This window comes from Kitasatospora sp. NPDC022856, assembly GCF_055561235.1.
Window position 1 is genome coordinate 169,523 of record NZ_JBVHHE010000016.1, and the last position, 57,671, is coordinate 227,193.

At 74.3% G+C, this 57,671-nt stretch carries 38 protein-coding genes, 5 tRNA genes and 2 pseudogenes (2 of these 45 running past the window's edge); 18 read left to right on the top strand and 27 right to left on the bottom strand.

What is annotated here, in order from left to right; all coding sequences use genetic code 11:
- Positions 1-349: the 5' portion of a transglycosylase domain-containing protein gene (locus ACZ34W_RS21995; RefSeq protein ID WP_465606342.1), read on the bottom strand. The gene continues 2,069 nt to the left of window position 1, outside the view; 349 of the gene's 2,418 nt are visible here — the first part of the coding sequence; the start codon lies at positions 347-349; its stop codon lies off the left edge, out of view.
- A 278-nt stretch (positions 350-627) separates the two neighbouring features.
- Positions 628-701 (bottom strand) — tRNA-Lys (locus ACZ34W_RS22000).
- A 223-nt stretch (positions 702-924) separates the two neighbouring features.
- Here ACZ34W_RS22000 and ACZ34W_RS22005 point away from each other — a divergent pair.
- The gene (locus ACZ34W_RS22005; RefSeq protein ID WP_465606343.1) at positions 925-1,800 is read left to right on the top strand and encodes an alpha/beta fold hydrolase; all 876 of its coding nucleotides are present in this window, start codon (positions 925-927) and stop codon (positions 1,798-1,800) included.
- An 83-nt stretch (positions 1,801-1,883) separates the two neighbouring features.
- Here the strand turns inward: ACZ34W_RS22005 and ACZ34W_RS22010 are convergent.
- From ACZ34W_RS22010 to ACZ34W_RS22025, 4 genes are all read right to left on the bottom strand, one after another.
- Positions 1,884-1,957, bottom strand: a tRNA-Lys gene (locus ACZ34W_RS22010).
- Between the two features lie 95 nt (positions 1,958-2,052).
- Positions 2,053-4,140, bottom strand: a complete 2,088-nt coding sequence (locus ACZ34W_RS22015; RefSeq protein ID WP_465606344.1) for an ABC transporter ATP-binding protein — start codon at positions 4,138-4,140, stop codon at positions 2,053-2,055.
- Positions 4,137-5,216, bottom strand: a complete 1,080-nt coding sequence (locus ACZ34W_RS22020) for an ABC transporter permease (protein WP_465606345.1) — start codon at positions 5,214-5,216, stop codon at positions 4,137-4,139. The genes ACZ34W_RS22015 and ACZ34W_RS22020 overlap by 4 nt, the downstream gene beginning before the upstream one ends.
- Positions 5,217-5,232: 16 nt before the next feature.
- Positions 5,233-6,213, bottom strand: coding sequence for an ABC transporter permease (locus ACZ34W_RS22025; protein WP_329487777.1), 981 nt, complete (start codon positions 6,211-6,213; stop codon positions 5,233-5,235).
- A gap of 318 nt (positions 6,214-6,531) precedes the next feature.
- On the opposite strand from ACZ34W_RS22025, the gene ACZ34W_RS22030 reads away from it, so the two are divergent.
- On the top strand, positions 6,532-8,238 hold the full coding sequence (locus tag ACZ34W_RS22030) for an ABC transporter family substrate-binding protein (protein ID WP_465606346.1): 1,707 nt from the start codon (positions 6,532-6,534) through the stop codon (positions 8,236-8,238).
- A 558-nt stretch (positions 8,239-8,796) separates the two neighbouring features.
- Positions 8,797-10,011 carry a low temperature requirement protein A gene (locus ACZ34W_RS22035; RefSeq protein WP_465606347.1) on the top strand — a complete coding sequence of 405 codons (1,215 nt, stop codon included), beginning with the start codon at positions 8,797-8,799 and terminating at the stop codon, positions 10,009-10,011.
- Positions 10,012-10,265: 254 nt separating this feature from the next.
- On the opposite strand, the pseudogene ACZ34W_RS22040 reads toward ACZ34W_RS22035, so the two are convergent.
- Positions 10,266-11,138 (bottom strand): annotated as a pseudogene (locus ACZ34W_RS22040) (LysR family transcriptional regulator); the annotation flags it as partial.
- Positions 11,139-11,315: 177 nt separating this feature from the next.
- Between ACZ34W_RS22040 and snpA (ACZ34W_RS22045) the strand changes: the two are divergent.
- The 5 genes from snpA (ACZ34W_RS22045) (at position 11,316) to ACZ34W_RS22065 (ending at position 16,317) form a co-directional block, all read left to right on the top strand.
- The gene (gene snpA, locus ACZ34W_RS22045; RefSeq protein ID WP_352295627.1) at positions 11,316-11,963 is read left to right on the top strand and encodes a snapalysin; all 648 of its coding nucleotides are present in this window, start codon (positions 11,316-11,318) and stop codon (positions 11,961-11,963) included.
- 190 nt (positions 11,964-12,153) lie between these two features.
- Positions 12,154-12,780 carry a snapalysin gene (snpA, locus tag ACZ34W_RS22050; protein WP_465606348.1) on the top strand — a complete coding sequence of 209 codons (627 nt, stop codon included), beginning with the start codon at positions 12,154-12,156 and terminating at the stop codon, positions 12,778-12,780.
- 154 nt (positions 12,781-12,934) lie between these two features.
- On the top strand, positions 12,935-13,591 hold the full coding sequence (locus ACZ34W_RS22055; RefSeq protein ID WP_329487772.1) for a pentapeptide repeat-containing protein: 657 nt from the start codon (positions 12,935-12,937) through the stop codon (positions 13,589-13,591).
- A 174-nt stretch (positions 13,592-13,765) separates the two neighbouring features.
- Positions 13,766-15,838: a phosphocholine-specific phospholipase C gene (locus ACZ34W_RS22060; protein WP_465606349.1), complete on the top strand. Its 2,073-nt coding sequence runs from the start codon at positions 13,766-13,768 to the stop codon at positions 15,836-15,838.
- 200 nt (positions 15,839-16,038) lie between these two features.
- Entirely contained in the window at positions 16,039-16,317 is a 279-nt protein-coding gene (locus tag ACZ34W_RS22065) for a hypothetical protein (RefSeq protein WP_465606350.1), read from the top strand.
- 93 nt (positions 16,318-16,410) lie between these two features.
- On the opposite strand, the gene ACZ34W_RS22070 is transcribed toward ACZ34W_RS22065, so the two are convergent.
- On the bottom strand, positions 16,411-19,695 hold the full coding sequence (locus ACZ34W_RS22070) for a S41 family peptidase (protein ID WP_465606351.1): 3,285 nt from the start codon (positions 19,693-19,695) through the stop codon (positions 16,411-16,413).
- Positions 19,696-19,907: 212 nt separating this feature from the next.
- On the opposite strand from ACZ34W_RS22070, the gene ACZ34W_RS22075 reads away from it, so the two are divergent.
- Positions 19,908-21,596, top strand: a complete 1,689-nt coding sequence (locus ACZ34W_RS22075; protein WP_465606353.1) for a chitinase — start codon at positions 19,908-19,910, stop codon at positions 21,594-21,596.
- Positions 21,597-21,745: 149 nt separating this feature from the next.
- Here the strand turns inward: ACZ34W_RS22075 and ACZ34W_RS22080 are convergent.
- A tRNA-Lys gene (locus ACZ34W_RS22080) sits at positions 21,746-21,819 on the bottom strand.
- 128 nt (positions 21,820-21,947) lie between these two features.
- On the bottom strand, positions 21,948-22,856 hold the full coding sequence (locus ACZ34W_RS22085; RefSeq protein ID WP_465606355.1) for an NADP-dependent oxidoreductase: 909 nt from the start codon (positions 22,854-22,856) through the stop codon (positions 21,948-21,950).
- Between the two features lie 255 nt (positions 22,857-23,111).
- Between ACZ34W_RS22085 and ACZ34W_RS22090 the strand changes: the two genes are divergently transcribed.
- Positions 23,112-24,695 carry a Na+/H+ antiporter gene (locus ACZ34W_RS22090; protein ID WP_329487767.1) on the top strand — a complete coding sequence of 528 codons (1,584 nt, stop codon included), beginning with the start codon at positions 23,112-23,114 and terminating at the stop codon, positions 24,693-24,695.
- 257 nt (positions 24,696-24,952) lie between these two features.
- The gene (gene pgi, locus ACZ34W_RS22095; RefSeq protein WP_465606357.1) at positions 24,953-26,614 is read left to right on the top strand and encodes a glucose-6-phosphate isomerase; all 1,662 of its coding nucleotides are present in this window, start codon (positions 24,953-24,955) and stop codon (positions 26,612-26,614) included.
- Positions 26,615-26,724: 110 nt separating this feature from the next.
- Here pgi and ACZ34W_RS22100 read toward each other — a convergent pair.
- From ACZ34W_RS22100 to ACZ34W_RS22125, 6 genes are all read right to left on the bottom strand, one after another.
- A tRNA-Lys gene (locus ACZ34W_RS22100) sits at positions 26,725-26,798 on the bottom strand.
- Positions 26,799-26,919: 121 nt separating this feature from the next.
- On the bottom strand, positions 26,920-27,573 hold the full coding sequence (locus ACZ34W_RS22105; protein WP_465606359.1) for a bifunctional DNA primase/polymerase: 654 nt from the start codon (positions 27,571-27,573) through the stop codon (positions 26,920-26,922).
- 80 nt (positions 27,574-27,653) lie between these two features.
- Positions 27,654-28,061: a hypothetical protein gene (locus ACZ34W_RS22110; protein WP_329487764.1), complete on the bottom strand. Its 408-nt coding sequence runs from the start codon at positions 28,059-28,061 to the stop codon at positions 27,654-27,656.
- A 213-nt stretch (positions 28,062-28,274) separates the two neighbouring features.
- On the bottom strand, positions 28,275-29,630 hold the full coding sequence (locus tag ACZ34W_RS22115) for an AAA family ATPase (protein WP_329492105.1): 1,356 nt from the start codon (positions 29,628-29,630) through the stop codon (positions 28,275-28,277).
- Between the two features lie 8 nt (positions 29,631-29,638).
- Positions 29,639-31,288, bottom strand: a complete 1,650-nt coding sequence (locus ACZ34W_RS22120; protein ID WP_465606362.1) for a hypothetical protein — start codon at positions 31,286-31,288, stop codon at positions 29,639-29,641.
- The gene (locus ACZ34W_RS22125; protein WP_465606364.1) at positions 31,285-32,601 is read right to left on the bottom strand and encodes a hypothetical protein; all 1,317 of its coding nucleotides are present in this window, start codon (positions 32,599-32,601) and stop codon (positions 31,285-31,287) included. Before ACZ34W_RS22125 ends, ACZ34W_RS22120 begins: the two co-directional genes overlap by 4 nt.
- Before the next feature lie 236 nt (positions 32,602-32,837).
- Between ACZ34W_RS22125 and ACZ34W_RS22130 the strand changes: the two genes are divergently transcribed.
- A complete protein-coding gene (locus ACZ34W_RS22130; protein ID WP_329487761.1) occupies positions 32,838-33,488 on the top strand; it encodes a histidine phosphatase family protein in 651 nt (216 codons plus the stop codon).
- Positions 33,489-33,569: 81 nt separating this feature from the next.
- Here the strand turns inward: ACZ34W_RS22130 and ACZ34W_RS22135 are convergent, their stop codons facing one another.
- Positions 33,570-35,177: a tetratricopeptide repeat protein gene (locus tag ACZ34W_RS22135; protein WP_465606366.1), complete on the bottom strand. Its 1,608-nt coding sequence runs from the start codon at positions 35,175-35,177 to the stop codon at positions 33,570-33,572.
- Positions 35,178-35,660: 483 nt separating this feature from the next.
- On the opposite strand from ACZ34W_RS22135, the gene ACZ34W_RS22140 reads away from it, so the two are divergent.
- Together ACZ34W_RS22140 and ACZ34W_RS22145 are read left to right on the top strand one after the other, a co-directional pair.
- A complete protein-coding gene (locus ACZ34W_RS22140) occupies positions 35,661-36,182 on the top strand; it encodes a hypothetical protein (RefSeq protein WP_329487759.1) in 522 nt (173 codons plus the stop codon).
- Positions 36,183-36,377: 195 nt separating this feature from the next.
- Entirely contained in the window at positions 36,378-37,337 is a 960-nt protein-coding gene (locus ACZ34W_RS22145; RefSeq protein WP_465606369.1) for a spermidine synthase, read from the top strand.
- 170 nt (positions 37,338-37,507) lie between these two features.
- Here ACZ34W_RS22145 and ACZ34W_RS22150 read toward each other — a convergent pair whose 3' ends face one another.
- From ACZ34W_RS22150 to ACZ34W_RS22170, 5 genes and pseudogenes are all read right to left on the bottom strand, one after another.
- Positions 37,508-38,536: a hypothetical protein gene (locus ACZ34W_RS22150; RefSeq protein WP_465606371.1), complete on the bottom strand. Its 1,029-nt coding sequence runs from the start codon at positions 38,534-38,536 to the stop codon at positions 37,508-37,510.
- 131 nt (positions 38,537-38,667) lie between these two features.
- On the bottom strand, positions 38,668-39,114 hold the full coding sequence (locus ACZ34W_RS22155) for a DUF4442 domain-containing protein (RefSeq protein WP_329487756.1): 447 nt from the start codon (positions 39,112-39,114) through the stop codon (positions 38,668-38,670).
- 142 nt (positions 39,115-39,256) lie between these two features.
- A tRNA-His gene (locus tag ACZ34W_RS22160) sits at positions 39,257-39,332 on the bottom strand.
- A 184-nt stretch (positions 39,333-39,516) separates the two neighbouring features.
- Positions 39,517-40,119, bottom strand: a complete 603-nt coding sequence (gene orn / locus ACZ34W_RS22165) for an oligoribonuclease (protein WP_329487755.1) — start codon at positions 40,117-40,119, stop codon at positions 39,517-39,519.
- A gap of 826 nt (positions 40,120-40,945) precedes the next feature.
- Positions 40,946-41,945: pseudogene (locus tag ACZ34W_RS22170) on the bottom strand (helix-turn-helix domain-containing protein); the annotation flags it as partial.
- A gap of 1,122 nt (positions 41,946-43,067) precedes the next feature.
- Here ACZ34W_RS22170 and ACZ34W_RS22175 point away from each other — a divergent pair.
- Positions 43,068-43,886, top strand: a complete 819-nt coding sequence (locus ACZ34W_RS22175) for a GNAT family N-acetyltransferase (RefSeq protein ID WP_465606373.1) — start codon at positions 43,068-43,070, stop codon at positions 43,884-43,886.
- Positions 43,887-44,132: 246 nt separating this feature from the next.
- Here the strand turns inward: ACZ34W_RS22175 and ACZ34W_RS22180 are convergent, their stop codons facing one another.
- Positions 44,133-45,044 carry an HAD family hydrolase gene (locus ACZ34W_RS22180; RefSeq protein ID WP_465606375.1) on the bottom strand — a complete coding sequence of 304 codons (912 nt, stop codon included), beginning with the start codon at positions 45,042-45,044 and terminating at the stop codon, positions 44,133-44,135.
- A gap of 1,024 nt (positions 45,045-46,068) precedes the next feature.
- On the opposite strand from ACZ34W_RS22180, the gene ACZ34W_RS22185 reads away from it, so the two are divergent.
- Positions 46,069-46,596 carry a universal stress protein gene (locus tag ACZ34W_RS22185; protein ID WP_465606377.1) on the top strand — a complete coding sequence of 176 codons (528 nt, stop codon included), beginning with the start codon at positions 46,069-46,071 and terminating at the stop codon, positions 46,594-46,596.
- Between the two features lie 262 nt (positions 46,597-46,858).
- Here the strand turns inward: ACZ34W_RS22185 and ACZ34W_RS22190 are convergent, their stop codons facing one another.
- From ACZ34W_RS22190 to ACZ34W_RS22205, 4 genes are all read right to left on the bottom strand, one after another.
- Positions 46,859-48,049: an acyl-CoA dehydrogenase family protein gene (locus ACZ34W_RS22190; protein ID WP_329487752.1), complete on the bottom strand. Its 1,191-nt coding sequence runs from the start codon at positions 48,047-48,049 to the stop codon at positions 46,859-46,861.
- A gap of 179 nt (positions 48,050-48,228) precedes the next feature.
- Positions 48,229-49,215 carry a hydroxymethylglutaryl-CoA lyase gene (locus ACZ34W_RS22195; protein ID WP_329487751.1) on the bottom strand — a complete coding sequence of 329 codons (987 nt, stop codon included), beginning with the start codon at positions 49,213-49,215 and terminating at the stop codon, positions 48,229-48,231.
- Positions 49,212-51,599, bottom strand: a complete 2,388-nt coding sequence (locus ACZ34W_RS22200) for an ATP-binding protein (protein ID WP_465606380.1) — start codon at positions 51,597-51,599, stop codon at positions 49,212-49,214. The genes ACZ34W_RS22195 and ACZ34W_RS22200 overlap by 4 nt, the downstream gene beginning before the upstream one ends.
- A gap of 270 nt (positions 51,600-51,869) precedes the next feature.
- Complete coding sequence (locus ACZ34W_RS22205) at positions 51,870-53,603, bottom strand: carboxyl transferase domain-containing protein (protein WP_465606382.1); 1,734 nt, start codon at positions 53,601-53,603, stop codon at positions 51,870-51,872.
- Between the two features lie 133 nt (positions 53,604-53,736).
- On the opposite strand from ACZ34W_RS22205, the gene ACZ34W_RS22210 reads away from it, so the two are divergent.
- Together ACZ34W_RS22210 and ACZ34W_RS22215 are read left to right on the top strand one after the other, a co-directional pair.
- Positions 53,737-54,393, top strand: a complete 657-nt coding sequence (locus ACZ34W_RS22210; protein WP_329487748.1) for a TetR/AcrR family transcriptional regulator — start codon at positions 53,737-53,739, stop codon at positions 54,391-54,393.
- A 602-nt stretch (positions 54,394-54,995) separates the two neighbouring features.
- Positions 54,996-57,671: the 5' portion of an ABC transporter ATP-binding protein gene (locus tag ACZ34W_RS22215; protein ID WP_465606411.1), read on the top strand. The gene runs 1,176 nt beyond the window's last position; only the first 2,676 of its 3,852 coding nucleotides appear in the window; it begins with the start codon at positions 54,996-54,998; its stop codon lies off the right edge, out of view.

Consider the following 57,671-nt stretch of genomic DNA (forward strand, 5'->3'; position numbering starts at 1 on the left):
CCTCGTGGTAGAAGTTGCGGTCCTCGGCGGCCAGCGCGGCGTGCTGGGCGGCGGGGGAGACCTTGTCCAGGCCGACGTTCTGCCGGTTGGTCTGGCCGGTCCGGGCGACCACCGAGCCGTCCTGGTAGAGCCAGGTGTTGCTCTGGGCGGTCGCGGCGGCGTGCGCGTCCGGCACCTTCACCAGGGCGATGCCCAGGGCGAACAGGCCGACGCCGAGCAGCAGCGCGGCCGCGAGGCCGAGCAGGCTCATCCGCCAGGTCGGGATCAGCCGGCGCCAGCCGGTGCGCTTCGGGCGGCGCGGCCTGCGGCCGCCGGCCGGACCCTCCGGGGAGCGCTTCAGGCGCTCCACCGGGCGGAGCCCGAGGGACGGCGTGCGTCGGCCGCTCCGGGTGTTTGGGGACAAAGCGGCAGCCTTTCCTGCGGGCGAACCGTGCGGCCAGCACAAAACGGGAATGTCGACGGTTGGGGACCTTTGCCCCGTTTCCGGTGTACAGCCCAGGACGTGCCGAGCGGGCCGATTGGCTCCGCCGAAGCGGCAAGCGAGACCGACATCACACGCAAAACGGACGCCGAAGGGCAAAAAATCAGGGAGCCTCTCGCGACTGCGAGAGGCTCCCCAAGTGTCTGTGCGCCGCCAGGGACTCGAACCCCGGACCCGCTGATTAAGAGTCAGCTGCTCTAACCAACTGAGCTAGCGGCGCCTGCTGACCTGGAGAACAATACACGGTCCGGCCGGGTGCCCCGAACCACCGGGGGCGAAGGGCCCGTCCACCCCCGGCCCGGCGCCCGTTTCCGCCCGGTTGGGGCGGAGTTCGTGCCCGGTTAGGGTGGGAACGTGCCCAGCTCCCGCCCCGGCCGCCGGGGGACACGGCTCGCCGTCGCCGCCCTGCCGCTCCGGCCGGCGGGCGAGGGGGTGGAACCGCGATGACCGGATCGGGGGCGCACGACTCCGCGATGTTCCTGCGGATCGACGGGACGCCCCTGCACGTGCGCACCGAGGGCGGCGGACCGGTCTGCCTGCTCACCGGGGGGCTGGGCAGCAGCTGGTTCGACTGGGACCTCGTGGTGCCCTTCCTCACCCCCTACCGGACGGTGGTCCGCTTCGACCGGCCCGGGTACGGGCTGAGCGCCTCCGAGCCCGCCACCCGGCCGGCCCCGACGGCGGCGGGGGAGGCGGCCCGCATCCGGGGCGTGCTGGACGCGCTCGGACTGCGCGAGCCGTGCACGGTGGCGGGTCACTCGCTGGCGGGGTTCCACGTCGAGGCCTTCGCGCGGCTCCACCCGGGCCGGACGGCCGGGCTGGTCCTGCTGGACGGCAGCGTCGAGTCGGACCCGCGGCCGCTGCCGGCCCCGGGGCTGCGCGACCTGGCGGCCCGCGCGGTCGCGGGCGCGGCCACGGCCGTCGCGGCGCCGTACCTGCTCGGGCCCACCGTGCGCGGGCTGGTCGCCCGGGCGACCACCGTCCGCCACGAGGACCTCGCCCCGGCGCCGCTGGTCCGGCACTGCTACCGGACCGGGCGCGCCCTGCGCGCCCTGCTCCGGGAGAACGCGTGCTACCTCGACATGGCCGCCGAACTGGACGAACTGCGGGGCGCCGCACCGCTGCCGCCCGGACTGCCGGTCACCGTGCTCGCCGCCGACGACGGGTGCCGCGGCAGCCGCACCCTGGACCGGCTGGCCGAGCAGCGCGGTCTCGCCGCGCTGCTCGGGGGCGACTTCCGCAGCACGGCCCCGGCCGGGCACCTGCTGATGTTCGACCGCCCGGACGCGGTGGCCTCGGCGATCCTGGACACCCGCTGAGCCCCGCGCCGGAGCCTCCCGGCGCAGGCCCCGGAAACGCCTCAGGCCGCCCACCGGAGTGGACGGCCTGAGACCTTGCCATGTGCGCCGCCAGGGACTCGAACCCCGGACCCGCTGATTAAGAGTCAGCTGCTCTAACCAACTGAGCTAGCGGCGCCTGCTGACCCGCACGACATTACACGGAGTCCGGCCGATCTGCCGAATCGAGACGATCCGGTCACGCCCGGTGACGGTCGGCGCCGCCGGGTGCCACTACTCCGGGTAGTGGCAGGCCGCCTGGTGGTCCAGGTCCGGCGCGGGGCCGGTCAGCGGCGGGGCCTCGGTGTCGCAGCGGGTGCGCGCCCCGGCTTCGAGCCCGGCGTAGACGGGGCAGCGGGTGCGGAACGGGCAGCCGGTGCGCCGCGCGGTCGGCGAGGGCGGGTCGCCGGCCAGCAGGATGCGGCTGCGGGCCCGCTCGGCGGCCGGATCCGGCAGTGGCACGGCGGAGAGCAGCGCCCGGGTGTACGGGTGCCGGGGCCGCTCGAAGACGGCGGAGACCTCGCCCTGTTCGACGGTCCGCCCGAGGTACATCACGCTCACCCGGTCCGCGAGGTGCCGGATCACCGACAGGTCGTGCGAGACGAAGAGGTAGGACAGGCCCAGCTCGGCCTTGAGCGACTGGAGCAGGTTGAGCACCCCGGCCTGGATGGAGACGTCCAGCGCGGAGACCGGTTCGTCCAGCACCAGCAGCTTCGGCCGGACGGCCAGGGCCCGGGCGATCGAGATCCGCTGGCGCTGTCCGCCGGAGAACTGGTGCGGGTAGCGGACGGCGTGCGCCGGATCCAGGCCGACCTGCCGCAGCAGTCCGGGCACCCGGCGGCCGATCTCAGCACGGTCGGTGCCCTGGGCCCGCAGCGGTTCGGCGACGATGTCACCGATCGGCATCCGGGGGTCGAGGCTGGCCATCGGGTCCTGGAAGACGATCTGCAGGTGGGACCGCATCCGGTGGGCGGCCGAGCGGGAGAGCACGGCGGTGTCCTGCCCGAGCAGCTGGATCCGGCCCGACTCCGGCTTCGCGAGCCGCAGCAGCTCGAACAGGGTGGTGGACTTCCCGGAGCCGGACTCGCCGACCAGGCCGAGCGTCTCGCCCTGCCGGATGTCCAGCTCCACCCCGTCCACGGCGTAGACCTCGCCGATCCGGCGCTTGAAGACGGTGCCCTTGAGCAGCGGGAACGTCTTGGTGAGGCCGCTGACGGAGAGCACCGCCGGGCGCTCCCCGCGCGGCCCGGCAACGGCGGCCGCGGCCGGTGGCACCGGCGGTACGGGGTAGACCTCGGCGGGCGCGGGCCGGCGTCCGGCCAGTTCCCCGGCCCGCACGCAGGCGGCCAGGTGCGCCTCCTCGGCACTCCCGCCGGACGCCGCCGGTCCGCCCAGGTCCGGCTCCGCCGTCCGGCACCGCTCCTCGACCAGCGGGCAGCGCGCGGCGAACGGGCAGCCGGGCGGCAGTTCGGCCATCGGCGCGGGGGCGCCGGGGATCGGCACCAGCGGTCCGCCCCGGCCGTCCAGCCTCGGCACCGCGCCGATCAGGCCCAGCGTGTAGGGGTGGCGGGGCGCGGCGAAGAGTTCGTCCACGGCGGCCGTCTCGACCACCCGGCCCGCGTACATCACGGCGACCCGGTCGGCCATCCCGGCGATCACTCCGAGGTCGTGGCTGACCAGGACGAGCGCGGCGCCGGTCTCGCGCTGGGCGGTGCGCAGGACGTCGAGCACCTGGGCCTGGATGGTGACGTCCAGGGCGGTGGTGGGCTCGTCGGCGAGCAGGATGTCGGGGTCGTTGGCGATGGCCATGGCGATCATCGCGCGCTGGCGCATCCCGCCGGAGAACTCGTGCGGGAAGCTGTCCAGCGCGCGGTCCGGGGCCGGGATGCCGACCAGGTCGAGCAGTTCGGCGGCCCGTTCGCGGGCGGCCTGCTTGTCGAGGCGCTGGTGGATCCGGAGCGCCTCGACGATCTGGTCGCCGATCCGGTAGACGGGAGTGAAGGCGGAGAGCGGGTCCTGGAAGACCATGGCGACCCGGCTGCCGCGGATGGCGGCGAGCTCACGGCCGGGCAGGCCGACCAGCTCCCTGCCGTCCAGGGCCACCGAGCCCCGGACCCGGGCGGTGCCCGGCAGCAGTCCGAGCACGGCCAGGGCGGTCACGGACTTGCCGGAGCCGGACTCGCCGACGATGCCCAGGGTCTCGCCGCGGCGCAGGCTGAGGTCGACGCCGCGGACGGCGGGGACGGTGGCGCCGCGCGGTCCGGTGAAGTCGACCCGCAGGTCGCGGACGGCCAGCAGCGGGGTCTCGACGGTGGTGGTCACGTTCTTCCGCGCTTCCTACGAGTCCTACGAGGGGTACGGGCGACCTCGGTGGTCGGGTCGAGGGCGTCGCGCAGCCCGTCCCCGATCAGGTTGACGGCCAGGACGAAGAGCACCAGCAGCCCGGCGGCGAAGTAGAACAGCCAGGGGAACACCGGGGCGTCGCTGGTCCCGGCGGCGAGCAGGGTGCCGAGCGAGACGTCGGGGGCCTTCACGCCGAAGCCGAAGTAGGAGAGCGCGGTCTCGCTCATCACGGCGCCGCCGACCGCGATGGTGGCGTCGATGATGAGGAAGGAGGCGACGTTCGGCAGGACGTGCCGGGTGATGACGCGCAGCGGCCGCACCCCCATGAACTGTGCGGCGCGGACGAATTCGCGCTCGCGCAGCGAGATGGTCATCGAGCGGACCACCCGGGCGGTGATCATCCAGTTGAAGAGGGCGAGCAGCAGCACGAAGGCGAGCCAGCCGGTGCCCTTCAGCCGGGGCGAGATGATCGTGATGATCAGGAAGCTGGGGAAGACCAGCATCAGGTCGACCAGGAACATCAGCACCCGGTCGGTCCAGCCGCCGAAGTACCCGGCGCAGGCGCCGACCAGGGAGGCCAGCACGGTCGAGAAGAGCGCCACCAGCAGGCCGATCACCAGGGACTTCTGCAGTCCGCGGACGGTCTGCGCGAAGACGTCCTGGCCGACCCCGTTGGTGCCGAACCAGTGGCTGCCGGAGGGGGGTTGGCGCAGGGCGGTGTAGTCGGGGGTGGCGTAGTCCCAGGGGGTGAGGTACTGGCCGCCGAAGGCGAGCGCGAACAGCAGCAGGACGACGACGGTGCCGGCCACCGCCCAGCGGGCGGCGAGCAGCCGGGCCAGGACGAGCCGGCCGCGGCCGGCCGCCGCGGGAGCGCCGACGGGCGGGGCGGCGACGCCCGGTGCGGCCGCGACGGCGGGTAGGTCGAGCGCGCCCGGGGCGCCCGCGACGAGCGGCAGCACGGGGGCGGCCGGTGCGGCGGGCGGAGCGGGTACGGCGGAACCGGTGGACCGGGCGGGCTCGGCGGGCTCGGCGGGTTCCGTGGTGACGGCGGTCATGGCGGCTCTCCTCCGGTCAGGACCGCACGCGCGGGTCGAGGGCGGCGTGCAGGGTGTCGGCGAGGAAGCCGGAGGCGAGCACCACCACCGCGGCGAACAGGTTCACGGCGACGACCGAGTTGACGTCCTGTTCGTTGATGGACTGGATGAACCACTCGCCCATCCCGTGCCAGCCGAAGATGGTCTCGGTGAAGGCGGCGCCGGTGAAGATGCCCAGGAAGCTGTAGGCGAACATCGTCGACATCGGGATCACCGCCGTCCGCAGCCCGTGCTTGACCAGGGCGCGGCCGCGGGTGAGGCCCTTGGCCTCGGCGGTGCGCAGGTAGTCGGAGCCGAGCACGTCGAGCATGGTGCCGCGCTGGTAGCGGCTGTAGGTGGCGAGGCCGCCGAGCGCCAGCGAGAGGGTGGGCAGCAGCAGGTGCAGCGCCCAGTCGCCGAGGTGGGCGCCGATCCCGCCGGCCAGCCCGGGGGTCTCGTAGCCGGTGAAGGGGATCACCTCGTGGCCGGCGACGTCCTTGGCGGCGATGGCGCCGTTCTTGAGGAAGAGCGCGACCAGGAAGACCGGGGTGGAGAGCATCACGAAGGAGAAGACGGTGAGCAGCCGGTCGGATATCCGGTACTGGCGCACCGCGCTCCAGGCCCCGGCGGCCACGCCCAGGGCCATCCCGAGCAGGCTGCCGATGAGCAGCAGGCGCAGTGAGACCCAGATCCGCCGGCCGAAGTCGTCCGCCACCGGGGTGTCGTGGATGGTGCGCCCGAGGTCCCCGTGGAGCAGGTCGCCGGCCCAGCGGCCGAAGCGCTCGACGACGGGGGTGCGGTCGTTCAGGTTGAGGTCGGTGAGCTGGCGCTCGACCGAGGCGGCGGCCGGTCGCGGCACCTTGGCCTCGAAGTAGGCGCGCGGCTGGAGGGCGGCGGCGGACAGCGCGTACGCCAGGAACACGGCGGCTATCAGCAGCACCGCGTAGTAGCTGAGCCGCTTCGCCAGGTAGCGGAGCATCAGCGGCCGCCCGGGGTGGGGGCGGGGCCGACGCGTGGGGTGGGCATCGGTGGGTGGCCTTCGGTCGGTGGCCCTGGTGGAGCCGTCGGGGAATGTCCAGGTCAGGAGTGTTGCACCGGCTCAAGGCCGGGGTGTTGCGGCAGTGTTGCCGTCCGTTTCGTTTGGATCAGGTGTGAACTCCGCCCCCTGGTACTCGTGCTGATCGGCTGTTACGTTCGCTCCGCCGGCACCGACTTGGCTGCCCACGCTCAAGCTTCGCCACACCTCGCGACGCTCAACCCTCACCAACCTGATGGATTTCACCCGGGGGGAACCCTCATGGACGCTTCCACCACGCCCGTACGCCGTGCCGGCCGGGCCGCCGTGCTCGCCCTGGCCGTCGCGCTGGCCGCCACCGCGTGCAGTTCGGGCGGCGGCGGGTCGGCCGACAAGGTGGCCAAGAGCGAGCCCCCGAGACAGGGCGCGATCGACGTCAACGCCAAGTCGCCGGACCAGCTGCGCGACGGCGGGGAGGTCCGGTTCCCGCTCTACCAGTGGATCACCCAGTGGAACCCGTTCCAGGTGGACGGCCGCTACGGGGACGCGGTCGAGATCATGCGGGCCCTGGAGCCGAACCTCTTCACCACGGACGAGACCGGCACCTTCAAGCCGGCCCCCGACTACCTGGTGGACGCCAAGGTCACCTCGACCTCGCCGCAGGTCGTCACCTACAAGCTGAACCCGAAGGCCAAGTGGTCGGACGGCAAGCCGCTCGGCTACCTGGACTTCAAGGCGGACTGGGAGGCCAGCGGGGGCAAGAAGGACGGCTACAACATCGCCGACTCCTCCGGCTACGAGCTGATCTCCGGGATCGAGCAGGGCGCCGACGCCTCCGAGGTCAAGGTGAGCTTCTCGGAGCCGTACGCGGACTGGCAGAACCTGTTCCGCCCGCTGATCCCGGCAGCCGGGATCGGCACGGCCGACGACTTCAACAAGGGCTGGGTCGAGAAGATCCCGATCACCGCCGGCGCGTTGAAGATCGGTACGGCGGACAAGACCGCGCAGACCATCACGCTGGTCCCGGACCCGGCCTGGTGGGGGAACAAGCCCAAGGTCGAGAAGATCACCTTCCGGGTGATGTCCCAGTCGGCGACCACCCAGGCGTTCCTGAACAACGAGATCGACTTCGCCACGGCGGGCACCGCCACTGCGTACGGGCAGCTCAAGGACGCCAAGGACGCGGTGATCCGGACCGCCAGCCCGTGGGACGAGGTGCACATCTCGTTCGGCGGCGGCGGCCCGCTGGCGGACCAGAAGGTGCGCCAGGCGCTCGGCAAGGCACTGGACCGCCCCTCGCTGATCAAGATCGCCAACAACGGCGTGCCGGTGGAGTTCAAGCCGCTGGGCAACCACATCTTCATGCCCAACCAGGCCGGCTACCAGGACAACTCGGGCGAGTGGGCCAAGTTCGACCTGGCCGCGGCCAAGAAGGCGCTGGACGAGGCGGGCTGGAAGGAGGCCGGCAGCGGGCAGCCGCGCACCAAGGACGGCCAGCCGCTGACCCTGCACTGGGTGCTCACCGACGCCGCTCCGCAGGCCCAGCTCGACCTGGCCACCGCGGCCCAGTCGATGTGGCTGGCGGCCGGTGTGAAGGTCGAGCTCGACAAGGTCCCGAGCAACGACTTCTTCACCAAGTACGTCAACCCGGGCAAGTTCTCCATCGCCAGCTGGCGCAACACCGACTCGTTCCCGCTCTCCAGCAGCCTCGGCAACTTCCGCCTGCCGCAGGGCGACAACGTCTTCGGCAACTACTCCAAGCTCGGCACGCCCGAGATCGACGGGCTGCTCAAGAAGGCGGCCGGCACCATCGACCCGGTGGAGGCCGCGAAGCTGTACAACCAGGCGGACGCCAAGATCTGGGAGCTCGGCCACACCGTCGAGCTGTACCAGCGGCCGACGGTCGTCGCGAGCCGCACGGGCCTGGCGAACTACGGCGCGTTCGGCCTGGCCAGCGTCGACTACACCACGGTGGGCTGGGAGAAGTAGCGGCCGCCACCGCGGCGGTGGTGGCGCCGGCGGCACGGCTGGCGTCGACGGCACGGCGGGCGCTGGCGAGCAGCGCGGTGATCACGAGGCCGGTGGCGCGGACACGGGTGGAACGGCTCTGCCGCCCCCGCTGTCCTGCCACCGGTCTTGACCTTCCGCGATGCCCGCAGGCACCCGTGTCGTGGGGTCCGTCCGGACCCGCGCGCCTCCAACCGAGGAAAATCTAGCGGGGAGATCCGGGTGGCCGGGCCGTCCGGCGGGGGCGCGCCGGAAACCCGTCGCGCTGTCACCCGGTTCGCGCACCGCGTCGTCAACTCTCGCTGACGGCAAGGCAGAACGGACCTGGGCGCCCGGAGCGGCGCGGTGCGGGAGCGGCGTGCGGGCGTACCGGACGCGGGTCGACGTGGCGCGCCCGGGGGGCCCGAGCGGTCTCCCGCGCGGGCGTGGGGGCGCTCAGGCCGGGCGCGGGGCGGCCGCGCCGGTGCGTGCGCCGGGCCCGGGCCGCTGCCAGGATGCGGCGGGTACAGCCCGTCCGCCCCGGAGCCCGGAGACCCGTCCATGACCAGCGATCCCGCCGCAGCACCCCGCCCGCACCACGTCGACCCGCGTCCGGTGCGCCGGATGGTCCCGCGCAGCCGGAACGAGCCGCACCGGGTCGCCACCCCGCTGGAGCTCTTCTTCGACCTCTGCTTCGTGGTCGCGGTCGGCCAGGCCGGTCGGGAGCTCGCCCACGACCTGGCCGCCGGCCACTACGGGGACGGCCTGCGGGGGTACGTCTTCGCCTTCTTCGCGATCTGGTGGGCCTGGATGAACTTCACCTGGTTCGCCTCCGCCTACGACTGCGACGACGTCCCCTACCGGGTCACCACGCTGGTCCAGATCGCCGGGGTGCTGATCCTCGCCGCCGGGGTGCCCCGGATGTTCGCCGAGCAGGACCTGGTGCTGTCGGTCGTCGGCTACGTGGTGATGCGGCTGGCGATGGTCACCCAGTGGCTGCGCGCGGCGGCCGGCGAGGAGGGGCAGGCCCGCGGGGTGGCACTGCGCTACGCGGCCGGCATCACGCTCTGCCAGCTCGCCTGGGTGGTGATGCTGCTGCTGCCGCACGACGCCCGGGCGTACGTGGTCCCGATCGGCATCGTGGCCGAGCTGTCCGTGCCGGTGATCGCCGAACTGCGGCTCCGGACCAGCTGGCACCCGCACCACATCACGGAGCGGTACGGCCTGTTCACCCTGATCGTGCTCGGCGAGACGGTGGCGGCGGCGACCGTGGCGGTGCAGTCGGCGGTGGACGAGCACGAGGGGCTGGCCCGGCTGCTGCCGGTGGCCGGCGGCGGTCTGCTGATCTGCTTCTCGGCCTGGTGGATCTACTTCGCCCGGCCGGTCCACGACCACCTGCGCACCAACCGGCAGGCCTTCTCCTGGGGCTACGGCCACTACCTGGTGTTCGGCTCGGCGGCGGCGATCGGCTCCGGCCTGGAGGTCGCGGTGGAGTCGGCGGTGCACAAGGCGCACGTCTCGGAGACGGTCGCCACCGCGACGGTGACCGTGCCCACCGCGATCTACCTGTTCACCGTCTGGCTGCTGCACTCGCGGCACACCAAGAGCGGGGCGGAGCAGGCCATGCTGCCCGCCGCCTCGGCGGCGGTGCTGGCGTGCACGGCGGCGGGCGGCTCCGGCGTCCTGGTGGCGGGCCTGGTGACCGCGGCCACGGTGGCAGTGGGCGTCGTGCTGCACGCGCGCAGCGACGCCCGGGCCGCCGCCGGCGCGGCCTGAGGCTCCGGCCGGCCGGGGGCGGCCGCGGCCGGGTGCCCGGCGGGGTGTCCGCCGGGGTGGTGCTCGTGGGGCTGCCCGGGGGAGTGGCCGATGGAGGGCCCTGGGGAGTGGCCGACCAGCTGCTGGAGCGCCTGGCCGTGCCGGGACAGCCAGCCGAGGTAGGTCGGACTGACCCGGGCCAGGTCCAGGTAGGCGGCCCGCAGCTCCCCGTAGAGCGCGTCCAGGGCCGGTGGGCTGAGCGCCCGCGGCCGCCAGGTGAGCAGCAGCCGGACGGCCAGCGGGTCGCCGTGCACCGGCCGGACGACGGTGCCGGGCCCGGGGGCCGAGGTCGGCTGGCAGGGGCGGACGGCCTCGCCGGAGGCGACCAGCTCGGCGGCGGTCGCGTTGTCGCGCACCTGCACCACGCGGGGGTTGAGCCCGGCCTCGCTGAAGACCCGGCGCATCGCGGCGTACTCGTGGTCGGCCGTCGGGTCGACCATCCAGGTGTCCTCGGCGAGGTCGGCCAGGTGGACCACCGGCCGGGCGGCGGCCGGGTGGCCCGCGGCGAGCGCGACGAACTGCGGCTCCCGGGCCATCAGGACCCGGTGCTCGGTGTCCGCCGGGACCTTCAGCGGGAAGCCCTCGCTCTCGTGCACGAAGGCGACGTCCAACTGGTCGGCGGAGACCATCCGCAGCAGGGCGTTGGCGGAGATGTCGATGTGGATGGTGGTGTCGGTCTCCGGCAGCCGGTCGTGCACCCGGCGCAGCCAGGCCGCCACCGCCCTGCTGCCCACGCTGCCGATCCGCAGCCGCCGGGCGCGCTCGCCGCTGGCGGTCTCACGGGCCTCCTGGCGGGCGGCGGCGACCAGCGCGGCCATCTCGGCGATCACCGGCCGGGCCCGGGACAGCACCGAGTGGCCGAGCGCGGTGGGCCGGCTGCCGGTCTGCTCGCGGGTGAACAGCGTTCCGCCGACGGCCCGTTCGATGCGGTGCAGCTGTGTGGTGAGGGAGGGCTGGGTCATGCCGAGCTGGAGCGCAGCCTTGCGGAGGCTGCCGCTGTCGGCAATCGCGCACAGCACCCGGAGGTGTCTCACGTCGAGCTCCACGTCGGGAGCATAACGGTCAATTCGGTGTGACGCCAGGGACATGACAGGTCGTCCGTCCGAACGCCCCCGGCTCCGCGGGTGATTGCCCGGTGCTATCGCCGGTTGACATCATCCGCCGCGCGGCCGCGCTGACCCAAGCTCTGGGGACAGCAAGCATTCATCCGATGCCCGCGACCGGCCCCCACCGGCTGCGGCGCACCCCACCATCGGAGCCCCCACATGCACCGCATTCCGCGGACGTTCTCCGCTGCCCTGGGCCTGGCGCTCGCCGCCGGCCTCGCCGCCCTGCCCGGCACCGCGACCGCCGCCCCCGCGACCGGCGCGGCCCAGCACTACACCGCCGCCGCCTCGGCGCACCCGGGCACCGGGAAGGCCGACAACCAGGCGTTCTACGAGGCCGTGATGAAGTCCGCGCGGGCGAAGCAGGCGGCCACGCCGTACCTGAAGGCCGTCGTGGTGACCTACGACGCGAGCAACGCGCCGTCCTTCGCCTCCGAGATATCCCGGAGCGCCCAGATCTGGAACGGCTCGGTCGCCAACGTCCGCCTCCAGTCCGGCGCGAACGCCGACTTCTCGTACTACGAGGGCGACGACCCGAGCAACGGCTCGTACGCCAGCACCGACGGCCACGGGTCCGGCTACATCTTCCTCGACTACACCCAGAACCAGGAGTACGACTCCACCCGGGTCACGGCGCACGAGACCGGCCACGTACTCGGCCTGCCGGACCACTACTCGGGCCCGTGCAGCGAGCTGATGTCCGGCGGCGGCCCGGGCCCCTCCTGCACCAACCCGTACCCGAACAGCACCGAGCGCAGCCGGGTCAACTCCCTGTGGCGCAACGGTCTGAGCGCCACCACGCGCTGACCGGTCCGCGGGCCCCCGCGCCCCGCCGGTCCCTCCCGCCCCACCTCGTCGGACCGCTCCACCGCCCCACGGTGGAGCGCTCCGCCCGCTCCACCGCTCCGCCCGCTCCACCGTTCATCAGTTCACCCGTTCACCCGTTCGCCGTGGCCCACCCCCAGCGGCCCCGGCACCCGCGAACAGGAGCCCCCACATGAACCGCATGTCCCGCACGCTCTCCGCGGCCGTCGGCCTGGTGCTCGCCGCCGGCCTGGCCGCCCTGCCCACCACCGCCGTCGCCGCGCCCGCCCCGGCGGTCCAGGGCTACACGGCCACCACCGCCTACGCCGGCTCGGCCGCCGAGGACGCGAACAACCAGGCGTTCTACGAGGCCGTGATGAAGTCCGCGCTGGCCAAGCAGGCGGCCACGCCGTACCTGAAGGCCGTCGTGGTGACCTACGACGCCAGCAGCGCGCCGACCTTCCGCAACCAGATATCGCAGAGCGCCCAGATCTGGAACGGCTCGGTCACCAACGTGCAGCTGCGCTCCGGGACCAACGCCGACTTCCGCTACTACGAGGGCAACGACTCGCGCGGGTCCTACGCCAGCACCAACGGGCACGGCCAGGGCTACATCTTCCTGGACTACGCCCAGAACCGTCAGTACAACTCCACCCGGGTCACGGCGCACGAGACCGGCCACGTGCTCGGCCTGCCGGACCACTACTCGGGCCCGTGCAGCGAGCTGATGTCCGGCGGCGGCCCGGGCCCCTCCTGCACCAACCCCTACCCGAACAGCACCGAGCGCAGCCGGGTCAACTCCCTGTGGCTCCGCGGCTGACCCCTCGGCCGATCCCCGGTCGGACCGCGTGACCGCGTGACCGCGTGAACCGCCGACAGGGCCCGGCCGCTCCCCCCGAGCGGCCGGGCCCTGTCGGTGCCACGTGCGAGCATGCCGACGAGGACCAGTCCACCGACCGCGAGGTACCGCCGCCATGCCGCTCTCCGTCCCCGACCGCCTGGCCGACCTGCCGTACGCCCACCTGCTGCGCCCGCACTCCGGCCCGCTGCGCAGCGACGAGCGCTACGACACCGTCCACTTCGACGGTGGCGAGTACACCGACCAGTCCGCCGGCGGCGCCACCTTCCTGGAGTGCGCCTTCACCGGCGTCGCGCTGAGCGGGGTCAGGCTGCGCCGGGCCCGCTTCAACGAGGTCTGGGCCCAGGCCGGCCGCTGGGTGGCCTGCGACCTCAGCGACACCGAGTGGCAGGACAGCGCCGTCACCGGCGGGGTGCTGGCGGGGGTGGCCGCGCACGGTTCGGCGCTGCGCCGGACGGTCTTCCGCGGCTGCAAGCTGGAGGCGGTCAACCTGCGCGCCGCCGTCCTGCGCGACGTCGTCTTCGAGGACTGCCTGCTGCGCGACGTGGACTTCGGCGACGCCAAGCTGACCGAGGTCTCCTTCCCGGGCTCCACCCTGGAGGAGGTCCGGTTCCGCGGCGCCAAGCTGACCAAGGCGGACCTTCGCGGCGCCGTCCGGCTGGGCCTGCCCGACGGCCACCAGGGCCTGCAGGGCGCCGTCATCAGCTCTCCGCAGCTCCTCGAACTGGCACCGCTGTTCGCCCAGGCCCTGGGGATCACGGTGAAGGACTGACCCGGGGCGGTGAGCCCGCCGTTCAGACCGGCGTCGCCCGGTGACGACCGGGCGAACAGTCCGCCAACCCTGCCCCGGCCCTCTGGTGGGGCGGTCCGGGCGGCGGGAGGATGCTGCGCGATCGAGCCCCAACTTGTGTGCACAACATCGCCAGTGAAGGGACGGGCTGGGCTGATGGCCGAGCTGAGTCGTAGAAAGTTCGTCGCGTTGTCCGGAGCCGCCGCGGCAGGCCTGGCCGTGGCCGGGACCACCGGTGCGGGGGCGGCGCCGGGCGCGCCCGCCGCGGCGCCGTCGGCGGCGCTGTCGCAGACCGGCACCATCGCGGACGCGAAGCACATCGTCATCCTGATGCAGGAGAACCGCAGCTTCGACCACTACTTCGGGATGCTGCGCGGCGTGCGCGGCTTCGCCGACCGCAGCGCGATCCAGATCGCCAACGGGTACAGCGTCTTCAACCAGCCCAACGGGCTCGGGCGGCAGTACCCGTGGCAGTTCAGCGCCACCAAGCCGGCCGGCGGCGCCGACCCCGAGCGCCTGGCCCAGTGCAACGGCGACCTGGCTCATGGCTGGTCCGACCAGCACCGGGCTTGGAACGGCGGCAAGATGGACTCCTGGGTCGCCGCCAAGGGCAACGTCCGCACGCTCGGGTTCCTCACCCGCCAGGACATCCCGTTCCACTACGCGCTCGCCGAGAACTGGACCATCTGCGACGCCTACTTCTGTTCCGTCCTCAGCGCCACCGGCCCCAACCGCACCTACCACTGGTCCGGTCAGATCGACCCGGACGGCGCGGCGGGCGGCCCGGCGAACGACGGCGGCGACGAGAAGGGCCTGCGCTGGCAGACCTACGCCGAGGCGCTGGAGGGCGCCGGCGTGAGCTGGAAGGTCTACCAGAACGCGGCCGACAACTACGGCGACAACGCCCTGGCCTACTTCACGGCGTTCAGCTCCGCCCCGGCGGGCAGCCCGCTCGCGGTCAAGGGCATGGGCTCCGTCCCCAAGGCGACCGGCCGGACCCCGGACGACATCGTCGCCGCGCTCAGGGCCGACGCGCTGAACGGCACGCTCCCGCAGGTCTCCTGGATCGTCCCCGACCAGGGCTCCTCCGAGCACCCCTACTCGACCCCCCAGGACGGCGCGCACTTCGTCCACAACGTGATCGACGCCCTGGCCGCCGCCCCGGACGTCTTCAACTCCACCGTCCTCTTCCTCAACTACGACGAGAACGACGGCTTCTTCGACCACGTCCCGCCGCCCGCCGCGCCGGCCGGTACCCCGGGCGAGTTCTACGGCGGGACCAACATCGGCCTCGGCTTCCGCGTCCCGATGATCGCCATCTCGCCCTGGACCCGCGGCGGCTGGGTCAACTCCGAGGTCTTCGACCACACCTCGGTGCTGCGCTTCCTGGAGAAGTGGACGGCCGCCATCGGCAAGCCGGCCACCTGCCCCAACATCACCGACTGGCGCCGCCGGGTCTGCGGCGACCTCACCAGCGCCTTCGACTTCGCCAACCCGGTCTACGGCCTGCCCGCCCTGCCCAACACCGACGCGGTGATCGGCATGTCGAGCTGCGGACCGCTGCCCAACCCGGCGCCGGTCGACAACAAGTTGCCCGTCCAGGAGCCCGGCACCCGTCCGGCCCGCGCCCTGCCGTACCAGCCGAACGCCAACCTGGACCGCCTGGAGTTCGGCTCCGCCGGGGCGATCAAGGTCTGGCTGACGATGGCCAACGAGGGCGCGGTCGCCCAGAAGTCGGCGCACTTCGCGGCCTACGCCAACGCCTACCGCAGCGGCGGGCCCTGGCAGTACACCGTCGACCCGGGCGGCAACCAGAGCGACTTCTTCAACTGCGGCACCGGCTTCGGCGGCGGCCCGTACGACCTCTCGGTCGTCGGCCCCAACCGCTTCCTGCGCCGCTTCAGGGGCGATGCCACCAAGGCGGGCAAGAACGCGGCGGTCACCGCCTCGTACGCGGTCGAGCCGGGTACCGGGAAGCCGGCGCTCTACCTCAAGCTCGCCAACACCGGCACCACGGCGCTGACCTTCACCATCACCTCGAACAACTACCGCACGGACGGCCCCTGGACGTACCAGGTGCCGGCCGGCGGCAGCGTGAGCGACTTCTTCAACGTGGTCGCCTACACCAACGGCTGGTACGACTTCACCGTCACGGTGACCGCGGACAGCTCCTGGTCGCAGCGGTTCACCGGCCATCTGGAGACCGGTACGGCCAGCGTCAGCGGCTGATCCCCGGGCGCTGGATCCAGCCACCGGATCCAGCCGCCGCCGGGCCCCGGCCCCCGGGAGGACGACGGTCGGTGATCCCCCGGGGGCCGTCCGCGCGCGGGCTCCCGGGGGCCGGGGCCCGGGCGGCCCGCCAGCGGATGCGCCCGCCGGACACCGGTGTGAGAGTGGGGGCAGCCCGGAAGTCGTCCGGAGGAGGAGTCATGGGCATCTTCGACAGGTTCCGCCACAAGGCGCACGACGCCGCCGGGGAGGCCAGGTCCTCCTCACTCGGCGGGAGCCAGGAACAGGACACCACCGCGATGACGGACCCCGCCCAGCGGGCCGCGCTCGCCCACGACGAGGCCGCCGACGCGTTCGGCGCCGAGACCGAACGGGCCCGCCGGGTCGGCGAGGCCCGGCAGACCCCCCGGGTCACCGAACGGGAGGCCGAGGAGCGGGCCCGCGAGGACATGACGGCCGAGGGTGATCCCTGGGACTGACGCCGACCGCTGATCGCCGACTGCCGACCGCTGATCGGCACGCCGTAGGGACGCGCCCGCCGGGCGCGTCCCCACGGCGTTCCCGGGCGCCGGTCAGTGCCCGCGCGGCGGCAGCGGCGGCCGCCGCAGGTTCGGCCGCGGGGTGTCGTCCGGTGGCGGGACGGCGGCCGGCGCGTCCTCCAGCAGGTCCAGCGCCAGCCGGACGGCCGTGACCAGCTCGGGGTGCTGCCCCCGGGCCCAGTCCTGCGGGGTGCGCAGCACGTGCACGTCCGGCTCCACGCCGTGGTTCTCCACCGACCAGCCGAGCCCGCCGGTGAACCAGGAGGCGTTCTTCGGCACCGAGATCTGCGTCCCGTCGCCGAGCGTGTGCCGCCCGGTCATGCCGACCACCCCGCCCCAGGTGCGGTTGCCGACCACCGGGCCGAGCCGCAGCAGCTTGATCGCGGCGATGATGACGTCGCCGTCCGAGCTGGTGGCCTCGTCGGCCAGGGCCACGATCGGTCCGCGCGGTGCGTTGCGCGGCCAGCGCACCGGCTGGCGCCCCCGGCTGAAGTCCCAGGCCAGCACCGGCCGGGTGAGCTTCTCCAGGACCAGCTCGGAGACGTTGCCGCCGGCGTTGCCGCGGACGTCCAGGACCAGCGCGGGCTTGTCCAGCTCCCGGCGGAGGTCCCGGTTGAACTGGGCCCAGCCCGAGCCGCCCAGGTCCGGGATGTGCAGGTAGCCGCACCGGCCGTCGCTGAACTCCCGGACCAGGGAGCGGCGCTTGGCCACCCAGTCCTGGTAGCGGATGGGCCGCTCGTCGGTCAGCGGGGTGACGGTGATCCGGCGGATCCCGGTGCCCCGGCCGTCCCGGCCCTCCCGGCCGCGCAGGGTCAGCTCGACGCTGGTGCCGCCGGTGCCGGCCAGCAGCGGGGCCGGACCGCGCACCCGGTCCACCGGGCGACCGGCCACCGCCAGCAGCTCGTCGCCGTCCCGGACGCCCTGGGAGGCCAGCGGGGCCCGGGCACGCGGGTCGGAGGACTCGCCGGGCAGGATGCGGTCGACCAGCCAGCGGCCGTCAGCGGAGTGGCGGGCGTTGGCGCCGAGCAGGCCGAGCGGCTGCTGGACCGGTGAGGGCCCCTCGCCGCGCCGGGACGGCGTGACGTACGCGTGCGAGGTGCCCAGCTCGCCGAGCAGCTCGCGGAGCAGGTCGGCGAAGTCGTCCGGCCCGGCGATCCGCTCCAGCAGCGGCTCGTACTGGGCGACCAGCGCGGGCCAGTCCAGCCCGGACATCCCGGCGTCCCAGAACTGGTCCCGGACGATCCGCGCCGCCTCGTGGTACGCCTGGCGCCACTCGGCGGCCGGACGCACGGTGTGGGTGATCCGCCGCAGGTCCACCGTGGTGCCGGCGGACGGCGCGGTGACCGGGACGATCCGCAGGGTGCCGGCCGAGTAGACCGCGACCGAGCCGCCGTCGCCCGAGACGGCGTAGCCGTCCAGCTTGTCGGCCAGCGTGCTGCGGGTGCCCCGGGCCAGGTCGAAGTACTCCAGCGAGGGGCGGCCGGAGGTGTCGTCCGGGTTGGTGAAGGTCTGTCCGAGGGTGCCGGAGATCGGCCAGCGCAGCCAGACCAGCCCGCTCCGCACGGCGTCGGTCGCCGAGTACTTGGAGGCGATCACCGGGAACGGCAGCAGCCGCTCGCCGATGCCCCGCGGGTCCACGTGCACGGTGCCGTCCCCGCCGCCGTCGCCGCGTGGGGCGCCGTCCTCGGCGGGGGCGGCGAACGGGGACGGGGTGTCGGCGGTGAGCGGGACGAGGTAGGGGCGGCAGCCGAGCGGGAAGGAGAGGTCGCCGGTGTGCACGTCGTGCACCGGGTCGAAGCCGCGCCAGGACAGGAAGGCCAGGTAGCGGCCGTCCCGGGTGAACACCGGCTGCTCGTCCTCGAAGCGGCCGTCGGTGATCTCGGTGATCGGCGCGGGCACGTCGGTGCGGGTCAGCCGGATCCGGCGCAGGGAGCGGCCCGCGACCGGCTGGGACCAGGCGATCCAGTGCGAGTCGGGGGAGAAGCGGGCACCGCCGACCGGCCCGTGCTCGGAGGCGGCCAGTTCGCGGACGGCGCCGTCCGCGGTGGCGACCAGCAGCAGCCGTCCGTCGGAGGCGGCGGCGGCCAGGTGGGTGCCGTCGGGGGAGGCGGTGAGCTCCAGGACGCGCCCGAGCCGGCCGGCGGCGAGCACCCGGTGCCGGTGCGTCCCCGTGCCGTCCGCCGCCGGGCCCGCGCCGTCCGCCGCCGTCCCCGGATCGTCGCCCCCGTGCCCGGTGGCGTCGTGGCCGGGCAGCGGGACGATCTCGACCGCGTCCTCGCCCTGTGCGTCGGTGATCCAGCCCGCCTCACCGGTGTGCCCGAGCAGGACCGGCAGCCGGGTGCGCACGCCCGGGGTGTCGGCGAGCGCCCGGGCCGGGCCGTCCCGGTGGGTGAGCCAGTACTGGCTGCCCCGCACGGTGATCAGCCCGGCGCGGCCGGTGTGGTCGCAGGCCAGGTCCTTGACGTGGGAGGCGGCGCTCACCTGGTACGGCCGCCGGCCGGCCCGGGCGCCGCCCAGCGGCACCCGCAGCCGGTGCGGCGCGGGCGCGTCCAGGCCCTCCAGCACCCAGAGGTCGCCGGCGTGCTGGTAGACGATCCGGGTGCCGTCGGTGGCGGCCTCGCGGGCGTAGTAGGAGGCGTGGTCGGTGTGCCGGCGCAGGTCGGTGCCGTCGGGGCGGCAGGAGTAGAGGTTGCCGATGCCCTCGTGGTCGGAGAGGAAGGCGATCCGGTCGCCGACCGGCATGGGCGAGGCGAGGTGCCCCCGGTGACCGGCCAGGACCTGCTCGCCGTCCACCCAGAGCCGGCCGGTGGCGCCGCCCCGGTAGCGCTTCCAGGCGGCCGGCTCGTGCGGCGCCGAGCCGGTGAGCAGCACGGTGTGCGCCCGGCTCAGCTGGGCGTCGCCGACCGGCCCCCAGGGCATCCGGCGGCCGGGGGAGCCGTCCGGCGGCAGCGCGTGTGCCCAGGTGTAGTGGCCGAAGGGCTCGTGGTAGGAGGTGACGGCGAGGAGTTCGCCGTCCGGCAGCCAGCCGCGCAGCCGGGTGTCCTGGCTGCCCCAGTAGCTGAGCCGGACGGCCTCGCCGCCCTCGACCGGCGCGGTCCAGATCTCGGGGGTCGGGCTCTGCCAGGCGGTCCAGGCCAGGGTGCGCCCGTCGGGGGAGATCCGGGGGTGGCTGACCCTGGTCCGGTCGCAGCTGACCCGCCAGGCACGGCCGACGGTGCCGCCGGGGGAGAGCGGGGCGATCCAGACGTCGTCCTCGGCGGTGAACGCCAGCAGGCCCCCGCGCAGGTGCGGGTAGCGGAGGTAGCCGGGTGCCGTCATCTCTCCATGGTTCGACGGGGTGTTACGCGCGGCAACCGGACGCGCCGCGCGGCAGGGTCCGACCGGTCTGGACCATTGACACCGCACGGCCGAATCCACTTCAGTGGTCTAGTCCAACTAGGGTGCGCGGTCGGGCCGAACCCCCACTGGCACGTACCTTCGCCGTGCCCTCGGACGTCCCCCACGATCCGCGCCCCCGCAGGAGTCCCCGCATGCGCAGAACACCTGTAGCCGCACCCGTCCCGCCCCGCCGGCGCCCCCGCACACTGCTCGCCGCCGGCACCGCCTCGGCCGTCGCCGCCGCGACCATGGTCGGCCTGACCCTCGGCCTCGCGCCCGCCGCCTCGGCCGGGGAGTTCCTGGTCAACGGCGGTTTCGAGAGCGGGGCCAGCGGCCCCTGGAACTGCTCCGCCGGCACCGGCAGCGTCGTCACCGGCCAGGCCCACAGCGGCAGTTACGCGCTCGCCGCGGCCGCCTCGGCCGGTGACACGGCCCGCTGCGCCCAGACCGTCACGGTCGCCCCCAACACCACCTACACGCTCAGCGCGTACCTCAAGGGCTCGTACGTCTACCTCGGCGTGGACGGCGGCACCAGCACCTGGACGCCGGGCACCGGCGGCGCCTACCAGAAGCTCAGCGTCAGCTTCACCACGTCCGCGACCCAGACCAGCGCCACCGTGTACACCCACGGCTGGTACGGCCAGGGCACCTACTACGCGGACGACGTCTCGCTGGACGGCCCGGGCGCGCCCAGCCCGACGCCCACCGTGCCGCCCACGGTCACGCCCACCGTCACCCCCACGGTGACCCCGACCGTCACGCCCACCGTGACCCCGACGGTCACCCCGACCGTGACGCCCACCGGTACGCCCACCGGGCCGGCCGGCAGCCACGCCCTGGTCGGCTACCTGCACGCCAGCTTCGCCAACGGCGCCGGCTACACCAAGGTCGCCGACGTCCCGGACTCCTGGGACTTCATCAACCTCTCCTTCGGCGAGCCGACCTCCGTCACCTCCGGCGACATCCGGTTCAACCGCTGCCCGGTCACCGAGTGCCCGGGGGTGGAGTCCGACGCGGACTTCAAGGCCGCGATCGCCGCCAAGCGGGCCAAGGGCAAGAAGGTGCTGATCTCGATCGGCGGCCAGAACGGCCAGGTCCAGCTCACCACCACGGCCGCCCGCGACGCCTTCGTCAGCTCGGTCTCGGCGATCATCGACAAGTGGGGGCTGGACGGCCTCGACATCGACTTCGAGGGCCACTCGCTCTCGCTGAACACCGGCGACACCGACTTCAAGAACCCGACCAGCCCGGTCGTCGTCAACCTGATCTCCGCCGTGAAGACGCTGAAGGCCAAGTACGGCCCGAACTTCGTCCTCACCATGGCCCCGGAGACCTTCTTCGTCCAACTCGGCTACCAGTACTACGGGTCCGGCCCGTGGGGCGGCCAGGACCCGCGCGCCGGCGCCTACCTGCCGGTGATCCACGCCCTGCGCGACGACCTCACCCTGCTGCACGTCCAGGACTACAACTCCGGCTCGATCATGGGCCTGGACAACCAGTACCACTCGATGGGCGGCGCCGACTTCCACGTCGCGATGACCGACATGCTGCTCAAGGGCTTCCCGGTGGCGGGCAACACCAACAACGTGTTCCCGGCGCTGCCCGCGAGCAAGGTCGCCATCGGCATGCCGGCCACCACCAACGCGGGCAACGGCTACGTCGCCCCCGCCGAGGTCAACAAGGCGCTGGACTGCCTCACCAAGGCCACCAACTGCGGCAGCTACGTCCCCAAGGCCGGCCCCCAGCCGAACCTGCGCGGCCTGATGACCTGGTCGATCAACTGGGACCAGTTCGGCGGCCGTGAGTTCTCCAAGAACTTCGACAGCTACTTCCGCCGCTGACCGACCGCCGCTGACCGACCACCGCTGACCGACCGCCCCCGCCGGGCGCCGGACGGGATCGCCCCCGTCCGGCGCCACGAGGTCCGGCTTAAGGGGCCCGGAAACGCCGGAAGGCCCCTCGCTCTCACGAGGGGCCTTCCGGCTGTCTGTGCGCCGCCAGGGACTCGAACCCCGGACCCGCTGATTAAGAGTCAGCTGCTCTAACCAACTGAGCTAGCGGCGCCTGCTGACGCGGAGAACACTACCTGGTCAGCAGCCGAAACTCACAATCGGGGGGCCGAACGGCCCCGCGCCCCGGCCCGCCGCCGGTGGCCCGGGGCGCGGCGTCCGGGGATCGGGGGCGCGCCGGGATCACGGGGTGAGCACCACCTTGCCCCGGACGTGGCCGGTGCCGACCATCCGGTGCGCCTCGGCCGCGCGCTCCAGCGGGAAGGTGTCGGCGATCTCCAGCCGCAGACCGCCCGACTCCCAGAGTTCGACCAGCTCGGCCAGCCGGGCCGCCGTCCGCGGCCCCCGCAGCATGCGCAGGCCGAGCCGCGCGGCGGTCGGGAAGTCCACGATGGTGCCGATCCGGTCCCGGTCGGAGACCAGCTCCACGGAGGCCTCCAGGGCGCCGCGCCCGGCCGCGTCGAAGGCCGCGTCCACCCCCTGCGGCGCCACCGCCCGCACCCGCTCGACCAGCCCGTCCCCGTACCCGACCGGGATCGCGCCCAGCTCGCGCAGATAGGCGTGGTTGCGGTCGCTCGCGGTGCCGATCACGGTGGCGCCCCAGGCGCGGGCGAGCTGGACGGCGACCGTGCCGACTCCGCCCGAGGCGCCGTGGACCAGGACGGTGTCGCCCCGGCCGACCCCCAGCAGGGTCAGCGCGACATGGGCGGTCTGCCCGGAGGCGGACAGCGAGCCCGCCTGCTCCCACGGCATCCCGGCCGGCTTGGGGACCAGCTGGGAGCCGTCGACGGTGACGAACTCGGCGTGGCTGTTCAGCGGCCGGAAGCCCAGCACCTGGTCGCCGACCGCCCAGCCCCGGCTGTCGGGGCCGAGCTGGTCGACCACCCCGGCGAACTCGTTGCCCGGGACGGCCGGCAGCTCGACCCGCACGCCCGGTGGTGCCCAGCCCTCCCGGACGGCGAGGTCGGCGGGCTGCACCCCGGCCGCGTAGACGCGGACCCGCACCTCGCCCGGTCCGGCGGCGGGGGTGGGTACCTCGGCCACCCGCAGCACCTCTGGGCCGCCGAACCGGGGGACGGTCACAGCCTTCATCTGGAGCTCCTGCCTCGTGGTCTGCGCACTCGGTCCTGCCTGCGCCCCGATCATCGAAGGTGAAGCGGACTTGAGGTCAAGGGCCCTCCGGCGTGTTGCGTCAACTGAGCGCATTGTCGGATTTATCCTCGACGGCGGCCCGAGTCGCGCCCGGCCGCCCCCGTCGTCCGCCACCTGCCCGTCGCCACCCGCTCCGCCAGCCACCCTCCGCCACCCGCTCTCCGCCACCGATCCGCCGTCGAGAGGAACCTCCCCGTGGGCCAGCTGCCCCTGCTCTTCGTGGTGCTGCTCGCCTCCGTCGTGACCATGCCGCTCGCCCGGCGGACGGGCGTGCCGCAGCCCGTGCTGATGACCCTGCTGGGCATCGTCATGGCGCTGGTCCCGCAGATCCCGGACGTCACCCTCGACCCGGACCTGATCCTCCCGCTGGTCCTGCCGCCGCTGATCTTCGCCGTCGCCCGGCGCTCCTCGGTCCGCTACTTCCGGGCCAACATCCGCTCCATCCTTCTGCTCGCGGTCGCGCTGGTGGTGGTCACCACCACCGCGGTCGCCGGCACCGTGCACGCCCTGCTTCCCGCGCTGCCGGTCGCGGCCGCCGTCGCGGTCGGCGCGCTGGTCTCCCCGCCGGACCCGGTCGCCGCCGTCGCGGTGGCCGGCAGCATCGGCCTGCCGCGCCGGCTGGTGTCGATCCTGGAGAGCGAGGGCCTGTTCAACGACGTCACCGCGATCGTCATCTACTCGCTGGCCATCGACGCGGTGGTCAGCGGCGACTTCTCGCCCGGCCACGCGGTGCTGCGCTTCGTGCTCTCGGCCGTCCTCGCCGTCATCATCGGCGTCGGCCTCGGCTGGCTCAACGCCAAGCTCGCCTCCTTCCTGGAGGACCCCACCCAGCAGGTCGCGCTCAACCTGCTGGTGCCCTTCGCCGCCTACACCCTGGCCGAGGAGATCCACGGCTCCGGTGTGCTCGCCGTCGTGGTCTGCGCGCTCTACCTGGCGGAACGCGCCGCGGAGGCCGACGCCGTCTCCTACCGGCTGGTGGGCAACGCCTTCTGGGAGATCGTCGAGATCCTGATCACCGGGGTCGCCTTCGGCCTGATCGGCCTGGAGCTGGCCACCGTCCTGAAGGAGGCCGGCACCGGCTGGACGAGCATGCTCGGCGACGCGGCCGCCGTCATCGCCGTGGTGGTCGTGACCCGGCTGCTCTGGCTGCTGCCGGCCGGCTGGCTCTCCCGGAAGCTGCGGGCCGACGTGGAGGAGGACACCCCGATCAGCTGGCAGGAGAGCGTGGTGCTCTGGTGGTCCGGGATGCGCGGGGTGGCCACCGTCGCGCTCGCCCTGGCCGTCCCGCTGACCGTCGACTCCGGCGAGGGCTTCCCCGAACGCGGCCGGCTGGTCTTCATCGCCTTCAGCGTCGTCCTCTTCACCCTGCTGGTCCAGGGGCTCACCCTGCCGTGGCTGGCCAAGCGGCTGCACCTGGACATCGACCAGGACAAGCACGAGCAGGCGGTGCGCGAGCTCTGGTGGCGGGCCGCCCGGGCCGGGCTCGAACGGCTCGGCGAACTGGAGGAGCAGGACAAGCTGCCCGCCGAGGTCGCCGATCGCCTGCGGGACCGTCAGCACGACCGGCTGGCCCGGCTCTGCCCGGAGAAGTACGCCGAGGAGGAGGCCAGCGAGGCCAAGCTGCGGCTGAGCCAGTGGCGCGCCGCGTACAGCGTCGAGCAGGAGATGATCGCCGCCTCCCGGCGCGAGATGCTGGCCGCCCGCAGCGAGCTCGGCGCCGACCCGGAGCTGGTCGACCGGGTGCTGCGCGGGCTCGACCTCCGCTCCGAACGGAAGTGACGCGCCGTCCGGGGGTGCCGGCGGCGTCCGCGCAGCCGGCCCGGGGGCACCCCCGGCGGCGGCCCGCCGGGCCGGTGGCCGCCGGGCCACGGAGCGTCCCCGAACGGAATGTGCGCCGGTGGTCCCGACGTTGCATAGGCTGGCCCCGGGCAGGCCGTCAACGGAGTCGGCGCACCATCAGTACCCGCACGACCTCGCGAAAACCCTCCCGCCTGGCCCTGCCGGTATCTGCACCCAGATGAAACGAGGAGCCACCGATGTCGGAGACCCGTGCCGACTCCCGTACCCCCCTGGACCGCACCCCGCAGTGGGCCGCCCTCGGCAAGCACCGCGCGGAGCTGGGCGAGACGCACCTGCGCGAGCTGTTCGCCGCCGACCCGGAGCGCGGCCGCCGCTACACCCTCCGGGTCGGCGACCTGCACGTGGACTACGCCAAGCAGCTGGTCACGGACGAGACGCTGACCCTGCTGCGCGAGCTCGCCGAGGCCACCGGCGTCGCCCGGCTGAGGGACGCGATGTTCCGCGGCGAGAAGATCAACAACACCGAGCACCGCGCCGTCCTGCACACCGCGCTGCGCGCCCCGCGCGGCGCCGTCGTCGAGGTGGACGGCGAGAACGTGGTGCCCGCCGTGCACGCCGTCCTCGACAAGATGGCGGCCTTCGCCGAGCAGGTCCGCGCCGGCGACTGGCGCGGCCACACCGGCAAGCGGATCCGCACGGTCGTCAACATCGGCATCGGCGGCTCCGACCTCGGCCCCGCGATGGCCTACGAGGCGCTGCGCTCCTTCGCCGACCGCGACCTCGACGTCCGCTTCGTCTCCAACGTGGACGGCGCCGACCTGCACGAGGCCGTCCGCGACCTCGACCCGGCGGAGACGCTCTTCATCGTCGCCTCCAAGACCTTCACCACGATCGAGACCATCACCAACGCGGTCTCCGCCCGCGGCTGGCTGCTCGCGGGCCTGGACGCCGGCACCGAGGCGGTGGCGAAGCACTTCGTCGCCCTCTCCACCAACGCCGAGGGCGTCGCGGACTTCGGCATCGACACCGCCAACATGTTCGAGTTCTGGGACTGGGTGGGCGGCCGCTACTCCTACGACTCGGCGATCGGCCTCTCGCTGATGATCGCCATCGGCCCGGACGCCTTCCGCGAGATGCTGGACGGCTTCCACCTGGTCGACGAGCACTTCCGCACCGCTCCCGCCGAGGAGAACGTCCCGCTGCTGCTCGGCCTGCTCGGCGTCTGGTACGGGGCCTTCTTCGACGCCCAGGCGCACGCGGTGCTGCCGTACTCGCACTACCTGTCGAAGTTCACCGCCTACCTCCAGCAGCTGGACATGGAGTCCAACGGCAAGTCGGTGGACCGCGAGGGCAACCCGGTGAGCTGGCAGACCGGCCCGGTGGTCTGGGGCACGCCCGGCACCAACGGCCAGCACGCCTACTACCAGCTGCTGCACCAGGGCACCAAGGTCATCCCGGCCGACTTCATCGGCTTCGCCCGGCCGGTCGCCGACCTGCCCGACGGCCTGGTCGCCCAGCACGACCTGCTGCTCGCCAACTTCTTCGCCCAGACCCAGGCGCTGGCCTTCGGCAAGACGCCGGAGGAGGTCGCGGCCGAGGGCGTGCCGGCCGAGCTGGTCCCGCACAAGACCTTCAAGGGCAACCACCCGACCACCACCATCCTGGCCGGGGAGCTGACCCCGTCGGTGCTCGGCCAGCTGGTCGCGCTGTACGAGCACAAGGTGTTCGTCCAGGGCGCGATCTGGAACATCGACTCCTTCGACCAGTGGGGCGTCGAGCTCGGCAAGGTGCTCGCCAAGCGGATCGAGCCGGTGCTGCTGACCGGTGAGGGCGCCGACGCGCTGGACAGCTCCACCGCGGAGCTGGTCGCGCGCTACCGCTCGCTGCGCGGCCGCTGAGCCCGCGGGGTGCCGGACGGGATCGACCCGTCCGGCACCCCGTACCTGCCCCAAGGATCGGAAAACGCCGGAAGGCCCCTCGCTCTCGTGAGGGGCCTTCCGGCTGTCTGTGCGCCGCCAGGGACTCGAACCCCGGACCCGCTGATTAAGAGTCAGCTGCTCTAACCAACTGAGCTAGCGGCGCCTGCTGACAGAGAAGACTTTAGCAGCGGCGCGCGGTCCGGCCAAAATCGAATACCCGGAGCCGGGGGCGGCCGCGCCCGGCCCACCGGCAGCGCCGGGCTCAACCCACCGGCCGACCGGGCTCAGCCCACCGGCAGGGCCGTCGAACCGGCCCGCTCGGCCGACTCTCGGGCCGCCCGGACGCAGGCCCAGAGCACCACCGAGGCGCCCGGCAGCCACGGCTCCCGGGCCTCCGGGGCGACGATCCACCGCCCGGCACCCAGACCTGGCGAGTCCGGGCTGTGCAGCATCCGCTGCACCGGCGGGACGGTCACCGCGTCGCCGCGGCCGTGGCAGAGCAGCGGCGGGACGTCCCGGGCCCACTCCTCCCAGGCGAGCAGCCGCCGCAGCCGGGCCGCCGCCCCGGGCCGGACGAACAGCAGGGTGCGCCCCCGGTACACGGCGACCGGGCCGCAGCCGGGGCCGGAGGTCCACAGCTCGTCCAGCACCCGCCGGCCGAACAGGGACGGCATGCTGATCACGTCGAAGGCGCGCCCGCAGGGCAGCACCGAGGGCGCCCACGGGCGCGACTCCCAGAGGGCGCGCATGCTGCGGGGGTACTCGCTGGCGGAGGCGAGCCAGGCCTCCCCGGCCACCGTGACGTACTCCACCGATTGATAGGTCCAGATGTCCACGGACAGCAGAGTGGGGTGTCCGCCGGGTGTCCGGGAGGGAAAGCGTGGTTCGCCGGACAGCACGGCGGGGAGCGGCGTACCCTGCCGCGCCGCATATGCCACTGGCGAGGTTGCCGGCCCGATCGGGGTCCGGCCCCCGATCGCGGCCCGGCCCCTGATCGCGGTCCGGCCCCCGGGAGGGGTCAGCCCTCGTGGCGGCGGGGCTGGAGCAGGCCGCGGCCGTACTCGATCATCTTGGTCGCGTAGTCCGGCGTCCAGTCCGCCCGCTCGGCGATCTCGGCCTCGGAGAGCGCGTCGAACCGGCGGGTGTCCGCGAGCTGCGCGGCGGCGACGGCCTGGAAGTCGGTGGCCCGCTCGGCGGCCGCGCGGAAGGCCAGCGCCAGCTCGGTGGAACGGCGCAGCAGCTCGGCCGGGTCCTCTATCGACTCCAGGTCGAAGAACCGCTCCGGCTCCGGCTCGGCGAGGTTCGGCTCGAACAGCAGCTGGACCGGGCGCCGGCGGCGGGCGGGCGCTTCACCGGCGCCTGCGCCCGGACCGGCCGGCACGGTCGAACGGCTCGGGTCGGACGCCTGGGCGTGGGAGTCGGGCATGGACGGACACCTCCGGGGGCTCGGTGGGGGCGGACGGCGGCGGCCGGGGAGGACGCCGCCCGGTCCTGGCCGCCGTCCATTGTCTCGCGGCGACTGCCGGTAACGGAACGGTGCGAGTCCGGGCGCTATTCCCTCCCGGCGCGCCGGGGGCGTGCACCCGGCGGGAGGCGCCGCCGACCTGCGGGAGCCGGCCGCCGCCCCCGGCCGGCCCGCTCAGCGCGCCAGCCGTACCCGGTGCCCGGCGAGGTGCTGCAGCACCTGGTGGTTGGCCTCCCAGCCGTCGGGGAACTTGACCGAGACGCCCAGCTGGACGGGCTCGGTGGCCGGGTGCTCGTCCAGCAGCTCGGCGATGCCGGCCCGGGCCACCACGATGCACGCGTGCCGGTGCCGGGAGGCGAGCACGCAGAGCCGGCCCGTCTCCAGGTGGAAGGCGGTCGCGTCCGGCCGCCCGGAGAGCGGGTGCAGCACCACCGTGACGTCGTACTCCCGGCCCTGCAGCCGGTTGGCGGTGTCCACCGTGACGGCCGGGCCGGTCGTCGGGTCGACCGGGACACCGGCCTTGACCAGCGCCGCCCGGACGGCCGCCGCCTGGTCCCGGTGGGCCGTGCCGACCGCGATCCGGCCGGGGGCGAGCGGGACGGTGCCCTGCTCGGAGTGGGCCGTCAGACCGCGCTCCAGCAGCCGGCGGACGGTCGCCGCCACGGCGGCCACCGCCTGCGGATCGGTCCGGACGGTGTGCCGGGCGGGCAGCTCCAGCAGCGCCCAGCCGTGCTCGGCCGCCCGGTCGATCGCCGCGTCCAGCGCGGAGCCGTCCGGCCGCACCGAGGCGGTGAGCAGCCGGTCGCCGGGCCCGGTGCCGGACCGGAACGGCGTGTACGGGTAGAACGCGTCGGAGATCAGCGGCGCCGCGCTGGCCGGCAGCCGCCAGGAGACCGGCAGCCGGTGCGGCTCGATCTGCGGGTTGTGCGCGAGCAGCGTGACCACGGCGCTGCTCGACGGGTCGTACGACAGCCCCGCCCACTGCTCGGTGCCGACCACCGTGAACGGGTCCAGCTGGCCCGGGTCCCCCACGAAGAGGGCCCGCTCGAACAGCCGGGCCACCGCGAGCAGGGCGTCGGAGCGCATCTGGTACGCCTCGTCGACGATCGCGTGCCGCCACGGCGCCTCGGTCCTCACCCACTGCCACTTGGCGGCCGTCGAGACCACCACGTCGTGCTCGGCCAGCTCCGCCACCTTGTCGGAGGGCGTGACGTTGGGGTGCCGCAGCACCTCGGGACCGGGCCGGGAGTCCGCGGCGTGCAGCCGGCCGATCGTCAGCCCGGGCGCCTTCTCGGCCAGTCGGTCGACCAGGTCGTCCACCTGTCCGTTGGTCTGCGCGACGATCATGAGGCGCTCACCGGCCTCGACCAGCTCGCGGGCGGCCCGCACCACCAGGGTGGACTTCCCGGCGCCGGGCGGGGAGTCGACCACCACGCCGCGCGGGGCGCCGACGGCCGGGCGGACGGTGGCCTCCAGGATCCTGGCCACCGCGGCGTCGGCGGCCGCCCCGGGGGCCTGCTCGCTGTTCATCGTCCGGGTCACTCCCACTCCTCGACGGCGGTGGCGGCTGCGGCGCCGGCGGCGGCCGGCCAGGGGGTGGCGGCGGCGCCGGGCGGGCCGCCGTGCGTCCACGGCGTGTCGTCCGGCTCGGGCAGCGGCGCGGACTGGCGGACGGTCAGTTCGAACAGGGTGAAGGTGATCCGCTCGCCGGGCTCGGGCAGGCTGCCCGGCTCCGGCTCCTTCCGGCGCCCCATGCCGGACAGCACCCGCAGGGTGATGGTGCCCGCCACCGGGTCGACCGCGGTGATCACCGCCTTCTGCGGGCTCTGCGCGGCGCCGGAGTCCGCGAGGGGGGAGGCCCTGACCCGGTGCGCCTCCCGGCCGAGGTCCGCGTGCGGGCGGTCGGCGGTCCGGACGGTCACCAGCGGACGCGGCTTGGGCGAGCGCCCCGAGGTGTCGTAGTCCGGCACCACCTCGGTGACCACACCCGCGAAGGCCTCGCCGGCCAGCCGGTGCTCGGCCATCGCCAGCGGGTCGTCCAGGGCCTCCTGGACGTCCAGCCGGGCCTGCTCGCGCTCGCGCTGCGCCAGCTTCCGGGCGGCCGTCACGGCGTCGTCCTGCCGGGGCTGCGGCGGCTCGCCGGCCGCCAGCCGGTCCCGGTGGCCGGTGTAGGACCAGCGGTCGCCCGTCCAGCGCTCCGCCAGGTGCCCGGCCGGCGGCAGCTCGCGGAGCAGGTCCAGGCCGTGCCACACGTCGTGCCAGGTGGGCAGCAGCACCCGGGAGAGCACCGCGCGCAGCTGCTCGACAGCCGTCCGGACCGCGGCCCGGGCCTGCTCCGCGTCGGTGCCGCCGGGCTCCTGGGCGGCGTGCGCCAGTGCGGCCGCGGCGGCGTCGTAGCGGGCGATGGCCGGGCCCAGCACCAGTTCGTCGAAGCGCGGGTCGGTGGCCGGGCCGGCGGGCGGGTGGAGCAACTGGCCGGCCCCGTCCCGCGCGGACTCGGCCAGCTCGGCAGCCTCGGCCCCGGTCAGGCCGGCCGGCGGCGCGTGCCAGGCCAGCCGGGCGGCGAGGTGCTGGTCCTCCAGGTGGCTCTGGCCGGTCGCCCAGTGCCGGGAGAGCAGGCCGGTCATCGCCAGCAGCAGGCTGGAGCCGGGCACCTGGGCCCGGTCGGTGAGGTGGGTCAGCCAGCGGCCGAGCAGCGGCACCCGGGCCGGTGCCGGGTAGGGGCCCGGCTCGTCGTCCTCCACGGTGCGGCGGAAGCGGGTGGAGCGGCCGAGCAGGGCGAGGTGGTGCACGCCCGCGGCGTTGGGCACGATCAGCTGCGGCGCGTCGGCGCACAGCTCGCGGAAGACCTGCGTCTTCTCGCCGGTCTCCGGATCCTTCTCGGAACCCTCGGTCTGCTCCACCTCGTCGGCGAAGGACTCCAGGTAGGGCAGCAGGTCGGCGGCCAGTTCGGCCAGGAAGTCGAAGCGCAGGGTGCGGTTGAGCGGCTGCGGGACGATGTGCAGCCGGGGCGCCGAGCGGTCGGTGCCCAGCAGCACGGCCAGCGGTGCGCCCGCCTCGCCGGCGGCGGTCAGCGGGACGACCACCATCGGGCGTTCGGCGAGGTGCCGGTGGCGGACGGTGGCCAGCGGCTCGGCCCGGCCGCTGCGGACGGCCTCCAACCGGGCGAGGGTGCCGAGCAGGCTCATCGGGCGGCTCCGGCCCCGGTGAACGCCTCCGCCGGCGGCTCGGCGAGCGGCCGGCCCAGCGCCTCGGCGCGCAGCGCGGCGGCGTACGCGAGCCGGGCGGCGGCCTCGTCGTTGCCGTCGCCGCTGTCGTTGCCGTCGTGGCTGGCGTCGTGGCCGGCGTCGGCGGCCGTGGTTTCGGGGTGGGCGGCCTCGGGGCGGGGGCCGGTCTCCTCGGCGGCGGCCAGTGCCTCGGTGACGGTCCGGATACTGCCCAACTCGCCGCGCACGCCCCGGCCGAGCTGCTCGACCCGGTCCTCGCAGCGGGCCCGGGCACGGCAGTGGAAGCCCAGCTCACAGGTGGAGAGGCAGTCCGGGCTGTACGCGGCCGGCACCGCCTCGACCGACTCCGCCAGTTGCTCGGCCGAGCGGGCGGGGGCCCCCGTCGGATCCGACGCGAGGTCGAAGCCGGCTCCCGGCGGCAGCGCGTCCAGCAGCCGGCCGATGCCGGTCATCCGGCTGAGCTGGCGGCGGGTGGTGGCCAGCTCGCGCCGGACGTCCACGGTCACCGCGGTCGGCCGGTTGCTGAAGTCCTTCGGGCAGACCAGCAGCACGCTCAGCCGGGGGCTGCCCGGCAGCCGCTGCTCGACGTACGGGTTGCGGTCCGGCTCCCGGCCGGCCAGCGCGGCGGCCGTCTCCTGGAGCGCCAGGACGTAGACGGCGGCCTGGCGGGCGGCGGCACCGACCTTGGCCGGGTCCGCACTGCCGTCCAGCACCGGGAAGGACTTGATCTCGATCACGGTGCACCGCCCGCCGTGCACCACGACCGCGTCCGGCTCCAGGTAGGCGGTGCTGCCGGCCACGGTGAGCCGCAGCAGCGGGTGGTCCAGCAGCGTCCAGGCCCGCGGATCGGCGGCGGCCTGGGCCAGTGCGGCGGTCGTCCGCTCGGCCCGGACCGCGGGGCCGGAGCGGCGCAGCAGATCGGGCACGGCGAGCGGGGCGCCGCCGTCGGCCGGCAGGCCGAGGTGGCGGCGCAGCGGCTCCAGCAGCGCCGTGTAGTCGTCCTCCTTCAGCCGTGACTCGAAGATCACGCCGCGGGCGAGGGCGAACGGGGACTGGCCGAACGGGGCGGGCCGGCCGAGCCGGGCGGCCAGCGCCGACTTGTCGACCCCGGCGGCGTCGAGCACGGCGCGGCGGTGACAGCCCGGATTGGCGGCGAGCGCGGCGAGCGCGCGGGCGTTCAGGCTGCGCTGCGGTGCGGGACCGCGCAGGTCGGCGAGCCGCTGGGCGAGCGGCTCAAAGTGCCCGTGGGACGGGACGTTCGTCGAGACGTTCATGGTGCGGCCCAGTGTCGCACCCGGGTCCGACAATCCGGTCCGGTCCGGCCATCCGCGGCCATCCGCGCCGATTCCGGGCGGTGGGCGGGCGGGTGTGCCGGTTGCCGACCACCCGGGGGCCGATTCGCTGCGGCGGCGCCCGGGCTCGTAGGAGGTCCGCAGGTGAGGGATCATGGAGTGCCGGTGCTCAATGGTGAGACCGACCGTTGCCACCGCCCCGCTGCGAGGAGCCACTCATGCCCGCCCGAATCGTCCTGGTCCGCCACGGCGAGACCGAGTGGTCGGCCACCGGCCGCCACACCGGCCGGACCGACATCCCGCTGACCGAGGAGGGCCGCGCGATGGCCCGGGCGCTCGGCGCCCGCCTGGCCGAGGCCCCCTGGAACGGCCTGCCGGACGCCCTCGTCTACACCAGCCCGCTCGGCCGCGCCAAGGAGACCTGCGCCCTGGCGGGCTTCGGAGACCGTGCCGTGGACCGGCCGGAGCTGCTGGAGTGGGACTACGGCCAGTACGAGGGCCGGACCGGCCCGGACATCCGCGCCACCGACCACCCCGGCTGGCTTATCTGGCGGGACGGCGTGCCCGGCGGCGAGAAGCTGTCCGAGGTCGCCGCCCGGGTGGACGGCTTCCTCGCCGGCCTCAACGACGAGCACGGCGTGCCGGACGAGGCGACCACGGTCATGCACGGCGCCGACCGCGACGTGGTGCTCTTCGCGCACGGCCACCTGCTGCGCATCCTGACCGCCCGCTGGCTCGGGCTGCCGCCCGAGTACGCCCAGCGCTTCAAGCTCGGGACGGCGGCGCTCTGCGTGCTGTCCTGGGAGTACGGCGCACCGGCGGTCGAGGTCTGGAACGACCTCAGCCACCTGGAGGGCCTGCAGCACTGACCGGTCGCCGCGCCCCGCGTCCGACGGTCGGTCAGGGGCGGGGCGCGGCCGCAGTACCGGCGAGCGCCGGCCCCGGCCCGCTCAGGCGGCCGCCGCGAGGTCGTACTCGGTCAGGAACCGGCCGACCTCCGGCACCGTCCGGTGCGGGCGCAGCCGCTCGGCGGTGTCCGCCAGCATGCTGCGGATCCGGGCCGAGCGGACCTCGCCGAACAGGGCCACGGCGGCCGTGCCGTGGCCGGCGGCGCCGGCCACGTCCCCCCGGCCGAGGCGGTCGTGCGCCAGCTCGGCGGTGTACAGCACGCGGTTGCGCACGAAGTGCGGCTCCTGGAGGGCTATGGCCAGCCCCGCCTGTTCGCTGGCCCGGTCCCAGTCGCCGAGCGCGGACCAGCACTGGGACTGCAGCCCGGCGATCTCGGCCTCGCCGAAGAAGGACATCCACTCGGGGTCGGCCTCGGAGGGGCCGCGGTCGAACAGGGTGTACGCCCGGCCGAGCGCCCGTTCGCAGGCGGCCCGGTCCTGCAGCAGCGCCCAGCCGCCGGCCTCGCGCATGGCCAGCAGGGAGAGCAGCCGGTCCGAGTCCAGCTGCCGGGCGGCGGCCTGCCCGGCCTGGGCGGCGCGGAGCGCCTCGCGGGGGCGTCCGGCGTCCCGGGCGAGGAAGGCGCTGTTGCAGAACACGTGCGCCTCCAGGGCGGAGTCGCCCGCCATCCGGGCGGTGGCGAGCGCCTCGGCGTAGAGCGACCGGGCGTCCGCCAAGCGGTTCGAGTCGTGCGCCAGCCAGCCCACCGAGATCGCGAGTTCGCCGGCACCGGCCTGAAGTCTTCGCTCCGTCTCGGCGCTGTACTCGCCCTCGTTGAGCAGCACGTAGGCGGTGCGCAGCGACTGCCCGGCCAACTCGAACAGGGCGTCGGCGCCGTACACGTCGTCGGCCAGCCGGATGTCGCGGACGGCCTGCTCGACGTCGAGCACCTCCGCGGCGCCGATCCGGCGGGGCGGAGGCACCGGCCCGGGGCGGCCCGGGACGAAGCCGGTGCCCCGCTCGGGGTCGAACAGGCCCGGGGCGGCGCCGAGCCGGGCGGTCTCCTCGGCCCCGGGTGTGCCCGGGGCGGCGCGGTCGGCGGCCCAGGCCGGCCGGTCGATGCCGATCACGGTGGCCAGCGCGGCCGGGCCGCCGGCCAGGAACGTACGGCGACGCACGTCGTCGTTCTCCTCGTCGAAATGGTGCGGTCCATCGGGCCCCCGGAGTGACGCCGGGGACCTCGGCGACGCAGGTCCGTCCGGTGGGGGTGGTTCCGCGTACGGCGAGGCAGCGTACGGGAGTTGGATGGAGTGCGGCGAGCGCGGGGCGGGCAGGGGCGGGAACTGCGGGTGGAGCCGGGGTGGTGTGGAGCCCGCGCCGCCGTCCGCCGAGCGGCGGCGGACGGAGGTGCGGGGGGCGAAGCCGAGGTCGGCCAGCGAGCGGTCCGGCCACATGTGCCGGAAGACCCGCTCGTAGGCGTAGTTGGGGCAGCGGATCTCGCCCGCCTCGACCCGCCCTACGTAGCGGGCGTCGCAGGAGACGTGCTCGCCGATCTCGCGGGCGGCCCGTCGTACGGCCATCGCGAACTCGCCCGGCGAACGGTCGCCGCGCAGTGCGCGCATCACGGTGTTGGGTGACGGGCGGTTCGGCTCGGCCGGTGGGGTGGCTGCCATGGTGCGCTCCGTGGTCGTGCGGGGTGCTGGTGCGAAGTGGGGCGGTTCCGGAGGGTGTCGGTCCTGGGTACGGTGGTTCGGCCCGGTGGTGGTGGTGCCGTGCGGCCGGTCGGCCGACCGGGGCCCGCTCGGTCGCGTGGACTCCGCTCGGCCGCGGGTGGGCCCGGTGGGGTCGGCCACGGGTGGGCCCGGTGGGGCTGGATGGGCCCGGGCTCGCAACCGACAGTACCCGGAGTCACCGATTGGACACAGCGCGTTTGTGGATGATGTGCTGTCAATTGCGGTCAAACCGGGCACTGTTGCCTGGATCTGCCATGAAATGCCATGCCTTGCTGTAAGGCGCCCCGTGGCCTCGACCGTGTCCCCGGCGTTGTCCTGTTACGTGGAAGCCCCGGTCGTCGCCCAGGCCCACCGCCCGCAGTGGCGGCCCCCGCCCCGGAGCAGCGGCACTTCCGATCGGACGAGGTGACAGGAGAGCCCGTGATGGCCATCGGAGTACCGCAGTACCACCGCCTGGTCGCCGGAGGGGTGCTGGCGGCCGCCGCCCCCGCCCTGCTGCCCGAGGCGGCCGACGACCGCGGCCCGGGCCGCGGGCCCCTGGAGGGCGGCCGGGCCCCGTGCGGCGGCGGCAGCGGGCCGGCCCGCCGGCTCGGCTCGGAGGGCGGTGTGGTGGTCACCGGCTGCGACACCGTCACGGTGGCGCTGCGGCACGGCCTGGAGACGGTCGACATCCTGCGGCTGCGCCGGGCCTGCGGTGCGGCGCTGCAGAGCCGCAACGGCAGCACGGTCTCCTTCTTCGTCCCGGCCGGCACCTCCGAGACGTGGCACCTGCCCGGCAGCTCGTGTACCGCCGGCGCCCTGCTCCTGCCCGCCACCGATCCGCGCTGGGTGATGCCACCGGTCGGAGCGGACTTCACCGCCCGCCCCACCGACGCCTGGGTCCTGCGTTCGGCGCTCTGCGAGGCCGCCTGCACCCTGACCGCCGGCGGCCTCGGACCGTTCTGAGACCCCTTCCGAGGCCCGTCCGGAAGGCCCGCACCGAACGGTGCCGTCCATGCTGCCCGGGCCGCGGGGACACGTCGTGCCCGTCGTCGGGCGGGGCCACCCGGACCGCTTCCGGACCGGCCACCCCCTCTCCTCCTTCCGCCGGTCCCTCGCTGAGCTGCGGAGACCTTCGGCACGACGGCGATAATGGCCGGTATGGGACGAAGCAGCAGGGCCGGCCGCGGCACGGACAAGGCCCGTACCGACAAGGGCCGTACCGACAAGGGCCGTACGGCGGCGGAGCCGCAGCCGGCGGTCACCGGCCCCGGCGGCCGCACGCACGCCCAGGGGGCGCTCACCCGTCCCGTCGACTCCGGGCTGGCCGAACTCCGCCCGGACCGTGACCGTTCCGCCGCCTGGTCGCTGCTGATCGACGGCGCCCCGCAGTCGATGGTCGACCTCGCCGACCCGACCCACCTGGGCTTCGAGTACCAGCGCCGGCTCGGCCACCTGATCGACCTGGTCGCCCCGCCCGGCCGACCGGTCACCGTCCTGCACCTCGGCGGCGGCGCCCTCACCCTGGCCCGCTACGTCGCGGCCACCCGCCCGCGCTCCCGCCAGCAGGTCGCCGAGATCGACACCGCGCTCACCGAGCTCGTCCGGACCGAACTCCCGCTGGAACGCGGCTGGCAGATCAAGGTCCGCGGCGCGGACGCCCGCAGCGTCCTGGAGCGGACCCCCGAGGGCACCGTCGACCTGGTGATCGCCGACGTCTTCTCCGGCGCCCGCGTCCCGGCCCACTGCACCACCGTCGAGTTCACCGCGCTGGCCGCCCGCGCGCTCGCCCAGGGCGGCTGGTACGCCGTGAACATCGCCGACGGGTCGGCCCTGTCCTTCGCCCGCTCGCAGATCGCCACCCTCGGTGCGGTCTTCCCGGAGCTCTGCCTGGTCGCGGACCCCGCCGTGCTGCGCGGGAAGCGGTTCGGGAACCTGATCCTGGCCGCCGCGCACACGTCCCTCCCGATCGCCGAACTGAGCCGCAAGGTGGCCTCGGACGCCGCCCTCGGCCGGGTCGAACACGGCCGCGCGCTGGCCGACTTCGCCGCCGGTGCGGCGCCCGCCACCGACGTCACCGCCGCCCCCTCCCCGGCCCCGCCGCCGGAGGTCTTCCGGTAGCCGTCGGGGTGCGCCCGGCCTGCGCCGCCCGGCTCTCGTCCACCCGTCTCCGGGTGGTCGGCGGGAGTCCGAAGGCAGGCCCTGGACGCCTGCGCGCCTCAGCGCCCGGGCGCCCTGGGGGAGCCGTCCCCACGGCGGGGGCGACGCCCGGGCGCCCGACGAGGTCCGGCTCAGTGCCCGCGCGGCAGCCCCCGGTGCTTGCACATCGCGGCACCGGTGAGCAGCAACCCGGCCGCGATGGGCGCCAGGACGGCTGTCCCGGTGCCGGAGAGGCCGTGCCCGGCGAACTCGGCGGCCGTGCCGCTCGCGACCGGGCTCTCGTGCGCCGCGGACCGGTCGGCGACGGCGGTCCGGGCACTCTCGCCGCCGCCTGCCCCGGGGTGTCCCGCGGTCTGCGCCCGATGGTCGGCGGCTTCGCGGTCGGGCGGCGGGACGGCGGGGCCGTGCGACCCGGTGGCCCTCGGGGCGGACGGCCCGGCCGGAGCGGCGCCGCCCCCCGTCCGACCGGGTTCGGCGGCCGGCTCGCCGGTGTCGGCGTCCCGGGAGGCGCGCGTCTCGGCGGAGCGGGTCTGGGCCGGCACGGCGGCGAGCAGTCCGGAGGCGATCGCGAAGGCGTCCGGGACGGAGGCCCGCTGACCGGGCAGCGGCAGGTCGCCCGCTCTGATCCGGTCCTGGAGCAGGCCGCCGACGGGTGCGGCTGCGGCGCTGAGAGCAGGCACGGGCACGGCCGCGGCGGCCGGTTCGGCGAGCCGGCCGAGGACGCCGGGCGACGCGGCCTGCCCGGGCGGCGTCCGGCCGGGCGCCGCCCGGCCCGGGCCCGACTGTCCGGCGGGTGCCAGGTCGGCGGACGGCTGCTCGGCGGAGGGTCGGTGGGCGGCTGCCTGCGCGCTGGGCGCCGGACCGGGGGAGTGCGGCGCCGCGCCCTGGCCGGCCGCGCCCACGGGGTGCCCGGCTGACCCCCCGTCGAGGACCGGGCCGCCGTCCAGCGTCCGGCCGACGGTGCGGCTGACGGGTTCCGGCAGCGGCCCGGCCGCCGCCGCGTAGGCGCCGGCCGCTCCCAGGCCCCAGAGCTGTGCGAGGAGCGCCCCGCCCGCGGCGACGACACGCGGGCGGGGCAGCCACCGGCCGCCGGGGCGCCGGGCGGCACCGACGGCGCGTCGGACGGGTTCCGGGGCCTTGGTCGCGTGATTGGCTCGCACGTGAGTTGAGAACGAGCGAACGGGCCGTGAGGTCACGGGCGTCGTCACGGACAGTCATCACGCGGACCAGGTGTCATCGGCTTGCCGGCCCCGCCGACGGACCCGTGACCGGGCCAGGGCTCCTGCGGGGATCAGGAGTTGGGGCGCAGCGTCCAGATGACGGTCATGATGCCGGTCACGGCGCCGTCGGCACGGGTGATCTCGACGGTGACGGGGAACTCCGGCCGCTCGCCCTTGTCGAGCTCGGCGACGATGTCCGCGGCCGGACGGCCCAGCACCGCGGTGGCGGTGACGGTGCCCATGGCCAGCTTCTTGTAGGAGATCTCGGCGCTCACCGCGAGCGGCACGGCCCGCGAGAGCTGGTCACCGAAGGCGCCCAGCACGATGCAGCCGCTCGCCGACTCGGCGAGGGTGAACATCGCGCCGGCGTGCGGGCCGCCGACGTGGTTGTGGTACTCGGGCTGGTCCGGCAGCCGGAGGACGGCACGCTCCGGCGTCGTCTCCAGGTACTCCAGCTTGAGGGTGCGTGCCATCGGCACGGTCGAGTCGAGGAGCTGGCCGATCGAAGGTGTGGTCATGGCAGCAATGTTACTAGTCGGTAGCTTCTGGCGGCAGACCTCCCGGAGGGGAAACCACGGGAACCGGGAGGAGGCGGGAGGCCGTGGGAACGCGAAAACGCCTGAGGGGCCGATCTCTTGAAGAGATCGGCCCCTCAGGCTCTGGGGTGAGTGACGGGACTTGAACCCGCGGCCACCTGGACCACAACCAGGTGCTCTACCAACTGAGCTACACCCACCATCTGTCCGGCTCGTTCCCGCTCTTCGCGTTCCCGTTCCGACAGGAAGAACAATACAGGATCCGGAAGGGTGCTCGCGCCAGGGTTTCCCTCAGCCCGGCGCGGGCCTTTCCCTCAGCCCGGCGCGGACCCCTCCCGGGGCCGACGGCGGCCTTCGCGTCCGGCCCCGGGAGGTGCGGACGGGTCAGTCCGTCGGGGCGTGGTACTTCTCGGCGATCGCGCGCGCGGTGTCGGTGTCCGGGCCGGGCTGGGGGACGAACACCGCCTCGCGGTAGTACCGCAGTTCGTCGATGCTCTCGCGGATGTCCGCGAGCGCCCGGTGGTTGCCGCCCTTCTGCGGGCTGTTGTAGTACGCCCTCGGGTACCAGCGGCGGGCCAGCTCCTTGATCGAGGAGACGTCGACGATCCGGTAGTGCAGGTGCCCCTCCAGTGCCGGCATGTCCCGGGACAGGAAGCCGCGGTCGGTCGCCACGGAGTTCCCGCACAGCGGCGTCCGCCCGGCCTCCGGCGCGTGCTCGCGCACATAGGCGAGGACGAGTGCCTCGGCCTCGGCGAGCGTGACGCCCTGCTCCAGCTCGTCGAGCAGCCCGGAGGAGGTGTGCATGGTGCGTACCACCTCGGGCATGTTCGCCAGGGCCTCGGCGGGCGGGCGGATGATGACGTCGACGCCCTCGCCGAGGACGTTCAGCTCGGAGTCCGTCACCAGCGCCGCGACCTCGACCAGGGCGTCCCGGTCGAGGTCGAGGCCTGTCATTTCACAGTCGATCCATACCAAACGGTCATTCACGCCACTCACCCTACGGCGCGATCACGCGCCACGGGCACCGAAGGAGCCGAGCGGGGTGCCGGGGCGCAGGACTCGGAGCCGTGCGCGTCCTGACCGTGGCCGTCGGGCTCGTGCGCCTCCCGGGCCGTACCGGCCTGGTGGGCGGGGTGGACCTGGTGCGCCTGGTGACCGTCCCGGGCGGGACGGGGGTCACGCGGCTCACGGGCCCCGTCCGGGCCCGCGGCCCGGCCGCCCTGCGGTCGGACCTGGGGGCCGCGGGCCTGGCGGGCCCGACCCTCCGGCGTCGCCGGAGCGGCCGACGCCGACGCCCGGCCGGTGGCCGCACCGTGCCCCCGGCCGCCGGAGCCGTCCTCCGACGGTCGCTCGGCCGCGCTGCGGTGCCCCTGCCCCTGACCGCGGGCTCCGGGCTGCGGCTGACCGTCCTCCGCCGCGGCGTGCTCCGCCGTGCGCGGCGGCCGGCCCGCCCCGGGACCGGCCTGCGGCGGGACCAGGGGCGGCCGCGCCGTGCCCCGCCCCGTCCCCGGCTGGCCGGAGTGCGGCTGGTGAGCCGCCTGCGGATGCGGGTAGGGCTGGGCGGCACGAGCGTGCACCCCCTGCCCGGACGGCTGGCCGTGCTGGCCGTGCTGCCCGAGCGAGCCGTGCTGGCCCGGGCCGCCGGAGGGGTACGGCAGTGCGGGTGCCGGCCCGTGCTGGCCGGGGACCACCCCGCCCGCCGCCGTGGCGGCGGCCGCCAGGGCCGCCGTGGCATGGGCCGCGGCCGACGCCGGCACGGCACCGGCCAGCCGGAGGTCACCGGCGTGCAGCGGCGCCGGCGTCGGCGAGGCCGAGCCGGGGCGACGGGCCCGGTAGCTGGTCCGGTACGCGGCCGGCGAGACCCCGAGCTGGCGCCGGAAGTGCCCGCGCAGCGCCACCGGCGACCGGAAGCCGCAGCGGCGGGCGACATCGTCCACCGACAGCTCCGACGTCTCCAGCAGCCGCTGTGCCTGGAGCACCCGCTGGGTGATCAGCCACTGCAGCGGGGCGCTGCCGGTGAGCGTGCGGAACCGGCGGTCGAACGTCCGTCGGCTCATGTAGGCACGCGCGGCCAGCACCTCGACGTCGAACTGCTGGTTGAGGTTCTCCAGCGCCCAGGTGACCACCTCGGCGAGCGGGTCGTTGCCGATCTCCTCCGGTAAAGACTGATCGATGTACTGGGCCTGGCCTCCCCCGCTGCGGCGGCTGGGCACCACCAGCCGGCGGGCCAGCGCGTTGGCGGCCTCGGCGCCGTGGTCGCTGCGCACCACGTGCAGGCAGAGGTCGATGCCGGCGGCGGTGCCGGCCGAGGTCAGCACGTCGCCGTCGTCGACGAAGAGCTCCCGCGGGTCGACGTGGACCCGGGGATAGCGCTTGGCCAGGGTCGGCGCGTACATCCAGTGGGTGGTCGCGGGGCGGCCGTCCAGCAGGCCGGCGGCGGCGAGCACGAAGGCGCCGGTGCAGAGGCCGATGATCCGCGCGCCCTCGTGGTGGGCCTTGCGCAGGGCGGTGATCGCCTCGACCGGCGGCGGCTGCGAGATCGAGCGCCAGGCCGGGACGACGATGGTGCCCGCCCGGGCGAGCGCCTCCAGCCCGTACGGAGCGGAGAGGGTGAGGCCTCCGGTCGTGGCCAGCGGCCCCTCCTCGCCGGCGCAGACCAGCAGGCGGTAGCGGGGCACTCCGGCGTCCTGGCGGTCGACGCCGAAGACGGAGAGCGGGATCGAGCTCTCGAAGATCGGGGCGCCGCCGAAGATCAGCACCGCGACGGTCTCGCGCCGGCGCCGGCCCGAGAGCTTCCGGGGGGCGGCGGACATCAGGGGGACCGAGGGGCCGTTCAGGCCGGACCCGCCGGCGCCGTAGCCGCCGTGGCCGCCGTGGCCGCCCTGGCCCTGGCTGTTGGGGCCGCCGCCGTTCGCGTTCTGGCCGCTCTGGCCGCTCTGGCCCTGGGGGCCGGGGCTGTGGCTGTTGGGGCCGTGGAGGTGGGGGCCGTGGCCGCCCGAACCCTGCCCGCTCGGACCCTGGCCGAAGGTGCCTCCGGGCAGCCCGGTGGGCGTCGTCGCGGCGCCCGGACCGGGGGAGGCCGGGAACGTCGCGTCCGAGCCCGGATGGCCGAGCGCCCGGCCGAGCTGGTGCCCGCCGGGCTGGGCGCCGGACTGAGCTCCGGGGTGACCGCCAGGATGGCCGGGAACCGACGGGCCGGCATGCCCGGCCGTCCCCTGGCCCTGGAGACCGCCGTGGCTGACGACAGGTCGGCTGACGGGTCGTCCGGCATGGTCCGGGGCGCCCGAGGAGGTGCCTGTACCGGAGCCCGCTGGTGCGGAGGGGGTGTGTGAGGCCGGTGAGGCCGGAGTGTTCACCGAGGCGTACGGGGCGTATGGGGCGGCGCTGGAGGTGCCGGGGGAACGGGGGTTGGCAGCGGTGGCCGAAACGCCGGTGCCTCTCACGGACCGACCCGCGATATCGGCCACGGCCTGGTCGCTGTCAGGACCCGCGTCGCTCCTGCTCACCCTGCTCAAGGCGCTCAAGCCCCCTCGGTGGTGTGGTGTGGTGGTGCGGCACTGCTGGCCAAGATCGAATCTATCGGGTGGACCGTTGCCGTTGTGACAAGTTCACCATCCGACGCTATGTCGACATGGCAATTTGGCGTGATGCATTCGATCACGAAGCGTGGCACCCGTCGACCCTTCTGGGAAGGGGGCCGGTGCAACGGTGGCTGGTTGTCGCGGGGCCGGTCCTGGGGTGCCCCGCTTCGGCGTACCCGGCCGGCGGGTCTGGGCTGCGGCTTTGCCCAAGGGCGAGGGAGTCGCGCGAGATTGACCGAAAATAGGCGGTGCACGGGAGGGCGCACGCCTCTCGAAGTGTGCGCCTCCCTGGCTCCATCCGGCCAGTGCCAGGGCTGCGGATCGGACGCCGGTCGCCCGCGCTACCGTCCTGTCGTGGACAACCTCAGCCGGCTCGAACAGGCCAACGACAACGCCGCCGCCTTCTGGCTCGCCCAAGCGCGCGCCCACGGGTGGCAGCACCTCATCCGTCCCGGGTTCACCGCGGTCCGCTGCGCCCGGACCCCGGACGACGCCCACCGCATCGTGGTGACCCGTCCCTATGACCAACCAGCCGTGCTGGAAGACGAACTGGCGGCCCTGCTGGAGGAATGGTCCACCACCCGGCTCACGCTGGAGGACCCCTACCTCGGACTGGACATGTCGCGCCACGGCTGCGCGCACGGCCGGGCGATGCCCGTGATGGTCCGTGAGCCCGGCGCGCTCGAAGCACCCTTGCTCGGCGCGCTGCCGTCGACGGGCGCCCGGGTCGGCGGCGACCTGACGGTCGATGAGGCGCTGGACGCCGACCCCTTCGCCGAGGTCGAACACGCGGTGGTCGACGGCTTCCCGATCGAGGACCGCCAGCCCTGGATACGGGGTGTGATGCTGCCCGAGCGCCTCCTGCACGAACCCGGTTGCCGGGCCTGGCGGGCCAGGATCGCCGGTGAACTGGCCGGCGCCTGCCTGACCTTCGACGACGGCCGCGCCACCGGGGTGTACTGGGTCGCGACGCTCCCCGAACACCGCTCCCGGGGCGTGGCCCGGGCCGTCTTGGAGACGGCCCTGGCCGCCGCGGACCCCGACCGCCCGGCGACCCTGCTCGCCACCGCACTCGGTGAACCGCTGTACCGCAAGCTCGGCTTCACCGTGGCGGGCCGCAGCCACTGGTGGACGAGGTCGGCCCCCGCGGAGTCGGCCCCCGCGCAGCCGTAGCAGGCCGTGTGCCCGGCCCTGCGTGCCCGGTCCCGTGTGCCCGGCCCCGCGTGCCGAGGTGAAGGTGGCGAGCGGGGTCGGCGGTCGGTCGCCGCGGTCGGTCGTCGGTCGTCGGGCGGTCCGGCGCCAGGCGCAGTCGGGCCCGGGCCGTCCGTCCGGCCGGCGACTCACCCGGCCGGTGTTCCCCGGACGCTCCTCGGCGGTAGGTCGGCCACGGGTGACTGCGGCAACTCCGGCTGAACGGTTTCAGACACGGACGGCCGCCACGGCGGCCGGAGCGCCGCTGTCCGGGCGGCCCCCGGGAACAGGCGCACGCGGGCCGTCCAGGGCGGAAAGCGGGGCCTGCGCGCCGGTTTTCGCGCCGGACAGCGCTGCTGCGGGCGCCGCCCCGTCGGCGGGCCCCCGGAGCCGCCGGCTGCCTACCATCGCGGCCGTGCCCACTGCCCGCCGGTGGCCCGGTCCGGTGGCCCGGATGCCGGGCCTGGCGCCCGGCGCGCTGCGTGCGGCGAGTACCTGCCCGACGGCCTCCGGCAGACCGGCCGCCTTGAGCGTCGGCCGGTAGCCCGGCTCGGCCCAGGGGCGGCCGTGGTGCAGCCAGACGCTGCGCAGCCCGGTCAGCTCCGCGCCGGCGATGTCGGCGGGGGCGTGGTCCCCGACCATCCAGGTGTTCGAGGCCCAGTCGCCGGTGGGCGCGATGCCGCACCGCTGCGCGGCGATCTCGAAGATCAACGGGTCCGGCTTGACGCACTCCGCCTCCTCCGAGATGACCCAGCCGTCGACCATCGGTCCCAGCCCGGTCCGGCGGATCTTCTCCAACTGCGGCCGGGTGTTGCCGTTGCTGACGATGCCGAGCGTCCACCCGGCCGCACGCGCCGCCCGCAGCGCGTCGATGTTGCGGGAGGGGCAGTGGATGTGGGAGTTGATGCCGCGTCGGAAGTGGGCGAGCAGGAAGTCGAGAGAGTCGTCCAGGCCGTAGCGGCGCTGGATCGCGGACAGTACGGTGCTGCGCGGCACGTACCCGCCGCCGTCGATGGTGACCAGCCAGTCGAGGTCGTCCGGCGGAAGGCCTCGCTCGGTCAGGAAGTCCCGGGCCCAGGCTCGGAAGGCGGCGTCCCTGGGGAGCAGCGTGTTGTCGAGGTCGAACAGGAGCAGCGGCATGTCGTGCATGGTGCCAGCGGCTGCGGGTATGCACGTGGCAAATGCCAGGCAGCGTCGCGAACCCGTGCGAATTGGCTGAATCGGATAGCGGCAGGCGCGGCAGGGATGGGGCCGGGGTTGGAGTGCGGGGCGGCTGCTCGGGGTGGGGGAGACGATCCGGGGGAGGTGGGGGCGGCCACAGCGGTTCGGCGGCGGACCGGTCGGCGCGGGTCCCACCGGGAGCGGCCCGACGGTGGAACACAGGCGGCCCGGAGCCGGGCAGAGGACGGCCTGACGTCGATCCGGACGCGGCGCGGGGGTGGACCCGGATTCTGCCCGGACCGGTCGGCTGATGGATGGCGGCCGGGGGACGGCGCAGAGGGCACGGCACGGCGCACGGGCTGTGGGCCGTGGCGGCCTCGTTCGGACGTCCTGCGACGCCGGTTGCCGGTGTCGGGCGGCGACGGATCGTTGTCGATCAATGACAGTCCGGTCACGGTGTCCCGGTGGCCTGTTGCATCGCTCCGTTCGCTCAGTCAAGCTCCAGAGACCCTCCTTTGCCGGAGGGGGCGCGACCGCGCGCTGGCAGGGGGCGCATCGCCGGCGGCGGGCGCATCCTCCATTCGCGGTAACAAAGCCGTTCCGAGGCTTTGCCGCTGGGCTGAGCCTCCTGCCCGTCGTACTCTGAAAGGAACAGGTCACAAACGGTGGTGCTCGGCGCAGACCGACGTCTTCCCGCGTGCGGGCCTGCTGCCCGGGCAGCGTTGTCCTCTCTTGTCGGCCCATCTTCCTCGAAGAGCCTTGAGCCATGGCTGGTTTTGAGTTCTCCCGACCGGTTGAACCGGATGCGGTCCGCAGCGCGGGCGCAGTGCCCGGGGGAGACAGTGGTTGTGCCCAGACCGGAGTCGGCGCGGACCCTGATGTGGGCGCGGACGCCGTGGATATCCGGGGATTCTCCCGCCTGCTTCGCACTATCGCGCGCCGGGACCGCTCCGGCTCCCGCCAGCAGCGAGGCGACCACCGGCCCGACCCGGCGGAGTCCGCGATGACGGGCCGCCTGGGGCCGGGTGCCGACCACCCGGGAGGCTCCGGCCTGCCGAGCGCCGCCGGCGAACCCGGGGTGCAGCAGAAGCCCGGCGGCTCGTGCGACCCCGCCTTCCAGCACGGCGTGGTGGTGGGATTCGACGGCTCGCTGTCGAGCGAGCGTGCCCTGGCCTATGCGGTGGGCATGGCTCGTCGCTCGAAGTGCGGGCTGGTGATCGTGCACGTGGCCAATCGCCTGCCGGCCACGGTGTGGGCGGGCTGCGAACCTCCCGTCTTCGTCGACCTTCCCGATCACCGGACCGAGGTGCTCGGTCTGGAGCTCGCCTGCGCGGACTTCCTCGCCGGGGTGCCCTGGATCCTGGTCGAGCGGGGCGGCGACATCTGCCATGAGATCGAGGAGGTCGGCCGCGAGTACGCCGCGGACGCGATCGTCGTCGGCAGCACGCACGGCCTGCTCGGCAAGATCTTCGGATCGGTCTCCGGTCGGCTGGCCCGTCGCGCCAACCGTCCGGTGATTGTGATTCCCTGACGGTTCATCGGCTATGACGGTGCCTGCCGTCGTCGTCGACGCGTCCGCCCGCTGTGCTTTCGTCCGGTGCCTCGGGTGCCTCCTCTCCGGTGGTCCGAATGTCATGGATCTCTGACGACTGCCGTGAAGTACAGGGTGGCCTGCCCGGGCCCCACTGTCTCTCCTGTCTCTCGGCGGCGTCTCTCGGCCTGCCGGTGCACCGGCAGGCCGAGAGACGGGGAGCCGAGGGCGCCGGCGGCGCCCCGGAGCTGGTGCGGGTGCCTCAGGAGGTGACGCCGAGCTCACGGGCGATGAGCATGCGCTGCACCTCCGAAGTGCCCTCCCCGATCTCCAGGATCTTGGAGTCACGCCAGAAGCGCGCGACCGGGAATTCGTTCATGAAGCCGTACCCGCCGTGGATCTGGGTCGCCTCACGGGCGTTGTCGACGGCGGCCTCGGACGAGTACAGCTTGGCGATCGCGGCCTCCTTCTTGAACGGTTCGCCGTGCAGCAGCCGGGATGCGGCGTCCCGCCAGGCCAGGCGGGAGGTGTGGGCGCGCATCTCCATGTCGGCGAGCTTGAACTGGATGGCCTGGTTGGCGCCGATAGGACGGCCGAAGGCCCGGCGCTGGCCGGCGTAGAGGACTGACTGGTCGACGCACCCCTGGGCCAGGCCGGTGGCCAGGGCTGCGATCGCGATGCGGCCCTCGTCGAGGATCCGCAGGAACTGGGCGTAGCCGCGGCCGCGCTCGCCCAGCAGGTTGGCCGCGGGAACGCGGCAGTCGGTAAAGGACAATTCGCGGGTGTCGGATGCGTTCCACCCGACCTTCGAGTACTTCTTGGACACCTGGAACCCCGGGGTTCCGGTGGGCACGATGATGGAAGAGATTTCCCGCCGTGGCGAGGGGAATTCGCCCTCTTCACTCGAACGAGCGATCGGTTCGGTGAGCGCGGTGACGGTGACCAGGCCGGTGATCTCGGTACCGGAGTTGGTGATGAAGCACTTGGTGCCGTTGATGACCCACTCGTCGGTGGCCTCGTCGTAGCGCGCCGTGGTGCGGGTCGCGCCGGCGTCGGAGCCGCCCTCGGGCTCGGTCAGGCCGAACGCCCCGAGCAGCTCGCCGGAGGTCAGCCGCGGCAGCCACTCGCGCTTCTGCTCCTCCGTCCCGAAGCGGTAGATCGGCATCGCGCCGAGCGAGACCGCGGCCTCCAGGGTGATCGCCACCGAGGAGTCGACCCGGGCGAGCTCCTCCAGGACCAGGCAGAGCGCGAAGTAGTCGCCGCCCATGCCCCCGTACTCCTCGGAGAACGGCAGGCCGAAGAGGCCCATCCGCCCCATCTCACGGACGATCTCGTAGGGGAACTCGCCCTGCTCGTAGAACTCGCCGATCTTCGGCGCGACCACGTCCTGGGCGAACTCGGCGACGGTGCGCCGCAGCTCCTCGTACTCGCTGTTCAGCCGGTGATCGAGCATGGTGATCCTCCTGGGGCCCGGCCGGGGTGGCCGCGGGCGTGATCGGGATGACCGCATGTCGGTCCGATGATGTGACGGACATGCGGGCTGTCGAGCGGGTCGGGTGGTACGGAGAGATCCGGCCGGACCGGGTCGCGGCCGACGCGGGTCCGCGCGGGGTCTCGAAGCGTGCGGGGCGGTCAGTCCCGGCCGTCGCCGAGCAGCGCCTGGACGGTGCGCGACGGGCTCGGCCGGCCGAGTTGCCGCGCCATCCAGCCACTGGTGGAGACGAGGGCGCGGAGGTCGACGCCGGTCCGGATGCCGAGGCCGTGCAGCATCCAGACCAAATCCTCGGTGGCCAGGTTGCCGGTGGCGCTCTTGGCGTACGGGCAGCCGCCCAGGCCGCCGGCCGAGGCGTCGACCGTGGTCACGCCACCGCGCAGGGCGGCCAGGGTGTTGCTGAGCGCCTGGCCGTAGGTGTCGTGGAAGTGCACCGCGAGCCTGTCGACCGGGACTCCGGCCCGGCCGAAGCCGTCCAGCAGCGCGGTGACCTGGCCCGGGGTGGCGACGCCGATGGTGTCGCCGAGGCTCAGTTCGGTGCAGCCCATCTCCAGCAGCCGCACGCCGAAGCGGATCACCTGCTCGGCCGGGACCGGGCCCTCCCACGGGTCGCCGAAGCACATCGAGAGGTAGCCGCGCACGCGGACGCCGGCGCCGGTGGCGCGTTCCACCACCGGGCGGAACATCGCCATCGCCTCGTCCGCCGAGCGGTTGAGGTTGCGGCGGGCGAAGGTCTCGGTGGCGCTGGCGAACACCGCGATGTCGGTGGCGTGGTGGGCGAGCGCGCGGTCCAGCCCGCGCTCGTTGGGCACCAGGACCGGCAGTCGCAGCCCGGGGTGGCGGGCGGGCAACCCGGCCAGCCGGGGTGCCAGTTCCTCGGCGTCGGCGAGCTGGGGCACCCACTTCGGGTGGACGAAGCTGGTGGCCTCCACCGTGCGCAGGCCCGCGCCGGCGAGCCGGGCGATGAACTCGGCCTTGACCTCCACGGGGACGAGGGCGCTCTCGTTCTGCAGGCCGTCGCGCGGCCCGACCTCGTGGATCCGGACCTCCTCGGGCAGGCCCGCGTCGCGGACCTCGGCGGGCAGGCCCAGGTCGAGCGCGTCGGGCTCGGGCGCGGCGGCGGTCATGACCGCACCTCGGCGGCGACCGCACCGAGCGCCGGGCCGTCCGCGGGCGATCCGGCGGAGGCCGGTCCGCCCTTCCCCGGTTCCTCCCCGCCCGGTCCGTCCTCGGCCGGGGCGACCACGACCAGCAGCTCCTCCATCGCCACCGTGGCTCCCGCGGTGGCCCGCAGCTCGCTCACGGTGCCGTCGTGCGGGGCGGCGATCACGTGTTCCATCTTCATGGCCTCCAGGACGAGCAGCGGTTGGCCCTTGCGGACCAGCTCGCCGGTCGTGGTCTTCACGACGGTGACCGTGCCGGGCATCGGGGCGGTGAGGGCGCCGTGGTGGGCCGCGCCGGCGGTGGTGCTCTCGCCGACCGGGTCGTAGCCGTGCACCGGCCAGGCGTCGCCGTCGATCCCGAGCCAGGTCACCGGGCCGGTGGCCGTGCCCGGGGCGCCGTCGGCGGCCAGGGCGAACGTCGTCTGGAGCCCGTCGGCGGTGAGGTGCAGCCGGTCGCCCGACCGGGCGGCCCGGGCCCGGTGGACCGGTCCGGAGCCGAGCCGGATGTCCACCTCACGGGTGACGCCCGGGGGAATGTCAGTGGCCTCGGCTACGTTGCCGACAGTGATCGGACGGATGCTCACCGACACCGGGTCCTGGCCGGGGGTACGGAGTCGATGGGTGGTCCAGGCCGCTTGGCCGCCGATGCGCCAGCCGGAGGGAAGGGAGAAGGGGTCGGTCCAGCCGTCGCCGTCGGCGGTGGGAGTGAGGCTCAGGTGCCGCGCGAGCGCGGCCGCGTAGTAGAGGAGGTGGGCGGGCGTCGGAGCCTCGGTGGGCCGGGGGTCGGTGCCCCCGGCGGCTTCGTCGGAGTGGCCGGGGTCTGCGTCGGCGGTGCCGGTGTCGGCGGTCGGAGCGGTGGAGGCCGCGTTGGCCGGAGCGTAGGGCGAGGCGAGCAGTGCGGGCTGCTGCTGCGCCGTCTGCTCCACCAGCCCGGTGTCGAGGCGGCCGGCGACGACATCGGGGTGGGCGAGAAGTCGCCGCAGGAAGCCCGTGTTGGTGGTCACGCCCAGGATCCGGGTGTCGGCCAGCGCGGCGCCGAGCCGGCGCAGCGCGGTCGGGCGGTCGGGCCCGTACGCGATGACCTTGGCGAGCATGGGGTCGTAGGAGCTGGTGATCTCGGTGCCCGGGGCGACACCCGAGTCCACCCTGATGCCTTCGCCCTGCGGCTCGTCGAGGACGAGGATGCGTCCACCGGTGGGGAGGAAGTCCCGCTCCGGGTCCTCCGCACAGATCCGGGCCTCGATGGCGTGGCCCAGGAAGGAGATGTCCGGCTGGGTGAAGGTGAGGCGCTCGCCCGAGGCGATCCGCAGCTGCCACTCGACCAGGTCCAGTCGTCGCTGCTGGGTGCCGCCCGTCCCGGCGGAGCCGTCGGTGGTGCCGCCGACGGCGACGGCGAGTTCGGTGACGGGGTGTTCGACCTGGAGGCGGGTGTTCATCTCCATGAAGAAGAAGTCCCGTACCCCCTCGGTGGGGACGGGGGAGTCCGGGTCGAGGCCGGGGACGATGAACTCCACGGTGCCGGCCCCGGTGTAGCCGCAGGACTCCGCGGCGCGGACGGCGGCTGCGCCCATCGCGGCGCGCGTCTCGGCATTGAGCAGAACGGAGGGTGCTTCTTCGATCAACTTCTGGTGGCGGCGCTGCAGGCTGCACTCGCGCTCGCCGAGGTGGACGGTGGTGCCGTGGGCGTCGGCGAGCACCTGGACCTCGATGTGGCGCGGCCGGTCGACCCACCGCTCCAGCAGCAGGGTGTCGTCGCCGAAGGCGGTGCGGGCGACCCGCCGGGCGGCGGCGATCTCGGTCGGCAGCTCGGCCCGGTCCCGCACCAGGCGCATGCCCTTGCCGCCGCCCCCGGCGGACGGCTTGAGCAGCACGGGGAAGCCGATCTCGTCGGCGGCCGCGACGAGTTCCCCGTCGGTGGGCGCGGTGGCCTCGCTGCCCGGGACCACCGGTACGCCGGCGGCCCGTACGGCCTCCTTGGCGTTGATCTTGTCACCCATCAGCTCGACCGCAGCGGGAGGAGGACCGATGAAGACCAGGCCCGCGTCGGCGCAGGCGCGCGCGAAGGAGGAGTTCTCGGCGAGGAAGCCGTAGCCGGGGTGAACGGCCTGGGCACCGGTGCGGCGGGCCGCGGCGAGGATCTGGTCGGTCCGCAGGTACGTCTCGGTGGCCGAGCTGTCACTTCGGTCGGCCGGTCCGAGCCGTACCGCGACATCGGCCTCGCGGACGTGCGGTGCGTCGGCGTCCGCGTCGCTGAAGACGGCGACGGAGCGCACGCCGAGCCGCCGCAGGGTGCGGATCACCCGGACGGCGATCTCGCCACGGTTGGCGACCAGAACTGTGTCGAACATGGGAGGCGATCCTCCGGGTCGAGGGGAGCCGTGCGAAGGAGGTGGTGGGAGGCGGCAGCAGCAGCGACGCGTCGTGCGCGGCCGGGCGGGCCGCCGTCGGGCCGGGCCTGGCCCGGGTTGGCACGCCCGGTGCGGCACGCGGGCCGACGAGCGGGCCGACGAGCGGGTCGAGCGGTCCGGCGGCTCGGGTCTGGTGGGTGTGCCGGGCCCGGGAGGGCCGCTCGTCCGGAGGAGGCTCCGTGGTGACGCGCGGCCCTGCCCGGGCGGCCGTCACATCCGGAAGACGCCGTACGGGCCGGGCGGCGGGAGCGGGGCGTTGGCGCAGGCGGTGAGGGCGAGTCCGAGGACGGTGCGGGTGTCCATCGGGTCGATCACTCCGTCGTCCCAGAGCCGTGCGGTGGCGTAGTAGGCGTTCCCCTGGCGGTCGTACTGCTCCCGGACGGGGCGCTTGAACTCCTCCTCCGCCTCGGTGGGCCAGGACTCGCCGTGGGCTTCGAGCTGGTCTCGCCGGACGGTCGCCAGCACCGAGGCGGCCTGCTCGCCGCCCATCACGGAGATCTTCGCGCCCGGCCACATCCACAGGAAGCGGGGCGAGTAGGCCCGGCCGCACATCGAGTAGTTGCCGGCCCCGTACGAGCCGCCGATCACCACCGTCAGCTTCGGGACGCGGGTGGAGGCGACGGCGTTCACCATCTTGGCGCCGTGCTTGGCGATGCCGCCCGCCTCGTACTGCCGCCCGACCATGAAGCCGGTGATGTTCTGGAGGAAGAGGAGGGGGATGCCCCGCTGGTCGCACAACTCGATGAAGTGGGCACCCTTGAGGGCGGACTCCGCGAAGAGCACACCGTTGTTGGCGACGATGCCGACGGGGTGGCCGTGGATCCGGGCGAACCCCGTCACCAGGGTCGCGCCGTACTCGGCCTTGAACTCGGCGAACCGGCTGCCGTCGACCAGCCGCGCGATCACCTCGCGGACGTCGTACGGCGTCCGGGGGTCGACCGGGACGGCTCCGTACAGACCCGCCGGGTCGACGGTGGGCGGCTCGGCCGGGGCCAGCGGCCACGGCCTGGCCGCGCGCGGCCCCAGCCCGGCGACGATGGTGCGCACGATGGAGAGGGCGTGGGCGTCGTCCTCGGCCAGGTGGTCCGTCACGCCGGAGGTGCGGGAGTGGAGGTCGCCGCCGCCGAGCTCCTCGGCGGTCACCACCTCGCCGGTGGCGGCCTTCACCAGCGGCGGTCCGCCGAGGAAGATGGTGCCCTGGTTGCGGACGATGACGGCCTGGTCGCTCATCGCCGGCACGTACGCGCCGCCCGCCGTGCAGGACCCGAGCACGGCGGCGATCTGCGGGATCCCGGCGGCGGAGAGGCGTGCCTGGTTGTAGAAGATCCGGCCGAAGTGGTCGCGGTCCGGGAAGACCTCGTCCTGCATCGGCAGGAAGGCGCCGCCGGAGTCCACCAGGTAGACGCAGGGGAGCCGGTTCTCCAGCGCGACCTCCTGGGCGCGCAGGTGCTTCTTCACCGTCATCGGGTAGTAGGTGCCGCCCTTGACGGTGGCGTCGTTGGCGACGACGACCACCTCGCGCCCGGAGACCCGGCCGATGCCCGCGATCACGCCGGCCGCCGGAGCGGCTCCGTCGTACATCCCGTCGGCCGCCAGCGGCGCCAGTTCGAGGAACGGCGAGGCCGGGTCGAGCAGCGTGTCCACCCGGTCGCGGGGAAGCAGTTTGCCGCGGGCGGTGTGGCGCGCCCGGGCCCTGGCCCCGCCGCCGAGTGCGGCCGCGGCGAGCTTCTCGCGCAGCTCGCCGACCAGCGCACGGTGGGCCTCGGTGTTGGCCCGGTAGGCCTCCGAGCCCGGGTCGGCGGCGGTGCCGAGCCGGGGGGCGGGCGCGGCGGCGCCCGGTGGAACGGCTCCGGCGGCCGCGCCGTTCGTCGCGCCGCCCGCCGTGGTTCCGGCCGCTGCGCCGCCGTGGACGCCGGTGGGTGCACCGGCGGTGGAGATGACCATTCCAAGAGCTCCCTTGCTCTCGGCACCAGGTGGGCAGCAGAGCCCGGGTGTGCCTGCGACCCCCACGTTAATGAGCGTTAACTCGTGCCGCCCAGGTTAACGGGCGATAACCCGACTGTCTACGATGGGCAGCATGCCGAACGTCCCGGGCGCCTCCGCGCTCCCACGCCGTGACCAGATCCGCAGGGAGGCCGCGCGGCTGTTCGCCGCCCGGGGCTTCCTGGGCGTGGGTGTCGACGAGATCGGCAAAGCCGTCGGCATCAGCGGGCCGGGGCTCTACCGGCACTTCGCCGGCAAGGACGCGATGCTCGCCGACCTCCTGATCGGCATCAGTGAGCGCCTCCTGGAGGAGGGCCGCCGCCGGGCGGGTGGCGGCGACGGCGGCGCCGAGGCGCTGGACGCCCTGATCAGGGGGCATGTCGACTTCGCGCTGGACGACCGCGACCTGATCACCCTGCACGACCGCGAGCTGCTGAACCTCAAGGACGAGGACCGCCGGACGGTCCGCCGGCTCCAGCGCGGCTACGTCGAACTGTGGGTGGACGTGGTCCGCCGGGCCCATCCGTCGCTGGCCGTGCCCGATGCCGAGCCGGTGGCGCGGGCCGCGGTGCACGCCGTCTTCGGGCTGATCAACTCGACTCCGCACAGCCTCGGCCCGAGTCCCGCCCAGGAGGACCGCGGCGCGCAGGAGGACCGCGCCGCCCTCCAGCGCGACAGCATGGCCGCTCTGCTGCACAGCCTGGCGCACGGCGCCTTCTCGGCGGCCGCCGGCACGGCCGCGCGCAGCTGAATCGAGTGGCGCGGGCGGCCGGGCCGGCCGGGGGCGGCCGGAAGGGCCGCCCGGTCGTGCGCCGTCGCACCGAACGGTCCGACGGCAAGCGGTCGACGGCAATCGCTCGACGGGGCCGGGCCGGGTCCGGCTGACCACCCGCCGGACGACCGGGGTCGGGCGTCCGGCCTAGGCCCAAAGGACGGCGCCGGGCTGCGTCGGTGGCCGGTGGGCGTTCGGCGCGATCTCGTTCACCCTGGAGAGTGACGGCCGAGGCGCGCGCCCCGGCCGGGAATCACCGCAGGCCGCAGGCTGTTGGTTCCTCAGCCGGGCCGGTTCACCCGGCCTGCCCTGGCCTGAAAGTCCATGGCGGCCACCGGACGAAATGGTTAGCATCCCTAAATATGCCTGAGACTCATGGATCTACGGTGGAGCTTTCCCCGAGCGGCACCCGGACCGGCCCGCGAGGCACGAAGGGGCGGCGGGGCGGAACCGGCCTGCCCGGCGGCAAGCACGGCGGGCAGGCCGCGGCCGGAGCCCGGCCGGACGGCGCCGGGGCCCCGGCCGACGGCGGCGGGAGCCCGGGCGAGGGTTCGGCCGCCGGCGGGACCGGCACGGGCTGGCTGCGCCGGCTGATCGGCTACTGCTGGCGCTCGCGGCGCAGCGTGCTGCTCGCCTTCGGCGCCTCGATCGTCGGAATGGCCGTCACGGCGCTGGTGCCGCTGGTCACCAAGTTGATCATCGACGACGTCATCACCGCGCACACCCGCTCGCTGGCGCCGTGGGCCGTGGTGCTGCTGGCGGCGGCCGCCCTGGTGTTCGCCTGCACCCAGGTCCGCCGCTACTACGGGGGCCAGCTCGCCCTCGACGTCCAGCACGACCTGCGCAGCGACCTCTTCCGTTCGCTCGGCCGGCTCGACGGCCACCGGCAGGACCGCCTCGACACCGGCCAGGTGGTCGGCCGGGCCACCTCCGACCTCCAGCTGATCAACGGCCTGCTCTCGATGCTGCCGATGATGACCGGCTACCTGCTGATGTTCGTCATGTCGCTGGCCGTGATGCTCTGGCTGTCGCCGCCGCTCACCCTGATCGCGCTGGTCATGGGTCCGGCGCTGTGGTGGGTATCGGTCCTGAGCCGCAAGCGGCTGTTCCCCGCCACCTGGGCGGCCCAGCAGGAGGCGGCCGCCGTCGCGGGTGTGGTCGACGAGTCGGTCGGCGGCGTCCGGGTGGTCAAGGGCTTCGGCCAGGAGTCCCAGGAGCTGGACAAGCTGGCGGCGGCCTCGCACAACCTGTTCGCGGCCCGGCTCCGGTCGATCCGGCTCAACAGCCGCTACAACCCGGCGATGCAGGCGATCCCGGCGCTCGCCCAGGTCGCGGTGCTGGCCTTCGGCGGCTGGCTGGCGGTCGAGGGCCAGGTCACCCTCGGCACCTTCGTCGCCTTCTCCACCTACGTCGCGCAGATGACCGGTCCGGTCCGGATGCTGACCATGGTCATCACCGTCGGCCAGCAGGCCCGGGCCGGTGTGGAGCGGGTGCTGCAGCTGATCGACGAGCGGCCGCTGGTGCAGGAGCGCCCGGACGCCGTCACCCTCGACTTCACCCGCGCCGACGGCCTCCACCCGGCCCACGACGGCGCCGGACCGACGCCGGCCGCCGCCGACCGCTTCGGGCGGCCCGTCGGCCCCCGGACCGCCGAGGTGGCGCTGGAGTTCGACCAGGTCGAGTTCCGCTACGACCCCGAGCACCCCGCCCCCGTCCTGCACGGGCTCACCCTGAAGCTCGCCCCCGGCGAGACGCTGGCCCTGGTCGGCGCGTCCGGCTCGGGCAAGTCGACGGTGGCGCAGCTGGTTCCCCGGTTCTACGACCCGGCGGGCGGCACGGTCCGGCTCTACGGCCACGACCTGCGCGACCTCACCCTCGACTCGGTGCGGTCGGCCGTCGGCATCGTTCCCGAGGAGAGCTTCCTGTTCTCCGAGACGGTCCGCACCAACATCGCGTACGGGCGGCCGGACGCCACCGACGAGCAGGTCGTGGCGGCCGCCCGGGCCGCGCAGGCGGACGAGTTCGTCCGGGAGCTGCCCGACGGGTACGCGACCAAGGTCGGTGAGCAGGGCCTGACCCTCTCCGGCGGCCAGCGCCAGCGCATAGCCCTGGCCCGGGCGATCCTCACCGACCCGCGGATCCTGCTGCTCGACGACGCCACCTCGGCGGTCGACCCGCAGATCGAGGCGGAGATCCACGACGCCCTGCGGTCGGTGATGGCCGGCCGCACCACACTGCTGATCGCGCACCGCCGGTCGACCCTCCAGCTGGCCGACCGGATCGCGGTCCTGGACCACGGCCGCCTGCTGGACATCGGTACGCACGAGGAACTCGACGCCCGATGTCCCCAGTACCGCGTCCTGATCTCCGACCCCGAGGCCGGCCGGACCAAGCCCCCGACCGCCACCGCCGCCGGGGTCGCCGCCGCCGGTGCCGTTACCGCCGAGTCCGACACCGAGGCCGAGACCGAGTCCGAGCCCCGGACGGGCGCCCCCGCACAGCCGCCCGCCGTCACCCCGCCGACGCCCGCCCTGGCGACGCCCGCGCTGGCCAAGGCGGCCCGCACCGCGGACCCCGCCCTCCTCGACAAGGTCGCCGCCCTCCCGCCGGCCACCGACACCCCGGCGGTCGCCCGGGCCGAGGCCGAGGCCGGCGACCCGGACTTCAGCCTCCGGCGCCTGCTGCGCCCGTTCCGCCGCCCGCTCGCCCTCGCGCTGCTCCTGGTCACCCTGGACGCGGGCGCCGGGCTGGTGCTGCCGATCCTGATCCGGCACGGCATCGACGACGGCGTGAGCAAGGGCCTGATGTCGGGCGTCGTCGCCGCCTCGCTGGTGGCGCTGGTGATCGTGCTGTTGGACTGGCTGGTGCAGAGCGCCGAGAGCCGGGTCAGCGGCCGCACCGGCGAGCGGGTGCTCTACACCCTCCGGCTCAAGATCTTCGCGCACCTCAACCGGCTCGGCCTGGACTACTACGAGCGCGAGCTGTCCGGCCGGATCATGACCCGGATGACCACCGACCTGGACTCGCTGACCTCCTTCCTGCAGACCGGGGTGGTCACGGCGGTGGTCAGCCTGCTGACGTTCCTCGGCATCTTCGCCGCCCTGCTGATCATCGACGCGGGCCTGGCCCTGGTGGTCTTCGCCGTGCTGCCGCTGCTGGTGGTGGCGACGCTGGTGTTCCGCAAGAAGTCCAAGACGCAGTACGAGATCTCCCGCGACCTGATCAGCACGGTCAACGCCGACCTCCAGGAGAACGTC

What these genes read in the sequence shown, in the direction of transcription:
- pgi (WP_465606357.1), top strand. Translation starts at nt 24,953, where the DNA reads ATGTCGGAGACCCGTGCCGACTCCCGTACCCCCCTGGACCGCACCCCG.
- ACZ34W_RS22155 (WP_329487756.1), bottom strand. Translation starts at nt 39,114, where the DNA reads ATGACCACACCTTCGATCGGCCAGCTCCTCGACTCGACCGTGCCGATG.
- ACZ34W_RS22060 (WP_465606349.1), top strand. Translation starts at nt 13,766, where the DNA reads ATGGCCGAGCTGAGTCGTAGAAAGTTCGTCGCGTTGTCCGGAGCCGCC.
- ACZ34W_RS22125 (WP_465606364.1), bottom strand. Translation starts at nt 32,601, where the DNA reads ATGAACGTCTCGACGAACGTCCCGTCCCACGGGCACTTTGAGCCGCTC.
- ACZ34W_RS22030 (WP_465606346.1), top strand. Translation starts at nt 6,532, where the DNA reads ATGGACGCTTCCACCACGCCCGTACGCCGTGCCGGCCGGGCCGCCGTG.
- ACZ34W_RS22070 (WP_465606351.1), bottom strand. Translation starts at nt 19,695, where the DNA reads ATGACGGCACCCGGCTACCTCCGCTACCCGCACCTGCGCGGGGGCCTG.
- ACZ34W_RS22185 (WP_465606377.1), top strand. Translation starts at nt 46,069, where the DNA reads ATGACGGGCCGCCTGGGGCCGGGTGCCGACCACCCGGGAGGCTCCGGC.
- ACZ34W_RS22180 (WP_465606375.1), bottom strand. Translation starts at nt 45,044, where the DNA reads ATGCCGCTGCTCCTGTTCGACCTCGACAACACGCTGCTCCCCAGGGAC.
- ACZ34W_RS22145 (WP_465606369.1), top strand. Translation starts at nt 36,378, where the DNA reads ATGGGACGAAGCAGCAGGGCCGGCCGCGGCACGGACAAGGCCCGTACC.
- ACZ34W_RS22035 (WP_465606347.1), top strand. Translation starts at nt 8,797, where the DNA reads ATGACCAGCGATCCCGCCGCAGCACCCCGCCCGCACCACGTCGACCCG.
- ACZ34W_RS22210 (WP_329487748.1), top strand. Translation starts at nt 53,737, where the DNA reads ATGCCGAACGTCCCGGGCGCCTCCGCGCTCCCACGCCGTGACCAGATC.
- ACZ34W_RS22085 (WP_465606355.1), bottom strand. Translation starts at nt 22,856, where the DNA reads ATGAAGGCTGTGACCGTCCCCCGGTTCGGCGGCCCAGAGGTGCTGCGG.
- ACZ34W_RS22075 (WP_465606353.1), top strand. Translation starts at nt 19,908, where the DNA reads ATGCGCAGAACACCTGTAGCCGCACCCGTCCCGCCCCGCCGGCGCCCC.
- ACZ34W_RS22200 (WP_465606380.1), bottom strand. Translation starts at nt 51,599, where the DNA reads ATGTTCGACACAGTTCTGGTCGCCAACCGTGGCGAGATCGCCGTCCGG.
- ACZ34W_RS22190 (WP_329487752.1), bottom strand. Translation starts at nt 48,049, where the DNA reads ATGCTCGATCACCGGCTGAACAGCGAGTACGAGGAGCTGCGGCGCACC.
- ACZ34W_RS22110 (WP_329487764.1), bottom strand. Translation starts at nt 28,061, where the DNA reads ATGCCCGACTCCCACGCCCAGGCGTCCGACCCGAGCCGTTCGACCGTG.
- ACZ34W_RS22055 (WP_329487772.1), top strand. Translation starts at nt 12,935, where the DNA reads ATGCCGCTCTCCGTCCCCGACCGCCTGGCCGACCTGCCGTACGCCCAC.
- ACZ34W_RS22005 (WP_465606343.1), top strand. Translation starts at nt 925, where the DNA reads ATGACCGGATCGGGGGCGCACGACTCCGCGATGTTCCTGCGGATCGAC.
- ACZ34W_RS22195 (WP_329487751.1), bottom strand. Translation starts at nt 49,215, where the DNA reads ATGACCGCCGCCGCGCCCGAGCCCGACGCGCTCGACCTGGGCCTGCCC.
- ACZ34W_RS22065 (WP_465606350.1), top strand. Translation starts at nt 16,039, where the DNA reads ATGGGCATCTTCGACAGGTTCCGCCACAAGGCGCACGACGCCGCCGGG.
- ACZ34W_RS22135 (WP_465606366.1), bottom strand. Translation starts at nt 35,177, where the DNA reads ATGGCAGCCACCCCACCGGCCGAGCCGAACCGCCCGTCACCCAACACC.
- ACZ34W_RS22140 (WP_329487759.1), top strand. Translation starts at nt 35,661, where the DNA reads ATGGCCATCGGAGTACCGCAGTACCACCGCCTGGTCGCCGGAGGGGTG.
- snpA (WP_352295627.1), top strand. Translation starts at nt 11,316, where the DNA reads ATGCACCGCATTCCGCGGACGTTCTCCGCTGCCCTGGGCCTGGCGCTC.
- ACZ34W_RS22130 (WP_329487761.1), top strand. Translation starts at nt 32,838, where the DNA reads ATGCCCGCCCGAATCGTCCTGGTCCGCCACGGCGAGACCGAGTGGTCG.
- ACZ34W_RS22025 (WP_329487777.1), bottom strand. Translation starts at nt 6,213, where the DNA reads ATGCTCCGCTACCTGGCGAAGCGGCTCAGCTACTACGCGGTGCTGCTG.
- ACZ34W_RS22115 (WP_329492105.1), bottom strand. Translation starts at nt 29,630, where the DNA reads ATGAACAGCGAGCAGGCCCCCGGGGCGGCCGCCGACGCCGCGGTGGCC.
- ACZ34W_RS22205 (WP_465606382.1), bottom strand. Translation starts at nt 53,603, where the DNA reads ATGGTCATCTCCACCGCCGGTGCACCCACCGGCGTCCACGGCGGCGCA.
- ACZ34W_RS22120 (WP_465606362.1), bottom strand. Translation starts at nt 31,288, where the DNA reads ATGAGCCTGCTCGGCACCCTCGCCCGGTTGGAGGCCGTCCGCAGCGGC.
- snpA (WP_465606348.1), top strand. Translation starts at nt 12,154, where the DNA reads ATGAACCGCATGTCCCGCACGCTCTCCGCGGCCGTCGGCCTGGTGCTC.
- ACZ34W_RS22020 (WP_465606345.1), bottom strand. Translation starts at nt 5,216, where the DNA reads ATGACCGCCGTCACCACGGAACCCGCCGAGCCCGCCGAGCCCGCCCGG.